The sequence below is a fragment of the Campylobacter sp. US53 genome (assembly GCF_004378995.1).
Lineage (GTDB): Bacteria > Campylobacterota > Campylobacteria > Campylobacterales > Campylobacteraceae > Campylobacter_D > Campylobacter_D jejuni.
On sequence record NZ_RYYH01000001.1, the window covers coordinates 288,356 to 336,644 of the forward strand.

Annotated in this window: 48 protein-coding genes, 2 tRNA genes and 1 pseudogene (1 of these 51 only partly in view); 21 read left to right on the plus strand and 30 right to left on the minus strand. The window is 29.5% G+C overall.

Annotation, left to right across the window (positions count from 1 at the left end):
• The 11 genes from ELQ05_RS01450 to ELQ05_RS01500 all read right to left on the minus strand — a co-directional run.
• Positions 1-10, minus strand: the start of a protein-coding gene (locus tag ELQ05_RS01450; protein ID WP_070295729.1) for a nitronate monooxygenase. Its footprint begins 1,082 nt before the window's first position; 10 of the gene's 1,092 nt are visible here — the first part of the coding sequence; the start codon lies at positions 8-10; the stop codon falls past the left edge of the window.
• Positions 7-1,212, minus strand: a complete 1,206-nt coding sequence (gene tyrS, locus ELQ05_RS01455; RefSeq protein ID WP_002881322.1) for a tyrosine--tRNA ligase — start codon at positions 1,210-1,212, stop codon at positions 7-9. The genes ELQ05_RS01450 and tyrS overlap by 4 nt, the downstream gene beginning before the upstream one ends.
• An 11-nt stretch (positions 1,213-1,223) precedes the next feature.
• A complete protein-coding gene (locus ELQ05_RS01460; RefSeq protein WP_002866265.1) occupies positions 1,224-3,419 on the minus strand; it encodes a bifunctional (p)ppGpp synthetase/guanosine-3',5'-bis(diphosphate) 3'-pyrophosphohydrolase in 2,196 nt (731 codons plus the stop codon).
• A complete protein-coding gene (locus tag ELQ05_RS01465) occupies positions 3,403-3,627 on the minus strand; it encodes a DNA-directed RNA polymerase subunit omega (RefSeq protein ID WP_002853464.1) in 225 nt (74 codons plus the stop codon). The genes ELQ05_RS01460 and ELQ05_RS01465 overlap by 17 nt, the downstream gene beginning before the upstream one ends.
• A gap of 10 nt (positions 3,628-3,637) precedes the next feature.
• Complete coding sequence (pyrH, locus tag ELQ05_RS01470) at positions 3,638-4,357, minus strand: UMP kinase (RefSeq protein WP_002854049.1); 720 nt, start codon at positions 4,355-4,357, stop codon at positions 3,638-3,640.
• A 51-nt stretch (positions 4,358-4,408) separates the two neighbouring features.
• Positions 4,409-5,602, minus strand: coding sequence for a murein hydrolase activator EnvC (locus ELQ05_RS01475; protein ID WP_002853860.1), 1,194 nt, complete (start codon positions 5,600-5,602; stop codon positions 4,409-4,411).
• Positions 5,599-6,405, minus strand: coding sequence for an FtsX-like permease family protein (locus tag ELQ05_RS01480; protein ID WP_002853622.1), 807 nt, complete (start codon positions 6,403-6,405; stop codon positions 5,599-5,601). The genes ELQ05_RS01475 and ELQ05_RS01480 overlap by 4 nt, the downstream gene beginning before the upstream one ends.
• Positions 6,392-7,057 carry a cell division ATP-binding protein FtsE gene (locus ELQ05_RS01485; RefSeq protein WP_002856386.1) on the minus strand — a complete coding sequence of 222 codons (666 nt, stop codon included), beginning with the start codon at positions 7,055-7,057 and terminating at the stop codon, positions 6,392-6,394. The genes ELQ05_RS01480 and ELQ05_RS01485 overlap by 14 nt, the downstream gene beginning before the upstream one ends.
• 69 nt (positions 7,058-7,126) lie before the next feature.
• Entirely contained in the window at positions 7,127-8,305 is a 1,179-nt protein-coding gene (trmB, locus tag ELQ05_RS01490; protein ID WP_088303512.1) for a tRNA (guanosine(46)-N7)-methyltransferase TrmB, read from the minus strand.
• Positions 8,305-9,540, minus strand: a complete 1,236-nt coding sequence (locus ELQ05_RS01495; RefSeq protein ID WP_088303513.1) for a fibronectin type III domain-containing protein — start codon at positions 9,538-9,540, stop codon at positions 8,305-8,307. Before ELQ05_RS01495 ends, trmB begins: the two co-directional genes overlap by 1 nt.
• The gene (locus ELQ05_RS01500) at positions 9,485-10,453 is read right to left on the minus strand and encodes an RluA family pseudouridine synthase (protein ID WP_052825470.1); all 969 of its coding nucleotides are present in this window, start codon (positions 10,451-10,453) and stop codon (positions 9,485-9,487) included. The genes ELQ05_RS01495 and ELQ05_RS01500 overlap by 56 nt, the downstream gene beginning before the upstream one ends.
• Positions 10,454-10,530: 77 nt before the next feature.
• Here ELQ05_RS01500 and ELQ05_RS01505 point away from each other — a divergent pair, with 77 nt between their 5' ends.
• Positions 10,531-11,631, plus strand: a complete 1,101-nt coding sequence (locus tag ELQ05_RS01505; protein ID WP_002853654.1) for an FtsW/RodA/SpoVE family cell cycle protein — start codon at positions 10,531-10,533, stop codon at positions 11,629-11,631.
• Between the two features lie 53 nt (positions 11,632-11,684).
• Positions 11,685-11,761: transfer RNA gene (locus tag ELQ05_RS01510), tRNA-Ile, on the plus strand.
• Between the two features lie 107 nt (positions 11,762-11,868).
• Here ELQ05_RS01510 and ELQ05_RS01515 read toward each other — a convergent pair.
• A tRNA-Phe gene (locus ELQ05_RS01515) sits at positions 11,869-11,944 on the minus strand.
• A 139-nt stretch (positions 11,945-12,083) separates the two neighbouring features.
• On the opposite strand from ELQ05_RS01515, the gene ELQ05_RS01520 reads away from it, so the two are divergent.
• Positions 12,084-13,427: a TrkH family potassium uptake protein gene (locus tag ELQ05_RS01520; protein WP_002876757.1), complete on the plus strand. Its 1,344-nt coding sequence runs from the start codon at positions 12,084-12,086 to the stop codon at positions 13,425-13,427.
• A gap of 10 nt (positions 13,428-13,437) precedes the next feature.
• A complete protein-coding gene (locus ELQ05_RS01525; RefSeq protein ID WP_002853664.1) occupies positions 13,438-14,088 on the plus strand; it encodes a TrkA family potassium uptake protein in 651 nt (216 codons plus the stop codon).
• Here the strand turns inward: ELQ05_RS01525 and ELQ05_RS01530 are convergent.
• The 4 genes from ELQ05_RS01530 to gltX are packed head-to-tail and all read right to left on the minus strand — an operon-like array spanning position 14,085 to position 18,013.
• Positions 14,085-14,756 (minus strand): MqnA/MqnD/SBP family protein, encoded by a 672-nt coding sequence (locus ELQ05_RS01530; protein ID WP_002857885.1) that lies wholly within the window; start codon positions 14,754-14,756, stop codon positions 14,085-14,087. The genes ELQ05_RS01525 and ELQ05_RS01530 overlap by 4 nt on opposite strands.
• Positions 14,757-14,761: 5 nt before the next feature.
• Complete coding sequence (gene upp / locus ELQ05_RS01535; protein ID WP_070248759.1) at positions 14,762-15,388, minus strand: uracil phosphoribosyltransferase; 627 nt, start codon at positions 15,386-15,388, stop codon at positions 14,762-14,764.
• Positions 15,385-16,620: a malic enzyme-like NAD(P)-binding protein gene (locus tag ELQ05_RS01540; RefSeq protein ID WP_134239866.1), complete on the minus strand. Its 1,236-nt coding sequence runs from the start codon at positions 16,618-16,620 to the stop codon at positions 15,385-15,387. Before ELQ05_RS01540 ends, upp begins: the two co-directional genes overlap by 4 nt.
• Before the next feature lies 1 nt (position 16,621).
• Positions 16,622-18,013: a glutamate--tRNA ligase gene (gltX, locus tag ELQ05_RS01545; protein WP_134239867.1), complete on the minus strand. Its 1,392-nt coding sequence runs from the start codon at positions 18,011-18,013 to the stop codon at positions 16,622-16,624.
• Positions 18,014-18,077: 64 nt separating this feature from the next.
• On the opposite strand from gltX, the gene salC reads away from it, so the two are divergent.
• Positions 18,078-18,893 carry a peptidylprolyl isomerase SalC gene (salC, locus tag ELQ05_RS01550; RefSeq protein WP_134239868.1) on the plus strand — a complete coding sequence of 272 codons (816 nt, stop codon included), beginning with the start codon at positions 18,078-18,080 and terminating at the stop codon, positions 18,891-18,893.
• 36 nt (positions 18,894-18,929) lie between these two features.
• On the opposite strand, the gene ELQ05_RS01555 is transcribed toward salC, so the two are convergent.
• Positions 18,930-20,261 carry an acetyl-CoA carboxylase biotin carboxylase subunit gene (locus ELQ05_RS01555; RefSeq protein WP_002854112.1) on the minus strand — a complete coding sequence of 444 codons (1,332 nt, stop codon included), beginning with the start codon at positions 20,259-20,261 and terminating at the stop codon, positions 18,930-18,932.
• Position 20,262: 1 nt separating this feature from the next.
• On the minus strand, positions 20,263-20,718 hold the full coding sequence (gene accB / locus ELQ05_RS01560; protein WP_002861982.1) for an acetyl-CoA carboxylase biotin carboxyl carrier protein: 456 nt from the start codon (positions 20,716-20,718) through the stop codon (positions 20,263-20,265).
• A 144-nt stretch (positions 20,719-20,862) separates the two neighbouring features.
• On the opposite strand from accB, the gene dcd reads away from it, so the two are divergent.
• From dcd to ELQ05_RS01585, 5 genes are read left to right on the plus strand one after another with little or no spacing between them, the layout of a single operon-like run.
• Complete coding sequence (gene dcd / locus ELQ05_RS01565) at positions 20,863-21,423, plus strand: dCTP deaminase (RefSeq protein ID WP_002869981.1); 561 nt, start codon at positions 20,863-20,865, stop codon at positions 21,421-21,423.
• Between the two features lie 48 nt (positions 21,424-21,471).
• Positions 21,472-22,476, plus strand: coding sequence for a UDP-N-acetylglucosamine 4,6-dehydratase (inverting) (pseB, locus tag ELQ05_RS01570; RefSeq protein ID WP_002858028.1), 1,005 nt, complete (start codon positions 21,472-21,474; stop codon positions 22,474-22,476).
• 1 nt (position 22,477) lies between these two features.
• Complete coding sequence (gene pseC, locus ELQ05_RS01575; RefSeq protein WP_134239869.1) at positions 22,478-23,608, plus strand: UDP-4-amino-4,6-dideoxy-N-acetyl-beta-L-altrosamine transaminase; 1,131 nt, start codon at positions 22,478-22,480, stop codon at positions 23,606-23,608.
• Positions 23,601-24,914: a DUF4910 domain-containing protein gene (locus ELQ05_RS01580; RefSeq protein ID WP_134239870.1), complete on the plus strand. Its 1,314-nt coding sequence runs from the start codon at positions 23,601-23,603 to the stop codon at positions 24,912-24,914. Before pseC ends, ELQ05_RS01580 begins: the two co-directional genes overlap by 8 nt.
• Positions 24,911-25,684, plus strand: a complete 774-nt coding sequence (locus ELQ05_RS01585) for an AAC(3) family N-acetyltransferase (RefSeq protein ID WP_134239871.1) — start codon at positions 24,911-24,913, stop codon at positions 25,682-25,684. The genes ELQ05_RS01580 and ELQ05_RS01585 overlap by 4 nt, the downstream gene beginning before the upstream one ends.
• On the opposite strand, the gene ELQ05_RS01590 is transcribed toward ELQ05_RS01585, so the two are convergent.
• Genes ELQ05_RS01590 through ELQ05_RS01615 form a run of 6 tightly spaced genes read right to left on the minus strand, consistent with a single transcriptional unit; the run spans position 25,681 to position 29,994 of the window.
• On the minus strand, positions 25,681-26,430 hold the full coding sequence (locus tag ELQ05_RS01590) for an SDR family NAD(P)-dependent oxidoreductase (protein ID WP_134239872.1): 750 nt from the start codon (positions 26,428-26,430) through the stop codon (positions 25,681-25,683). The genes ELQ05_RS01585 and ELQ05_RS01590 overlap by 4 nt on opposite strands.
• Before the next feature lie 11 nt (positions 26,431-26,441).
• Positions 26,442-27,482, minus strand: a complete 1,041-nt coding sequence (locus ELQ05_RS01595) for an aromatic ring-hydroxylating dioxygenase subunit alpha (RefSeq protein ID WP_243832727.1) — start codon at positions 27,480-27,482, stop codon at positions 26,442-26,444.
• 5 nt (positions 27,483-27,487) lie between these two features.
• The gene (locus ELQ05_RS01600) at positions 27,488-28,462 is read right to left on the minus strand and encodes a ketoacyl-ACP synthase III (protein WP_134239874.1); all 975 of its coding nucleotides are present in this window, start codon (positions 28,460-28,462) and stop codon (positions 27,488-27,490) included.
• A gap of 10 nt (positions 28,463-28,472) precedes the next feature.
• Complete coding sequence (locus ELQ05_RS01605; protein WP_134239875.1) at positions 28,473-28,697, minus strand: acyl carrier protein; 225 nt, start codon at positions 28,695-28,697, stop codon at positions 28,473-28,475.
• Positions 28,698-28,735: 38 nt separating this feature from the next.
• On the minus strand, positions 28,736-29,773 hold the full coding sequence (locus tag ELQ05_RS01610; RefSeq protein ID WP_134239876.1) for a ketoacyl-ACP synthase III: 1,038 nt from the start codon (positions 29,771-29,773) through the stop codon (positions 28,736-28,738).
• Complete coding sequence (locus ELQ05_RS01615; protein ID WP_166738665.1) at positions 29,770-29,994, minus strand: phosphopantetheine-binding protein; 225 nt, start codon at positions 29,992-29,994, stop codon at positions 29,770-29,772. The genes ELQ05_RS01610 and ELQ05_RS01615 overlap by 4 nt, the downstream gene beginning before the upstream one ends.
• 420 nt (positions 29,995-30,414) lie before the next feature.
• Between ELQ05_RS01615 and ELQ05_RS01620 the strand changes: the two genes are divergently transcribed.
• From ELQ05_RS01620 to ELQ05_RS01630, 3 genes are read left to right on the plus strand one after another with little or no spacing between them, the layout of a single operon-like run.
• A complete protein-coding gene (locus tag ELQ05_RS01620) occupies positions 30,415-31,257 on the plus strand; it encodes an AAC(3) family N-acetyltransferase (RefSeq protein ID WP_134239878.1) in 843 nt (280 codons plus the stop codon).
• A complete protein-coding gene (locus ELQ05_RS01625; RefSeq protein WP_134239879.1) occupies positions 31,217-32,725 on the plus strand; it encodes an AMP-binding protein in 1,509 nt (502 codons plus the stop codon). The genes ELQ05_RS01620 and ELQ05_RS01625 overlap by 41 nt, the downstream gene beginning before the upstream one ends.
• A gap of 39 nt (positions 32,726-32,764) precedes the next feature.
• Positions 32,765-32,992, plus strand: coding sequence for an acyl carrier protein (locus ELQ05_RS01630; protein ID WP_134239880.1), 228 nt, complete (start codon positions 32,765-32,767; stop codon positions 32,990-32,992).
• Here the strand turns inward: ELQ05_RS01630 and ELQ05_RS01635 are convergent.
• The gene (locus tag ELQ05_RS01635; protein WP_134239881.1) at positions 32,989-34,059 is read right to left on the minus strand and encodes an acyl carrier protein; all 1,071 of its coding nucleotides are present in this window, start codon (positions 34,057-34,059) and stop codon (positions 32,989-32,991) included. The two genes, ELQ05_RS01630 and ELQ05_RS01635, sit on opposite strands and share 4 nt — an antisense overlap.
• A 105-nt stretch (positions 34,060-34,164) precedes the next feature.
• On the opposite strand from ELQ05_RS01635, the gene ELQ05_RS01640 reads away from it, so the two are divergent.
• Positions 34,165-35,205 (plus strand): 3-oxoacyl-ACP synthase, encoded by a 1,041-nt coding sequence (locus ELQ05_RS01640; protein WP_134239882.1) that lies wholly within the window; start codon positions 34,165-34,167, stop codon positions 35,203-35,205.
• A 60-nt stretch (positions 35,206-35,265) separates the two neighbouring features.
• Here the strand turns inward: ELQ05_RS01640 and ELQ05_RS08355 are convergent.
• Positions 35,266-36,476 (minus strand): annotated as a pseudogene (locus tag ELQ05_RS08355) (DUF2920 family protein).
• A 91-nt stretch (positions 36,477-36,567) separates the two neighbouring features.
• Between ELQ05_RS08355 and pseF the strand changes: the two are divergent.
• From pseF to pseH, 3 genes are read left to right on the plus strand one after another with little or no spacing between them, the layout of a single operon-like run.
• The gene (gene pseF, locus ELQ05_RS01655) at positions 36,568-37,266 is read left to right on the plus strand and encodes a pseudaminic acid cytidylyltransferase (RefSeq protein WP_070248716.1); all 699 of its coding nucleotides are present in this window, start codon (positions 36,568-36,570) and stop codon (positions 37,264-37,266) included.
• Positions 37,250-38,074, plus strand: coding sequence for a UDP-2,4-diacetamido-2,4,6-trideoxy-beta-L-altropyranose hydrolase (gene pseG, locus ELQ05_RS01660; RefSeq protein WP_070248714.1), 825 nt, complete (start codon positions 37,250-37,252; stop codon positions 38,072-38,074). The genes pseF and pseG overlap by 17 nt, the downstream gene beginning before the upstream one ends.
• Positions 38,071-38,544, plus strand: a complete 474-nt coding sequence (pseH, locus tag ELQ05_RS01665; RefSeq protein WP_134239885.1) for a UDP-4-amino-4,6-dideoxy-N-acetyl-beta-L-altrosamine N-acetyltransferase — start codon at positions 38,071-38,073, stop codon at positions 38,542-38,544. Before pseG ends, pseH begins: the two co-directional genes overlap by 4 nt.
• Here pseH and ELQ05_RS01670 read toward each other — a convergent pair.
• From ELQ05_RS01670 to pseA, 3 genes are read right to left on the minus strand one after another with little or no spacing between them, the layout of a single operon-like run.
• Entirely contained in the window at positions 38,509-39,255 is a 747-nt protein-coding gene (locus tag ELQ05_RS01670) for a HisA/HisF-related TIM barrel protein (protein ID WP_052825486.1), read from the minus strand. The two genes, pseH and ELQ05_RS01670, sit on opposite strands and share 36 nt — an antisense overlap.
• Positions 39,256-39,861 carry an imidazole glycerol phosphate synthase subunit HisH gene (gene hisH, locus ELQ05_RS01675; protein ID WP_079460952.1) on the minus strand — a complete coding sequence of 202 codons (606 nt, stop codon included), beginning with the start codon at positions 39,859-39,861 and terminating at the stop codon, positions 39,256-39,258.
• Positions 39,858-40,994, minus strand: a complete 1,137-nt coding sequence (gene pseA, locus ELQ05_RS01680; RefSeq protein ID WP_052825488.1) for a pseudaminic acid biosynthesis protein PseA — start codon at positions 40,992-40,994, stop codon at positions 39,858-39,860. The genes hisH and pseA overlap by 4 nt, the downstream gene beginning before the upstream one ends.
• Before the next feature lie 255 nt (positions 40,995-41,249).
• Here pseA and pseI point away from each other — a divergent pair, with 255 nt between their 5' ends.
• The 4 genes from pseI to ELQ05_RS01700 are packed head-to-tail and all read left to right on the plus strand — an operon-like array spanning position 41,250 to position 47,990.
• Complete coding sequence (gene pseI / locus ELQ05_RS01685) at positions 41,250-42,281, plus strand: pseudaminic acid synthase (RefSeq protein WP_052825489.1); 1,032 nt, start codon at positions 41,250-41,252, stop codon at positions 42,279-42,281.
• The gene (locus ELQ05_RS01690; RefSeq protein ID WP_134239886.1) at positions 42,278-44,131 is read left to right on the plus strand and encodes a motility associated factor glycosyltransferase family protein; all 1,854 of its coding nucleotides are present in this window, start codon (positions 42,278-42,280) and stop codon (positions 44,129-44,131) included. Before pseI ends, ELQ05_RS01690 begins: the two co-directional genes overlap by 4 nt.
• 15 nt (positions 44,132-44,146) lie before the next feature.
• The gene (locus ELQ05_RS01695; RefSeq protein WP_134239887.1) at positions 44,147-46,111 is read left to right on the plus strand and encodes a motility associated factor glycosyltransferase family protein; all 1,965 of its coding nucleotides are present in this window, start codon (positions 44,147-44,149) and stop codon (positions 46,109-46,111) included.
• Entirely contained in the window at positions 46,092-47,990 is a 1,899-nt protein-coding gene (locus ELQ05_RS01700; RefSeq protein WP_134239888.1) for a motility associated factor glycosyltransferase family protein, read from the plus strand. Before ELQ05_RS01695 ends, ELQ05_RS01700 begins: the two co-directional genes overlap by 20 nt.
• 28 nt (positions 47,991-48,018) lie before the next feature.
• Here ELQ05_RS01700 and ELQ05_RS01705 read toward each other — a convergent pair.
• On the minus strand, positions 48,019-48,289 hold a 271-nt coding region (locus ELQ05_RS01705; protein ID WP_134239915.1), incomplete at its 5' end, for a flagellin.

Genomic DNA, 48,289 nt, shown 5'->3' on the forward strand with positions numbered 1-48,289 from the left:
GTAAATTCATTCTTTTACCTTTAATTTTGCAAATTTTCTTTTACCTATTTGTAAGATGTATTCTCCTTGTTCTAAATGCATTTGCTCGTCGCTAACTTTTTGAGAATTTACACTTACTGCATTAGCACTGATGCTTCTTCTTGCTGCAGAAGTAGAACTTTCCAAACCACATTCAACCAAAGCCTTAGCAAGCCAAATTTTCCCTTGTATTTCAAACTCAGCCATATCACTTGGTAAAGCATTTTGAGAATGAATTCTATCAAATTCAGACTTAGCATTATTAGCCTCTTCTTTGGAGTGAAAACGCTCTGTAATCTCTAAAGCTAAATTTTCTTTAGCTTTTTTAGGATGTAAATTACCTTGTTCTATATCTTTTTTTATCTGCGCAATTTCTTCTAGACTTTTTTGACTTAAAAGTTCATAGTATCTAAACATCAATTCATCACTAATACTTAAAATTTTAGCATACATATCATTAGCTTTTTCTGTAACACCAATGTAATTATTTAAACTCTTACTCATTTTGTTTACACCATCTAAACCTTCGAGTAAAGGCATCATAATCACAGCTTGTTCTTTTCCTATGTTATAAACTCTTTGAAGCTGTCTTCCCATTAAAAGATTAAATTTTTGATCCGTTCCACCCATTTCAATATCGCTTTTTAAAGCCACGCTATCATATCCTTGAAGTAAAGGATATAAAAACTCGCAAATCGAAATAGGGCTTTGCTCTTTAAATCTCTTGGTAAAATCGTCACGCTCAAGCATTCTAGCTACACTAAAAGTTGAAGTAAGTTCTACTATACCCGCAGCTCCAAGTTCATTAAGCCAAGCAGAATTAAACTTAATCTGTGTTTTTTCTTTATCTAAAACCTTAAAAACCTGTGTTTCATAAGTTTTAGCATTGATTAAAACTTGCTCTTTATCCAGCTTTTTACGCGTTGCACTTTTTCCACTTGGATCGCCAATTTGTCCTGTAAAATCTCCAATCAAAAATTGCACAATAGCTCCATGTTTTTGCAAAAAAGCCATTTTTGTTAAAACCACGCTATGGCCTAAATGCAAATCAGGTGCTGTAGGATCAAATCCTGCTTTTATAAAGAAATTTTCACCTTTTTCATAATAATTTTTAATTAAATTTTCTATTCTTTCTTCATCAATAAGCTCTGCACAACCACGCTTAACTTCTGCTAATATTTTTTTTATATCCATAATAAACCTTTTTAACCTTCTTTATAAGCATCATTTAAAGATGTAAAATCTAAAATTTTACAACGAGATTTTAACCTATCCTTGACACTATCTGGGTTGATATTATCAGGAATTTCCATTGTAATCTCAAAATAATCTACCGCCGAATTTAAATCACTTGATAAATTGATTGTTAATAGATTTATCTGCATTTTAGCTAAAAATGCCAAAAATTCCGCTAAAACACCTTTTTTATTTTCCAAAGAAAAAATCAATTTATAAGATTTAGGGATGTTAGAATCCCATTTTATAAATACCATATCTTGATTATTATCTATCATTTTATCAGCTCTATCGCAAAGCTTATGATGGACGATAGCGTTACCACCTTTAACAAAAGCTAAAACAGCATCACCTCTTTTTGGATGGCAACAAAAATCAAAATCCACATTAGCGATTTTATGGTTGCAATATAGAGTAAAATTTCCTATTTTTTGTTCTTTAATCTCATATTTATCAAACCAATATGACTTCTTGGCGTATTTTTTAAGACCATTAACTATATCTTTTAAATAAGCACTATCTGTTGCTACTTGTCTAATGCGTCTGGCTAAATTTTCTTTTTCTATCCAAGTTTCAATTCTGTTTTTATCAACTCCAAAAATAAAACTTAACATATTAATAGAACTTGCTAGATTAATCTCTCTGATTTTTTGCTTACAAAATTCCCTTATACTCGCTTTTGCTTTTCCTGTTTTAACACTATCTATCCAAGAACAGCGATAAAATTTATCATTGCTAGTAACCACTCGCACAATATCGCCATTTTTAAGCTCGGTTAACAAAGGTACTTTAATACGATTTACATAAGCACTTTTTGCATGAAGCCCTACTTTGGTATGCACTTCATAAGCAAAATCAAGAACCGTTGCACCACGAGGCAAAGTGAAAATTTCTCCCTTAGGAGAATAAACTGCGACATCTTCAACATAAAGACTATCTTTAGCATATTCATAAAGTTCAATAGCATTATAATCTTCTGCATTTTCAAGATTGTTTATACTTTGCATTGAAATATCCGTAAGCCAATCAAGACGAGGCGCAACCACACTGCCATCTTCTTTATATTTCCAATGCGCTGCTATACCAAATTCCGCAATTTTATGCATATCAAAAGTTCGAATTTGTGCTTCTATAATACTTTTAGCATCAAAAAGTGTGGTGTGTATAGTTTGATAACCATTTTGTTTAGGCAAGGCTATATAATCCTTAAAACGCGAAACCAAGGGATTAAAATGTGTATGTAAAATTCCCAAAGCCAAGTAACAATCACTTACTTTTTCAACCAAAATTCTTACCCCAAGCAAATCAAGAACTTCTTCAATACCAATGCCTTTTCTCTGCATTTTAAGATAAATAGAATAGCTATGTTTAATGCGTTTTTGAATTTCAAAACTACCTTGTCTAAAGCCATTGCTCAAAAATAAAAGTTCGATTTTGGAAATAAATTCATTTAAACCTAATTGCATTTCTTGATTATTGGAGTTGATATAATTGTCAATAAGCTTATACTCATCTGGCATAAGATATTTAAAACTAAGATCTTCTAAATAATTTTTTATGCTTGAAATACCAAGTCTATGGGCTATTGGGGCATATACAACTAAAGTTTCTTCGCTGATTCTTTTTTGCTTATCTTCTCTTAGAATATCAAGAGTAAGCATATTATGCAGCCTATCGCATAACTTCACAATCAAAACCCCAACATCTTCAATACTTGCTAAAAGCATATTTCTGAAAGTCAAGGCTGATTTAGTTAAACTTTTTTTAGATTTTGATGAAATGAGATTATCTTCTCTAATTTCTATAATTTTAGTAAGTCCTAAAACAAGTTTTAAAACCTCAGAACCAAACTGCTCTCTAAGTTCTTCTTCAGTGCAGTTTGTATCTTCAATCACATCATGCAATAAAGCAGCTAAAATATTGCTTTTATTTTCACTTAAAAATCCAACCAGTGTTGCTACTAAAATAGGATGTACCGCATAAGGCTCTCCACTTTTTCTAAACTGCCCTTCATGGCAAAATATACAGTAATCTACCGCTTTTTCAAGAATGGCATCATGGCCACAAATTTCGAAAAGCAAAGCCTTAGCAGCTTCTAAATCTTTACAATTTTTTACATTATCGATTAATTGTTCAAGCAATAATTCTTCATCGATTGGTTTCAACTAAACCCTCTAAAGTGATTTTATTTTCTGCAATTTCATATAAAGCTATATCTGCAAGTTTATTTTTATTTTTATCAAAGTCTACCAAAGGGGTTGCTCCATTCGCCAATTGTTCCGCTCTTTTTGCTACCACTAAAGAAAGGCGATATCTATCATTACCCATTTTTTCCAAAGCTTTTGCCGCTACTTCTTCTATTCTTTTATCCATAATTTTCTCCTTAATTATTTTTAACGATTGAACAAAGGCTAGTATCACCTTGTATGATTTTAAGTAAATTACCCTCTTCAAACATATTACAAACCACAATAGGAAGTTTGTTATCTTTAGCTAAAGCTATAGCTGTATCATCCATCACTTTAATATTATCTTGCATAGCCTCATCATAACTTAAAGTATTTAAAAATACTGCATCATCAAATTGTTTTGGATCTTTATCATAAACTCCATTAACTTTTGTAGCTTTTATTACCATATCTGCATCAATTTCCACAGCTCTTAAAATAGCTGTTGTATCTGTAGTAAAATAAGGGTTTCCAGTACCTGCGGCAAAAACCACAACACGACCCTTTTCTAAGTGTCTTTGCGCTCTTCTCATAATATAAGTTTCACAAAATGCTTCCATCTGAATGGCGCTTTGAACCCTAACTTCAAGTCCAGAGCTTTCCAAAGCTTCTTGTATAGCAATAGCATTGATAACCGTAGCAAGCATTCCCATATGATCTCCACTTGTCCTTTTAATCAATCCGCCCTTAGCAGCACTTACTCCGCGAATAATATTACCACCGCCTATAACTATGCCTACTTCTATTTGATTTTTTATAAGTTCTTTAATCTCTGAAGCTATGAATTTTAAAATAGAATTTTCTATACCAAAGCCATTTTCACCTGCTAAAGCCTCTCCTGAAAATTTTACTAAAACTCTTTTTCTCTCTTGCATTATTTCTCCTTATTTAACTTGAAATTATATTTTAAATTCCATTAAATTTAGCTAATTTAAGCTAATGAGTTCCAAAGGATTGATATGAAAATTTTTTTGAGTTACTTCAAAAGTAAGATCATTTTTTATTCTACCCACTACGGCACCTTTTTTGATATTCTTACCAACTTTAATATTAGGAGCAATCTTATCTAAATGTGCGTATATTGTATGTATGCCATTATCATGTTCAACAATAACAACTCGAGCTAACATACTAGTATCTTTGGCAAAAACTATTTTTCCATCTAGCACATTTTTAACAACTGCATCGCTTTTATTGCTTCTTAAAACTACATTCTCGTTAAAAATTTTAAGATTGTAAACAGGATCAACATAATTTCCAAATTTTTGCTTCACAGTAAAAGAATCCAATGGAGCTATGGTTTTTTTTCCTGTGTAACGCTTGACTGAACTTCCTTGATAGCTTGAACCTAATTGTCTTATTTTTTGATTATTTTTTACTATTTTAGTATCATTTTTGTTTGAATTTGCATCTTCTTTATCATTAATAATTTTTAATTGATTTAATGTTTTTCTAAGCTCTTCTTGCTGAGCTTGCAAATCATCGAGTTTTTTTGCATATATAGCTCGATCTGTTTTTTGTTTATTAATTTCGCTAATTTGTTTTTGTTTTAAACTTTGAAGCTTGGCTAATTGAGCGTTGTAATCCTTAAGACTTTCATTGATTTTCTTAATCTGAGCTTGTTTATCATCAATAAGCCTGCTTACTCCCTCATAATCTTTAGAAATTTTAAAAATTTCTTCATTTAAAACTTTGTTTAAACTTCCTAAAATTTCAAAAGCCATAAAACTTTCTTCACTTTCAATATAGCCTTGAGGGATAGGTAAATCATAAGCAAAATCTTTAGCCATTAAAGATATAAGCTTACCTTCCATATTTGATTTACTTTTAAGCAAATCTTCATTTTGGCTTGTAAGGGTGTTTAACTCTTGATTTTGAGCCTTAGCACTTGCTTCAAGCTTAGAAGTTTGTGAATTTAAGCTTTCAATTTGCAAACTTAAATCTTTCAAACTTTTTTCACCATTTAAAATATCACTAGCCAAATCTTCAAGTTTTTTATTTAGCTGTTCTTGTATGCGTTTATTTTCTTCTAAACTTTTTGTTTTTTCATTTATAGCGTTTGCTAAACTTATATCAACAAATAAAAAAAAACAAAAAAAGATAAGAATATTTTTTCTCATCTTTTAACCTTAAACATAACCGTATTTACACACAACAAGCAAATAAACAAAGTAGCTAAAAAAATTAAAGTCAAATGTAAAATAAAATTAATAGGTGGAAAAATAATATCTACAGCCTTTAAACTTTCTTGGATAATAGAAAGATCAAAAATTTGGGTAAAAAAGGCAAGTAAAATAACAAAAGCAATAAAACAATCAACCACAACCACCTTGTAAAGCATAAAAGATCTAAACCAAAACGGAGCTCCAAATAAACACATAATTTCAATACGATCGGTATGTTCATAAAGCCAAATTCTCATCTGTTTTAAAAACAAAACAAAGGCAAGTAAAATAATGATAAACAAAAATAACCAAAAAACAAATTTCATCAAAATAAGCAAAGAGTATATCTTATCATGGGTTTTGGAAAAAGTTTCAACCTTACTAACACCTACAATATTTAAAAGTTGATTTTTAATCGAATTTAGTTCATTTTGATCGGGCAAAGAATTTAATTTTAAAGTATAAAATTTTGGCAGAGAATCTTTTAAAACTTTCAAATTCTTTTCAGAAACATCATTTTTCAAACGATCGATTAAATCCTTAGGATCCAAAGATTCAAGTCCAGCAAAAAATGGTACTTTTGTTTTTACTACATTCTGATCAAGTTCAGTTTTGCTGACAACTATAATATTATAATCTTTATTAACAAGTTCTTCATAATGCTTTAAAGTTGCATTTGTAATCAAAATAAATTCAAAAGCAAACATCATAAAAAGTAAAGGTAAAATTAAAGATAAATGTGTTTTAAAAAATTTCATTCATTTTTCCATTTTCTATATTAAAACGACGATAATCCACTCTTAAATTACTAGGAATTCTATGTGTTACCACTATAACACAAGTTCCTAAAAGCTCTCTAGCAGACTTTAAAAGAGTCCATATAATATCAGAAGAATACTCGTCCAAATTTCCCGTTGGCTCATCGCAAAGCAAAAGCTTTGGATTATGAGCTAAAGCCCTAGCCATAGCGACGCGTTGTTGCTCACCACCACTAAGTTGATTAGGCAATTTATCTGCTTTAAAAGTTAAATTTACATGCTTTAAAAGCTTAGCAGCTTGATCATGGCATACTTTTTTGCTATAACCTTTAATCATTAAAGGCAACATAACATTTTTTTCAACACTATATTCTTGTACAAGTTTATAATCTTGAAAAATAATCCCTATTCTTTGACGCAATTTTAAAAGTTCTAAATTTCCAATTTTATTCATCAAAGATCCACATACTTCAAGCTTACCAGAAATAGGTTCTAAATCTCCATAAAAAGACTTTAAAAGCGTACTCTTACCACTCCCGCTTTTACCCGTAATAAAAACAAAATCATCATCCTTAAAAGCAAAACTCGCTTCTTTAATAACTAATTCATCATAACCTAAAGTAAGTTTATTTGCTTGGATTAAATTAGGCATCCTTTTTCCTTAATTTCCCTTTTTAAATTTTTAAATTATGCTTTATTTTTGCTTAATTTTCAAGAAAAATTATATTTTAAACTGAACTTTTAAAATTTCTTTTAATTCATTTATCGCTTTAATATTTTCTTGAATTTTAAATGGTTCTTTAAAAGCAAAATCGATCGTTTTATCAAGATGTAAATAACAATGTTCAGGCTTATTAAAAGCTCCAAAAGCAACCTTTAAAAGCAAATTCTCATCTTGTTTATAGATGCTTTCAAAATGCAAGAAAAAATCATCTTTTTTTATAGTAATATTTTTAAAGTTCTGCTCTATTTTTTTCAAATCCTCTTTAGAAAATTCAACCGATGAGAGATTAAATTCATTTAACTCATAGTTTTTACACTCTTGGTTAAAATTCCACACCCAAAGATCATATATATTTTTTTCTTGCTTTTTCCATCTATCTTCATATTTGCTTGAAATTTCTAAATTTTCATTTTTTCTAAGACTAAATTTTGGAGCAGGAAAAGTCAAAAATTGTTCTAGAGTAAAATTAAAATACTCAAAACTATCTGTTCTAAGCTCAAAACGACCATTTTGGGTTAAAACCCTAGCACATTCTTTGCAAAAATCTTTCCCAATAACTCGCCTATGAGGCTTTTTATCCCAAGGAACAGGAAAATGTAGAAAAATCTTTTCAACTGATTTTGATTTTAATACACTCAATAACAATCTCGCATCACTTTGGATTAGCAAAATATTATTTACATTTTGTGCTTTAGCAAGTTTAGCTACTTGAGTTAAAGCTGGATTGTAAATTTCCACCCCTAAAATTAAAACATTTGGATTTTCTTTTGCTTGATAAAGCAAATGTCTTCCTGATCCAAAGCCTATTTCTATATAAATTTTACCTTGAAGTCTAGATAAAAGCTCATCAAAATTATCAACAATAAATGGTGTTTTTTCAATTAAAGCATTGTTTTTAAGTCCAAAAGCTTTATTGATAATATCCTCACAAAAACCTTCTTTAAAGATTTTTAAAGCCTTTTGCAAATAACCTATTTTAGAAGGTTTTGTATGTTTATCGCCTTTAATCACAAAACCATTTTGTGCTTTTTTAATCTGCAGAAAAAAACTCTCTTCTTGAACCTTTGTATAAATAAGACTAACATTATCATTCTTAGCAAGCCAAAGAAATTCAACATCATCCTTGCTATAAGGCAGATTTATTTCTTTGATCTTTTTGCTTTTAAAATTTGGCACTACTGAGCTGCCTTAACTTTGCTTGAAGGTTCTGAACGAAGCCCGGCTGAATCAATAGCAATAACTTCGTAACTATATTCCATCCCTGGTAAAGCTTTTACATCTTTTAATCGCTTTTCTTTAATGCCTTTAAAAACAGCATTTTGCTCCCCGCCATAGCGTCTTACTTCATACTCAACAGCTCTAGTATCATTATCGCTCCATTCTAAATTTATCCCTTCGCTTGTGCTTTGAGCCAAAATAATACTAGGAGCCAAAGGGTTACCTAAAGTTTTACCTTCTACACCATCTTTTGGCATAGGACTTTCAAGACCATCTTTATCCACCATTGTTACTTTATAATACTTGCTTTTACCTGCTCCTTCTACCATATCCTCATAAGAATTTTTATCAGTCTTTGCCAAAACACTAAAAGGAAGGAAACTTGAGCTCGTAGAATAAACTTTATAATAAGAAAAATCTTCATACGTAGGAGCATCCCAAGTTAAAATGATTTTATTAGAACCATCTGTGCTAGCACTTAAATGCTCAACTTGAGGAGGTAAAGCCTTGCTTGTAGAACTTACAACTTGACTTGGCTCACTCTTTATCCCATTAAAACTCACAGCAATAATTCTATAGCTTGAATTTTCATTAGGTTTTAAATCACTATCGATGTATTCAGCGTTTAAACGATTTTTTACTTCTGTAATTTTTTTAAATTCTTTATCATCACCTTTGGTTCTTTCAATAATATAAGAATCAACCCTAAAATCAGGATGCGGACGCCAAATAAGTTTAATACGATTAGGCAAATTAGTCACAGCTTGAACAAAAGGAACAGCTTCAAGTCTTGGAGCTGTGCTGACTTCTATAACCTTGCCATCTTCTGAAATTTGTCCTTGCTCATTAAAGCTTTTCATCATATAACGATACTTAGTACCAGGCTCTAATTTAGTATCTACATAATGAGTTTGAAACTTATCTTTAATAGTGCCTACAAGTTTAAAATCAAGATTTTCATCACTAGAACGATACAAATAAAATCCTTTAATATTTTCATTATATAAAGGCTCCCATTCAAAAGCAATATTACTCATATCACTAAGACTTTTTAAACTTTCAACTTTTGGCAAGCTTTCATTTACAGCAGGCTCTTTACTTAAAGCTAGCGAATTCATTTGCGAAACACTACAAGCACTAAGCAAAAGAGTTAAAAAACTCAAGTAAAAACTCAAGCGAAATCTTTTCATCATTCTCTCCTAAATTAATTTGTTTAAACATAATATTTTTAAAATCTTCCATCAAAGGTGCTTTAACAAAAATTTGCTCTTTGGTTTTTGGATGGATAAAATACAAAAAATAAGCATGCAACATTATCCTACAATCATACTTACCCTTATAACCATATAAACTATCACCTAAAATATGGCGATTTAAACTAGCCAAATGCGCTCTAATTTGATGAGTTCTTCCTGTAAAAAGCTTAGCAGCCATCAAAGTTAAATTTTCAGTTTTTACTACATTTATAAAAGCTGATTTTGCGTTTTTACTGAATTTATTTTCCTTATCTATGGCTATTTTTTTAATAGCATTAGAAGGCGAACGCATTAAAAATTTTTCTACTATAATTTTATCTTCTTTTAGTGGCAAATCAATTAACGCAAGGTAAATTCTTCCCATGCTTTTATCTGCAAGCTGTTCGCTTAATTTTTGATGGGTGAAGTTATTTTTCGCTATCAGTATAGCTCCGCTTGTATCTTTATCTAATCTATGAACAAGACCAGCTCTTATCTCTCCTCCTAAATTTGATAAAGTATATTTTTTTTCTATTAACCAATCCACCAAAGTGGCATTTTTAACGCTACTTGCTCCATGAACGACTAAATTTGAAGGTTTATTTAAAACAAGCAAGTCTTCATCTTCGTATAACACATCAATATCAAAATCCACTTCAAACTGAGGTTTTATCTCATTGCAAAGCTTTAAACTTGCAATAGAAATAATATCACCATTTTTAAGCTTAAATGAATTTTTATCTTGAATTCTATCATTAACCTGTACGCAATCTTTTTCTATAAGTAAAGCAACTTGATTGCGACTTTGGTTTAATTTTTTAGCCAAAAATACATCAAGCCTTGAATTTTCATCTACTAAAAAAGTTTGCATTTTTTCCTTAGAGGTTTTGATAAATTTAAAATTTTAGTTTATAATTATAGCTTTATATTACCAACTGAAGGCAAATTTTGTTTAGATTAGATAGAAGAATTTTAACTCATTTTGACTATATGCAACCCATTTTATTTTTACCCATAATTCTTATTTCATTTTTCTTAATCTTTGAAGCTAATCCTTTTTTAGCAGAAAAACAGTTTGTTTATGCCTGTGTGGGATTGTTTGCTTTTATGGTTTTTTTCTTCTTTCCCATAAGGAAATTTATTTGGATTATTCCTGTTGCTTATTGGATTAATATTTTTTTATTGCTAAGCGTAGATATTTTTGGGGTTGAAAAATTAGGTGCTAAAAGATGGCTTGAAATTCCTTTTACTCACTTTACTATACAACCTTCTGAAATTTTTAAACCTAGTTTTATTTTAATGCTTGCCTATCTTATTTATCAAAATCCTCCTCCAAAAAATGGATACAAACTTAAACAATTCATCAAACTTAGCTTTTACATCATCTTGCCTTTTTTGCTAATTGCAAAAGAACCTGATTTAGGAAGTGCTATGGTTTTACTACTTGTTGGTTTTGGAGTACTTTTTATCATGGGAGTTCATTATAAAATTTGGTTAAGTATTGTTATAGCTATAAGTGTTAGCTCTCCTATTATTTATACACATCTTTTAAAACCCTACCAAAAGCAAAGAATTCATGATTTTATTTCAGAAAAACCAAGTTATCAAGTAGCCCAATCAATGATAGCTATTGGAAATGGTGGTTTAACCGGAAAATCTCAAGATGAAGCTACGCAAACTCATTTTAAATTTTTACCTATTTCAACTAGTGATTTTATTTTCGCTTACATGATAGAAAGATTTGGATTTATTGGGGGATTGACATTAATTATATTTTATATTTTACTTATTTTTCATCTACTTAGTTTAAATTATAAACTTAAAGATGATTATTTTGCTAGAGTTGCTATTAATTGTGTTGCATTATTTATTTTTATTTATGCGGCAGTAAATATTTCAATGACTATAGGTTTTGCACCAGTAGTTGGGATCCCTTTGCCTTTTTTTAGTTATGGTGGAAGTTCTTTTACTATTTTTATGATTTTTTTTGGAATTTTACAGCATTTAATCACTTTTAGATATTTTTGGACGGATATAAAGGCTAAATAAAATATTTTTAAGCATTAATAAGATATAATTTTATCTTTTAATTCAACTTAGGCGGATTTATAGCTCAGTTGGTTAGAGCAACCGGCTCATAACCGGTTGGTCGCAGGTTCGAGTCCTGCTAAATCCACCATTCTACATATAAGCTATAGACTCTTTCTTTAAAAAATAACTTTTAGTTCTTTAAATATTTCAATCTTATATAAAAAAGTATGTGATGTGATTTTTCGAAAGATAAAGTGGTGGTTAGAGGCAGAATCGAACTGCCGACACGCAGATTTTCAGTCTGCTGCTCTACCGACTGAGCTATCCAACCACAATGTTTGATAAATTAAAAATGTAATTGTATCTTTTTTTCTTTAATTTAAGTTTAAATACAAAAATAAAATTTTATTTCCCTTAAAGTTTTAATAAGATAGAATACCCGCTTTAGATCATTATCAAATGGAAATTTTTTGAAACAATTTGGACTAGATAGACGAACTTTTAAAATTTTACTAGCTGGTTATATTATTATTGCATTGTTTGGAGCTTTATTGCTACATTCAAGCTGGGCGCATACAACTCCTATTGATTTTTTGGATGCCTTTTTTACAAGCACATCTGCTGTTAGTATGACAGGATTAGTAGTTAAGAACACTGCGGTTGATTTTACCTTAGCAGGGCAAATTATTATCTTAGCTTTGGTGCAAATTGGCGGTTTAGGATATATGGGTATAGGTTTATTTGTTTATATACTCATACGCAAAAAAGTTGGTTTTAGTGCAAGAAATTTACTAAAAGAGTCTTTATTTTATCCATCAATGGATGGTTTATTTAAATTTTTTAAAAAGGTTTTACTGTTCATTTTTACTATAGAATTGATAGGTGCTATACTTCTTACCATGCGTTTTGCCCTTGAAATGAATTTTAAGAAAGCTTTATGGTTTGGAATTTTTCATTCTATTAGTGCTTTTAATAATTCTGGATTTACTATATTTGAACATGGGCTTATAGCTTATAAACATGATATAGCAATTAATCTTATTATCACTTCTTTGATTATTATTGGAGGGCTTGGATATTTTGTTTTGGTTGAATTATACTTTTTTCAAAGAAAAAAATTGCAAAATTTAAGCCTACATACAAAAATGGTTGTTGTTGCAAGTATTTTTCTTATTTTCTCTTCAACACTTATTATTTTTGCTTTTGAATACTCAAATCCTCAAACTATAGGACATTTTTCATTTTTTGATAAAATTTTAAGCTCATATTTTATCGCTATTAATTACCGCACAGCAGGATTTAACACCTTAGATATGGGACATTTGCATGATGCAAGCTTATTTTTTGGATCATTGTTTATGGTTATTGGTGGTGCACCAGGAGGAACAGCTGGGGGTATGAAAGTAACAACTGTAATGGTTTTATTGCTCTATGCTTATTGGAGTATCCGCGATGGAAGAGTTAGAATTTTTGGACATGAAATTCCAAGAGAAACTATATCTAAAGCTTTTATTATAGCTGTAGGTTCAGCTGTTTATATAGTAATAGCTGTTATTTTGCTTTCCTTGCTAGAGTCAAAATTTGATTTTATAGCCTTGCTTTTTGAAACTTCTTCAGCTTTTGCAACTGTAGGAATTTCAGTAGGAAATGGTGGAACTTTATCTTTATGCGCTTTGTTTAGTGATCCTAGCAAGGTGATTATCATCATTATGATGCTAAGTGGTAGGATAGGTGTTTTTGCTTTTTTACTCTCGGTATTCAAACAAGACAAAGCTATTCATTTAAAATTCCCTGAAGGAAAGGTTAATTTATAAAGGTAAAATCGTGAAAAATCTTAATTATGGAATTATAGGACTTGGAAAATTTGGCTCAGTTGTAGCAGATGAACTCATTGCTGGAGGTCATACTGTTATCGTTGCGGATAAAGATGAGGAAGCTTTAAAAAGTATACAAAATCCTCCAAGCTATGCTTATATTTTAGATTCTACAAATATTTCAGCCCTAAAAGAAGCAGGCTTTCATGATGTTGAAGTTGTTATTGTTAGCATAGGAGAAAATGTTGAAAAATCAATCCTTACTCTTATGGCGCTTAAAGATATAGGTGTTAAAAATATCATTGCTAAAGCAACCTCTAATATCCATGGTCAAATTCTTTCTAAGTTAGGTGCAACAAAGGTTATTTATCCTGAAAAAGAAAGTGCTAAAAGACTAGTAAAAGAATTTTTAACTAAAGATGCTGATTATGAAGTTTTTGATCTTTCAGCAAATACTATACGAGCTATTAAGATCAATATAGATGAAAAATTAGCAGGAAATTCTTTAAAACATGTAGCACAAAATATGAAAGTGATTTCTTATAAAAAATTAAATAGCGACTGGGAAATACTACCTGATTTAGAAACCACGACAGTTTATAGTGGAGATGTTGTAATACTCCTTGGAACAGTTAAAGAACTTAGAGAATTTGAACACTAAGCAAGATTTAAAGCCTTACAAGCCTTTACAAAACGCTTTAAGGCTGTTTTTTCTTTGGTAGAAATTTTATGATATATAACTTCATCTAAATAATATCTAACATCTTTTATATCTAAATCCCTTGTTTTGGCATAATTTTGCAGTATATAATAAGGAATTTTAATCTTTGTTTTTGGAAATTTTTTCAAAATTTGTTTATATAAAGCTTTTTTTTGCACACAAGAAAATCTAGCAAAAACAAAAGGCAATCCTGTTTTTTCATGCCATTTTGCACATAAATCGATATATTTAGAAGGATCTTTTAGATAAAGCTTTAAAGCCTTATCACCTATAATTACTTTTCCATCTTGTTTTAATACTTTAGCTAAAGCATTTGAAGTTGCTGAACTTGGATCTTTGGCATTTGATGTATTTTTTTCTACTAATACACTTAAAACTCTTTTATTAGCACAAATACCCAAATCTAAATTTTTATATTTTTTTCTAGCGCTTTCTATGCTTGAAATGATAGCTGCATCAATTCTTCTATAAAATAAATCTTTATTTAGCTTACTTGGAACTCCTTTTTTATACTCCATACTTGCTTTATAACCATTGGGTAAGGGATATTTTTTAAGATATATATGCAAAGGTAAAAGATTAATATAATCAATTTTTCCAAAAATCATCTCTTTTAAAGAGTGTTAAACACTCTATCTCCTGCATCTCCAAGCCCTGGGATAATATAACCTTTTTCATTTAAACCTTCATCAATACAAGCCACAAAAACTTCTACATCATCATGCATTTGGCTAAATTTTTTCAAACCTTGTGGAGCAGCAAGTATGGATATAAATTTTATTTTTTTAACTCCTTGGCTTTTTAAAAAATTACAAGCCTCTATAGCAGTCCCACCTGTAGCAAACATAGGATCTATAACAATAGCAGTGCGTTTTTTTGCATCTTTGGAAAGTTTTTGAAAATAAAAATCCGCCTTTAAAGTCTCTTCATTTCTCACAAATCCCAAAAATCCAACACTTGCATCAGGAATCATCTTAAAAACGCTTTCAAGCATTCCTAGTGCAGCTCTTAAAATAGGACAAATCATAATCTTTTCATCAAGTTTTTTTACCGTGACTTTTTGTATAGGTGTTGAAATTTCAATTTCTTTTAAAGAAAAATCTTTACTCGCTTCAAAAAGCAAAAAAGATGAAATTTCATCGATTAACATACGAAATTGAAAGGGCTTTGTCTCTTTAGCCCTTAAAATTCCTAATTTATGTTCGATCAATGGATGATTGATACAATGAATATTTTTCATTTTAAGCTTTCAAAATAAGCTTTCTCATCAAAATTTTTCACCTTAGCCACACCATCTTTTACCGCAGCTGCTGCTACAGCTGTACTAACTGCAGCTTTTACTCTTTCATCAAAAGGTTTTGGTATAACATAATCTCTTCCAAATTCTAAAGTGCTTAGATTATAAGCTTTTTTAACCGCATCGCTTACAGGAAGTTTTGCAAGATCTGCTAATGCTTTAGCAGCTGCTACTTTCATATTTTCAGTGATTTTACTTGCACGCACATCTAAAGCCCCACGGAAAATAAAAGGAAAACCTAAAACATTATTGATTTGATTTGGATAATCACTTCTTCCTGTTCCTATAATCGCATCTTTTCTAAGTCTAGCCACATCTTCAGGCATCACTTCAGGAATAGGATTTGCTAAAGCAAAAATTACAGGATCTTTTGCCATGCTTAAAACCATTTCATCATCAAGAATTTTTGGCGCACTAAGTCCTAGGAAAACATCAGCTCCTTTTAAAACTTCTTTTAAGGTCTTTTCCTTAGAATCAACAGCAAATTCAAGCTTTTGAGGAGTTAAATCATTTCTATCCTTAGAAACAACACCTTTACTATCTACTAAAATAATATTTTCAACTCCTAAATTTCTATACATCTTAGCACTTGCTATGCCTGCGGCACCTGCACCACTTACAACCACCTTAATGTCTTTAAATTTTTTACCGCTTATCTCCATAGCATTCATAAGCCCTGCAGTTGAAATAATAGCTGTTCCGTGCTGATCATCATGCATTACAGGAATTCCTAAATCTTGCAAAGCCGCTTCAATTTCAAAACATTTTGGAGCAGCTATATCTTCTAAATTTATCCCACCCACAGTCGGAGCCAAAGCCTTACAAAAATTTACAATCTCTTCTATACTATGAACATCAATTTCTATATCATAAGCATTGACATTTGCAAATTTTTTAAACAAACAAGCCTTACCTTCCATAACAGGTTTTGAAGCCTGTGCTCCTATGTTTCCAAGTCCTAAAACAGCAGAACCATCACTAACTATAGCTACTAAATTAGCCTTATTTGTATAAGTATAAACAAGCTCATTATCTTTAGCGATTTCAAGGCAAGGTTCTGCAACTCCTGGGCTATACGCCAAAGATAGATCATAACTTGTAGTCATTGGCTTACTTGGTACAATATCAATTTTCCCACCTAAATGGTATTTTAAAGCTTCTTCTTTTAAATTCATTTTATTTTCCTCTAACTTTTAAAAAATTTTCTATTCTTTTTTTACACTCATCAAGCCCTAAAAATTCTAATACTTCAAAAATACTAGGACTTACCGCACTCCCTGTTAAAGCTATGCGTATAGGCTGAGCCAAATCTTTTAACTTTGCTTCTTTTTTTTCTAAAAAATCATTTGTAAAATCTTCAAAATCTTTACCTGTTTTTTGATCTTTAAGTGTATTAGCAAATGCTTGGAGCAATTCTAAATTATTTTCGTTAATAAATTTTTGCACTGCATTTTCATCATAATTTTGCGGTGCATTAACTATGCTTTTTGCACTATTGATAATATCATGCAAGGTTTTTGCACGCTCTCTTAATAAATCAAGTAAAAATCCTGCCTTTTCATAAACAGATAAATCAAAGCCAAGATCTTTAAGCTGACGGTTAATCTCTTCAAAAGGTAAAGTTTTAATATAATGAGCATTCAACCATTCAAGCTTTTTGGCATTATAACAAGATGCGCTTTTATTAATATGATAAGGATCAAAAAGTTTTTCCAAATCTTCTAGTGAAAAAACCTCATCATCACCGTGACTCCAACCTAAACGCACAAGAAAATTAAGCAAAGCTTGAGGTAAAATTCCCATTTCTTTGTATTCCATAACATCAGTTGCCCCATGTCTTTTTGAAAGCTTTTTACCATCTTCTCCATGTATCATAGCCACATGAAAAAATTTAGGAATTTTAAAACCCAATGCCTCATAAAGCACAATTTGTTTAGGAGTATTTGAAAGATGATCATCCCCACGAATCACATCACTTATCCCCATTAAAGCATCATCAATAACAACAGTAAAATTATAAGTTGGAGTTCCATCACTTCTTGCAATGATAAAATCATCCATTATATCCTCTGCTTTAAATTTTACCTCGCCTTTAATCCCATCTTCAAAAACAATCTCGCCGCTTTGAGGCGCTTTAATACGCACAACAGGTTCTATACCCTGAGGTGGCGTACCTTTAAATTCTCTATATCTTCCATCATATCTTGGGCGCTCTTTGGCGGCTTCTTGCTTGGCGCGCAATTCTTCTAATTCTTCTTTACTCATATAACAATAATACGCCTTGTCTTCATCTAAAAGCTTTTTGACATATTCTTTATAAAGATCAAAACGCTCTGATTGGTAAGTTACTTCTCCATCATGTTCTAAACCGCACCATTTAAAAGCTTCGATAATTGCTTTAGTAGCTTCTTTGGAATTTCTTTTTAAATCCGTATCTTCAATACGAAGTAAAAAATTTCCACCATTTTTTCTAGCGTATAAATAATTATAAAGAGCTGTTCTAAGTCCACCTATGTGCAAATACCCTGTTGGGCTTGGAGCAAAACGCGTTGTAAGTTTTTCGTGCATTTTTTGCCTTTTCTTAAATTTTTATTGATATAATGCGATATTTATACTTAAATAAAGGTTTGAAATGAAAAAAATTTTATTAAGTTTTGCATTTTTTGCAAGTTTAGCTAGTGCAAATACCATTAATGCTATAGCTGTAGTTGTAGACAAAGAGCCTATCACGACTTATGATATAGATCAAACTATGAAAGTACTTAAAATTGATAGAAATCAAGCTTTAGGCGTGCTCATCAATGAAAAAATGGAAATTTCACAAATGAAACAGCTGGGTATTGTAGCCAATGATTTAGAGCTTGACGATGCCATAAATAAAATGCTTACTCAAAACAAAACTACCTTAAATGCTTTCAAAGCAAATTTAAAATCCAAAAATCAAAGCTATGAACAATTTCGTGCAAATTTAAAAAAAGATTTAGAAAAAAGAAAGCTTTATGAAAAAATCGCAAGTATGGCAAAAACTGATTTTAGTGATGATGGAGCAAAAAAATTTTTCGAACAAAATAAAGATAAATTCACTTTTTATACACAAATTAATGCAAATATTTATTTATCAAACAATCCTCGAACTTTAGAAAATATCAAAAATACAAAAAGAACAATCCTTAAACCACAAAATGCATCTTTAAACACAAGCAATGCCGATCCAAGACTTTTAGGGCTTTTATCGCAAATTCCTGTTGGAGGCTTTTCCCCTGTTTTAAATGGAAAAAATGGCTATGAACTTTATGAAGTTAAAAGCAAAGATGGAGCACAAACTCCTGAATACGAACAAGTTAAAAATGAAGTTTTAAACGCTTATGTAAGCGAACAAAGACAAAATTTCATACAGGATTATTTTGATAAACTCCGCTCTAAAATCAATATAGAATATTTAAGATAAAAATTACAATTAAAATTTCCCTTTAATAGGGAAATTTTAATGTCTTGCAAGATAATTTGTATCGTAGTTGTTGTTAATAAAATCAGGATTTTCCATCATAGAAAGATGGAAATCTTTGGTTGTTTTTATCCCACTTATAAGTAACTCATCTAAAGCTACTTTCATTTTTGCAATAGCTTTATTGCGATCTTCTGCCCAAACTACAAGCTTACCTATCATAGAATCATAATAAGGAGGCACGCTATAGTCTTGATAACAATGACTTTCCATTCTAACATTGCGTCCTGCGGGTGGAATGTATTTAGTAATCTTGCCTGGACTTGGCAAGAAAGTTTTAGAATCTTCTGCCGTGATTCTACATTCTATAGAATGCCCATTTAATTTAATACTTTCTTGAGATGGTAAGGCATAACCTTCTGCTACCTTAATCATTTGTTCTATGATATCAATCCCACTTACCATTTCACTTACACAGTGTTCAACTTGCAAACGTGTATTCATTTCTATAAAATAAAAGTCTAAATTTTTATCAACTAAAAACTCAAAAGTTCCCGCACCTTCATATCCTATAGCTTTGGCTGCCTTAATAGCAGTTTCATGAAGCCTAGTGCGTGTTTTTTCATCAAGCAAAATCGCGGGAGATTCTTCGATAAGTTTTTGATGGCGTCTTTGCATAGAACAATCTCTTTCACCCACATGAATCACATTACCAAAACTATCTCCTATAACCTGCACTTCTATATGGCGCGGATTTTGAATATATTTTTCCATATACATAGTTCCATCGCCAAATGCTGTCATAGCCTCGCTTTCAGCCGACCAATACGCTTTCTCAAGATCTTTTTCATTTTCAACCACACGCATACCACGACCACCACCACCTGCAGCTGCTTTTAAAATCACAGGATAGCCTATTTCTTTGGCAAGTTTTTTAGCTGCTTCAGCTCCTGCTAAAGCCCCATCACTTCCTGGGATTACAGGCACGCCTGCTCTTTGCATTACTTGTTTAGCTTTTGATTTATCACTCATTAAATTCATAGCTTCTACAGAAGGACCTATAAATTTGATGTTATGTTTAGCACAAATTTCAACAAAATTTTGATTTTCACTTAAAAATCCATATCCTGGAAAAATCGCATCTGCTTCAGCAATTTCAGCTGCTGTGATAATAGCTGGGATATTTAAATAACTTTCAGAACTTCTTGCTTTTCCTATACAAATGCTTGCATCAGCGTATTTTAAATATAAAGCATCTTTATCTGCTTCAGAATACACACAAATTGCTTTTTTACCCATTTCTTTAATCGTTCTTAAAGCGCGTAGTGCTATTTCTCCACGATTAGCAATTAATATGCTTTTAATTTCCATTTTATAATTTCTCCACCGCAAATAAAGGCATTCCAAATTCTACAGGCTGGCCATCAGCAACTAAAATTTCAGCGATCCTGCAATCAAATTCCGCTTCAATTTCATTCATGATTTTCATCGCTTCGATAATAGCTATAGTATCGCCTTTTTTAACCGTACTACCTACTTTTACAAAAGGTGCTGCTCCTGGACTTGGAGCCTGATAGAAAGTTCCTACCATAGGGCTGTTTATACTTGGCTTGTTTGATTTTGCATTTTGGCTAGGTTGAGCTTCATTTACAACACTTACATTGATAGGTTGTGGAGCTGGAACTGGAGGGCAAACAGGAGCTGGAACGTCGCAACACATATCTCTTTCAAGTTCTATTTCAAAACCGTCTTGTTCCTTGATCTTAATTTTACTAATATTTGCTTCAGCAAAAAGGTTTACTAACTCTTTAATTTCTTCTTTTGTCATAAAATTCTCCTAAAATTTAAGAACTTAATCTTGTATTATATAAAAAAACTTAAAATTTAACTTTAAAAAAGAAAAAAATCATAAAAAATATAGATTTTTAGGTTATAATCATTATAAAAAATTACAAATATTAAAAGGTTAAAAATGGGCTTAAAAGCAGATAACTGGATAAGAAAAATGGCATTAGAACACAAGATGATCGAACCATTTTGCGAAGCAAATATAGGAAAAGGTGTGGTAAGCTATGGACTTTCAAGTTATGGCTATGATATACGCGTAGGGCGTGAGTTTAAAATTTTTACCAATGTCAATTCAACCGTAGTGGATCCAAAAAATTTCGTAGAAGAAAATGTGGTAGATTTTGAAGGCGATGTATGTATAGTTCCTGCAAATTCTTTTGCCCTAGCTAGAACTATAGAGTATTTTAAAATGCCTGATGATGTCTTAGCTATTTGTCTTGGCAAAAGCACTTATGCAAGATGTGGCATCATCGTCAATGTTACCCCTTTTGAACCAGGTTTTGAAGGACATATCACTATAGAAATTTCAAACACTACGCCTTTACCTGCAAAAATTTATGCCAATGAAGGAATAGCACAAGTGCTGTTTTTACAAGGCGATGAAAAATGCGACACCACTTATAAAGATAAAAAAGGCAAGTATCAAGCCCAAACGGGCATAACCTTGCCAAGAATTTTAAAATAGGAACACTTGTTGCTTTAATTTTAAAAAACTTAAGCAAAGGAAGGCAAAATGTTTAACAAAAAAAATATCTTAATCACAGGCGGAACAGGCTCTTTTGGAAAAACCTATACTAAGGTTTTACTAGAAAATTATAAACCTAATAAAATCATCATTTATTCTCGTGATGAGCTCAAACAATTTGAAATGGCAAGCGTTTTTAATGCTCCTTGTATGCGTTATTTTATAGGAGATGTAAGAGATAAAGAGCGTTTAAGTGCTGCTATGCGTGATGTGGATTTTGTTATACATGCTGCTGCGATGAAGCATGTGCCTATTGCTGAATATAACCCTATGGAATGTATAAAAACCAATATCCACGGTGCGCAAAATGTTATCGATGCTTGTTTTGAAAATGGGGTTAAAAAATGTATCGCTCTTAGCACAGATAAGGCTTGCAATCCTGTAAATTTATACGGTGCAACCAAACTTGCAAGCGACAAGCTTTTTGTCGCTGCAAACAATATAGCAGGTAACAAACAAACACGCTTTGGTGTTACAAGATATGGCAATGTTGTAGGCTCAAGAGGATCAGTGGTGCCTTTTTTTAAAAAACTCATCAGTGAAGGAGCTAAAGAACTTCCTATCACTGATACAAGAATGACTCGTTTTTGGATCAGCCTTGAAGATGGAGTAAAATTTGTGCTGAGTAATTTTGAAAGAATGCATGGAGGAGAAATTTTCATCCCTAAAATTCCTTCTATGAAAATCACCGATCTAGCCCATGCTTTAGCTCCTAATTTAAGCCATAAAATCATAGGTATAAGAGCAGGAGAAAAACTACATGAAATCATGATTTCAAGCGATGATAGTCATTTAACCTATGAATTTGAAAACTACTATGCTATAAGCCCGAGTATTAAATTTGTAGATAAAGATAATGACTTTAGTATCAATGCCCTAGGTGAAAAAGGACAAAAAGTAAAAGATGGTTTTTCTTATAGCTCGGATAATAATCCTTTATGGGCAAGTGAAAAAGAACTTTTAGAAATCATCAATCACACCGAAGGTTTTTAAAATGCTTACTTATTCTCATCAAAACATCGATCAAAGTGATATAGATACACTTATAAAAGCTTTAAAAGATGAAATTTTAACAGGGGGTAAAAAGGTAGATGAATTTGAAGAAGCCCTTTGTGAATATGTGGATGTAAAATACGCTTGTGTGTTAAACTCAGCCACTTCAGCCCTTCATCTTGCCTACACAGCACTAGGCGTCCAAGAAAAAATCGTTTTAACCACTCCTTTAACCTTCGCTGCTACAGCTAATGCGGCTTTAATGGCTGGGGCTAAGGTAGAGTTTATCGACATTAAAAACGATGGCAATATTGATGAAAAAAAACTAGAAGCAAGACTTTTAAAAGATAGTGAAAATATAGGAGTTATTAGCGTAGTGGATTTTGCGGGCAATAGCGTTGAAATGGATGAAATTTCAAACCTTGCTAAAAAATATAATATTCCTTTAATCGATGATGCAAGCCATGCTTTAGGCGCTTTGTATAAAAGTGAAAAAGTGGGGAAAAAAGCCGATCTTTCTATCTTTTCTTTTCACCCTGTTAAGCCTATTACCACTTTTGAAGGTGGGGCTGTGGTGAGTGATAATGAAGAGCTTATCGCTAAAATCAAACTTTTAAGAAGTCATGGCATAATTAAAAAAAGACTTTGGGATAGCGATATGGTAGAACTTGGCTATAATTACCGCTTAAGTGATGTTGCTTGTGCTTTAGGGATAAATCAGCTTAAAAAACTCGATCACAATCTTGAAAAAAGAGAAGAAATCGCAAGTTTTTATGATAAAGAATTTGAAAAAAATCCTTATTTTTCTACGATAAAAATCAAAGATTATAAAAAAAGCTCAAGACATTTGTATCCTATTTTACTTTTTCCTGAATTTTATTGTCAAAAAGAAGAACTTTTTGAAAGCTTACTTCATGTAGGAATTGGCGTACAGGTACATTATAAACCGACTTATGAGTTTAGTTTTTATAAAAAACTCTTAGGAGAAATAAAACTCCAAAATGTGGATAATTTTTACAAAGCCGAGCTTAGCATACCTTGTCATCAAGAAATGAATCTAAAAGATGCAAAATTTGTAAAAGATACTTTATTTAGCATTCTTGAAAAAGTTAAAAAGGGATATTGTGGATAAGCTAGACTTTAGAAGTCAAGATTTTAGCCAAACTGGAAAGGCTATGTATGAACTAGCTTGTGAACTTTTTCCTATCCCTAGGAGTATCACAGGACAAGGTTTTAGAGATAGCTTAGAAATTTTAAATAAAACTCTGGGGGGGGGTATACTCAAATTTCACTCTATAAAAAGTGGTACAAAAGTTTTTGACTGGATAGTCCCTGATGAATGGAATGTTAAAGAAGCCTATATCATCACTCCAGAGGGAGAAAAAATTTGTGATTTTAAAAAGCATAATTTACACCTTCTAAACTATAGCGAAGCCATCGATCAAGAAATCGAACTAGAAGAGCTTCAAGATCATCTTTACTCCATAGAAGAAATACCTGATGCCATTCCTTACGTAACGAGTTACTATAAAAGGCGTTGGGGATTTTGTCTCACACACAATGAAAGAAAAAAACTTAAAAAAGGCAAATACAAAGTCTATATCGATGCGAAACATGATGAAAATGGGGTTTTAGATTATGCTGATTTTATCCTACCAAGTACGCAAAATTCAAAAGATGAAATTTTAATTTCAACCTATCTTTGCCACCCTTCCATGGCAAATAATGAGCTTAGCGGACCTGTGGTAGCTATTTTTCTAGCAAAATGGCTTTTGAGTTTAAAAGAAAGAAGATATAATTACCGCTTTGTCATCATCCCTGAAACCATAGGCTCTATAGTCTATCTTAACAAACATTTAGAGCATTTAAAAAAACATGTTAAAGCAGGCTTTGTGCTTTCTTGCTTAGGCGATGATCATGCTTACTCACTCATACATACACCTAAAGAAAACACTCTAAGCGATAAAGTTGCCCTGCATACGCTTAAAAATAAAGAAAATTTCAAAGCTTTTAGTTTTTTAGATCGTGGAAGTGATGAAAGACAATACAATGCTCCGCTTGTAAATCTTGGTATAGTAGGAGTATGTCGCACAAGATACCTAGAATACGAACAATACCACACTAGCAAAGATGATCTCAATTTTATCTCCAAAAAAGGTTTAATGGGTGGACTTCAAAGCATACAAGAAATGATTTTAAATCTAGAAATCAACGCTGTATATGAAAACACCATAGTATGCGAACCCAATCTTGGCAAAAGAGGACTATATCATACTCTTAGCACTGCCAATGACATTCCTTTGGCTTGTAATTTTCTAGCTTACTGCGATGGGGAAAATGATATCATTGATATAGCCAATATCTTAAATATACAAGCTTATGAATTTAAAGAACTTTTGGTAAAGATTTTAGAATACAAATTAGCGAGGAAAATATGAAAAATCTTTTAAAATATGATGGAAAAATATATTCTCAGGATGATTTAATAGAGGCTTTAATAAGACTAGGTATACAAAAAGGTGATATTATTTGTTCTCATAGCGAGATTTACAGCTTTGGCATTCCACTATTGCCTATAAAAGATTTTTTAAATGCCTTGCTTGAGTGTTTATTTGAAGTCATTGGTAAAGAAGGAACACTTATCATGCCAACTTTTACTTATAGTTTTTGCAAAAACGAAGTTTATGATAAACTTAATTCCAAATGCACTGTAGGAGCTTTAAATGAATTTTTTAGAAAACAAAAAGGGGTAAAAAGAACCAATGATCCTATCTTTTCTTTTGCTGTAAAAGGTGCCAATGAAGAATTGTTTTTAAATAAAGAACAAGAATCATGTTTTGATGAAAATAGTCCTTATGCAATACTCACACGAAATAATGGAAAAATTTTAAATTTTGGAAATAAAGATTGTTTTACTTTTGTGCATTATCCTGAAGAAAGTGCAAATATCACATATAGATATCATAAAACATTTAAAGGTGTGATACTTGATGAAAATAATAATGAAATTGAAAAAAGTATTATTTTTTTTGTAAGACACCAAGGAGTTACTACAAGTGATGAAAAAATAATACACTTTTTAAGACAAAAAAATTATTTCAAGGAAACAAACTTCGCTAATGCAATATTAGCTATAATTCAAACTCGAGATTTTTATAATGATTTATTAAAAACATTTAAAGAGAATGAAAATATTTTTAAAGTTTAAAAAATACTTCTTCCGCCATCTGCAACAATGCTTTGACCGGTTATCCAAGCACTAAATGGACTCAATAAGAAGGTACACAAATTGGCAATATCAATTTCTCTTCCAAGTCCCAAAGGGTAAAAATTTATTAATTCATGTTCATAATCTTTTGATCTTATTGAGATAACTTTTTCTGTCATTTCTGTATCGATATGTGCTGGCAAAATACTATTGATTCTATAACCAAATTTAGCAAAATCTTTAACCAAACTTACCGCTAACGAATTTAAGGCTCCCTTTGAAGAATCATAAATACTCATAGAAGACATACTTAATTTTAAAGACGCAGCACTTATTAAAACAACGCTGAGATTTTCTGATTTTCTTTTATCATAAAGACATTTTAAAAGCTCCAGACAACTAAAAAAATTTACATCAAAAACTTTTTTTGCTTCTTCTATATCCACCATTCTTAAAGGTTTAATACATGAAACTCCAGCAAAATAAGCCATAGCATTGATTTTACCATATTGGGTTACAATTTCATCAATTAAATCCTTAATCCCTATTTGGACACTTAAATCATACACTTTATAATCTAAATTTTTACACTCATGTTTGAGTTTTTTTAATCTATCTTCTCGTCTTGCCACTGCAATCACTTTTGCTCCATAAGAATCTAATATTTGACAAGTTTTTCTACCTAAACCACTACTAGCTCCTATAATTAAACAAACTTTATCCTTTAAAGAAAAATCTTTATCCATCAATTATCTCCTTAATTCATTGTCCTTTGATATTGCTCATGAAAATAAGAAATTCTTTTTTCTAAATTTTTTGCATAACAAAAATTTTTTAAATCTAGAAATTTGCTTCCTTGAATTAAATTTGTAACCTGTACATCTTCTTGAAAAATTCTTTTATTCATAGCAATAATTTCTTTAGCAAACAATTTAGTATCTAACCTTGATTTAGCAATATAATTTCTTGAAATAAAATAAGTTTTATTATAAGTATTAGGAAAATAATTTTGAATAGAATATGAGTATCCAAAAGTTGAACTAATAATAGTAAAAGGAAATAGATGATAAGAAAAATACTTATCTTCAAAATAATTATCTGGCAAAAAAACTGTTCTGCTTTTTTGTAATTTTAAATAAATTTTTTCATTCGAAATTTGTCCACATGTTTTAGAATTATAATTAATAAATTTGGGCTCATCTTTGATTTGCAATATTCCTAAAGATTCCGGATGGACACAATTTACATGATAAATTTCTAAACTATTTTCTACTCCTATCTTCCAATTAGAATTATAATCTATAGGAGAATTACAACCTATGAAACGATCGATACTATAGCTAATTTTCTCCAATTCCTCATAAAAACCTTCTAATTGTTGTTTTAAACTACATGTTGCATCATGTGAAAAAAATATAAAATTTCCACAAAAATCTATTTTTAGTCTGAAAAGATCAAATTGTCTAGATTGATCAAATTCTAATCTATTGGGGATTAAAAGCTTTTTATTTTTATAACTCCAATGGTGATAAAGACATTTTATTTCTCCATTACCCTTAAAAAAACCATAATTTTCAATATTTAAAAGTCTTGCTCCACGATGTGGACAAATATTATAAAAAGCAATAATTTCTTCATTATCATTATAAATAACAATTTCAAAATCATAAATTTTTAAAATTACATAATCTTTATTGTTTTTTATTTCTTCTTTATGACAACCAAAAATCCAAAATTTTTTATATATTTTTTCAAATTCTTTCTTTTCAACATCACAATCACGGTAATCATTGTACATATTTTTCACAAATTCCCTTCATAAATAAGACTACAAGAACAATCTAGAGTTTCTAATATGCAAGTTGCTATAGATAACCCGACACCAAAACCTATAAGTATAACATTGCGATAATTTTTATTTTTTTTAGTATCGCTAATCAACAAAGGAATTGAATTAGAGCTTGTATTGCCGAAATTATTAATATTAATTGGTAATTTATCCTGAATATTTAATTTATTTCCCAGATAGGTCAATAAAAAAGCATTAGCTTGATGAAAATAAAATTGTGAGATAGATTCTTTAGTTAAAGATGAAAATTGCAATATTCTATCAATTTCCAAAGGAATATGTTTCAATGTAAAATCAAAAACATCCACACCCTTCATTTGCATTACCCCCCCCCCATAAGGAGCTATAATACAATCATATCCTTCACCTAAAGTTTTAAAGCAAAAATAACTTTGAGATATTTTATTTTCAATTGCAGTGCAACTAACACCATCTCCAAAAAGTAAAGCAACATCTCTTGCATTTGGGTCAATAACATTGGTTGACACATCTCCAACTAAAAGTAAAATGCGATTTAATCCATTGGAGATATAATTATAAGCAACATTTAACCCATACACATAGCCACTACATCCTAAATTAACATCAAAAGCAAACAAATCGTTTTGCCTTAAGCCTAATTTTCCTTGTAAATAGCAAGCCATAGCTGGAAAACAAAATTCATTACTTTGAGAAACAACAATAATTGCATCAATACTTTCTTTATCCCACTGAAGTGCTTTTAATGTTTCATTGGCGGCTTTTAAAAATAAATCACTAATTTTTTCATTTTTACCTTTATCTACAATATAGCGCGTTTCAACACCTATCTGCTTTAAAGTTTTATTAATTTCTCTTTCGCTAAAATGCTCACTTTTGCGATTAAAACACTTTTTACTCGGAACAATGGAAGTAATATGTGCAATTTTTGCTTGACTAAAACTTTGCATAATAAATCTTTTAATTAATATTAGCTAATTTTAAAACATCTTTAACTGTTTTTAATGTGGAAATTTGTTCAGAATTAATATTCATGCTTAACTTAGTATCAAAAAGAGTCATTAAACTCAAATAAGCAAGACTATCCCAATCCTCATAATCGCCTAAAATACTTTCTTCGCTTAAACTTCCATCATCTAGCATTAAAATTTCTTCTAATGCACTTAACATTTCTTGTTTATTCATTTTAATTACTCCTATTATAAGTTAAAATAATACAAAATTTAATTTGCAAATAATAATTCACTTTCAAACTCAAGCTTATTAAATAAAGCTATTCCTATAGACAAACCAACTCCAAAACCTGCCATTATAACATTATCTTGACGGTAATTCTTTTCTTCTGCAAGCAAAATTGCTATGGAAGTACAGCTTGTATTAGCATATTTTGTTATATTTATTGGAAAACACTCATCAGATATTTTTAATTTATCTTTTATTTGCATTAAAGCATAGTGATTTGCTTGATGTAAAAAAAATTTACTTATATCTTTAATATCTAATTGATTTTTTTCTAAAATTTTTAAAATCATATTTAAAACATTTTTATAAGAAAAATTAAAAACTTCCAAGCCTCTCATTTCCATACAAGTTTTAATATTTGTATTTCCATCACTATCTTGATATTCTTGAAATGATTCAAAATCAATTAAATTAGCACTACCGCCATGCGGCACAATGATAGCATTTCGTCCAGATCCATCTGTTTCAAATAAAAATTGAGCATTAAATCCTTCACTATACTCCAAAGCAGTACAACTTGCTGCATCACTAAACAAAAAAGCAATAGATCTATTTTTAGGATATACAAAATCATTAATAGGATCGCCAACAAAAAGTAAAATTTTATCACATTCTTTACTTAAATGACTCATGGCAGCAAAAAGTCCATAAACATAACCAGAACAACCCATCACAATATCATAAGCAAAACAATCTTTAGATAATCTCAACTCTTCTTGCAATAATACAGCGGTAGATGGAAATTTATATTCGTGGTTTTGAGATACTACTATAATCCCCTTGATTTCATCTTTATTCCAACCTTGCTTTTTAACCACATGATCTCCGGCTTGTTTATAAAGACTAAGCATATTTTCATTTTTATCTCTATCTAGAATATAACGTTCTTTTATACCAGAAAGACGAATAATTTTATTTTTTGTTTTTTCATCAAAATTAGGATTATCTATATTTTGAATTTTTTTAGATGGTAAAATTCCGCATATATAAGAAATTTTTTTATTTTTTAAATTTATCATATAAATTTTCCGAGTTTTAATAAATCTTTTATTTGTTTCATTTTTTTTATTTCTATAGGAAATACTTCTATATCTAATTTTTTTTCAAAAAGAATAGAAATTTCTAAAATAGCCACGCTATCAAAATCGTCAAAAGAATTAAGCTCCGCCTCTTCTTTTAAATCATTTATATCCACCATCAAAATTTCAGCAAGTGCGTTTAAAAATTCATTTTTATCCATATCCAATCCCTTCTTAATAATTTTTATAAAATCACTATCAACAAAAGAACAAAAAATATTAATGAAAATTTCCATTTTTTATTAATATAATTCTGAAATTATATCCAAAATACATTAAAATTAAAATAATATTTTAAAACTAGACTTAAAAAATATTAAACAAATATAGATTATAATTGTGATTCCAAAAACCATAATCAAAAGTAAAATTAAGATGTATTTTCCATAAAAAAATTTAATATAATCTAAAAAATTAATATTAACTTAATTTTGGCATCTAACAAAAATAAATGAGAATAAAAGTACATTCTTTAACTTTGCTGCACAATAAATTGTTAAAGAAAATTTAAATTTCAAAGGATTAGCGATCAATGAAAATTAAAAACTCCATACTCGATTCAATAAATAAGAAAGATATCTATGATTGAATTTTTAAAAGCAGGTAATAAAAATTACACAAAAAAAGATTTGATAGAAACTTTAGAAAAACTAGAAATTCAAAAAGGTGATACTATTTGCGTGCATACAGAACTTTTTAATTTTGGCATTCCTTTAATACCTAAAAAAGATCATCTTAGTATCTATATTGAAGCATTTTTAGAAGTCATAGGTAAAAATGGTACTTTAATTATGCCTACTTTTACTTATAGTTTTTGTAAAAATCAAATTTATGATAAATTTCATTCTAAATGCAAAGTTGGAATTTTAAATGAATTTTTTAGATTATGGGGGGGGGTAAAAAGAACAAATGATCCTATTTTTTCTTTTGCCATCAAAGGAAAAAATCAAGAACTTTTTCTAAAAGATACAAAAAGTTGTTTTGGTCAAAATTGTGTTTATGATATGCTTTCTAAAACAAATGGGAAAATAATTCTTTTTGGATCTAAGATCAATGGATACACTTTTACACATTTCATCGAAGAAAAAGCGCAAGTACCTTATAGATATTTTAAAGAATTTAAAGGTAAAATAGCTCTTGAAAATGGTATAAATAAAAATAAAAAAATTAATTATTATGTAAGAGATTTAAATATGGATTCAGATTTAGATGTTTATAAACAAATTCAAATCCTACAACAAGATAATAATTTTAAAATAGAAAATTTTGCCAATTCAAGCATTGTAAATATAAATGCAAATAGATATTTAAGCGCAACTTTAAGAGCTTTAGAAAAAAATGCTTATTGTTTATTAACTGATTTAAAAAAATTAAAGGAAAATCATGCTCACCCACATCTACAACTTTCTAGAAAAAAGCGTTGAAAATTTTAGTAAAAAAACTGCCTTTATTGAACCTTTTGCTAAAGAAAGAAAAGAAATCACTTATAAAGAAATTGATCTTTTTTCTAAAAAACTAGCCAGTGAAATTTTAAAAACTTTAGGAAATGATAATCCTATCCAAGCTCCTGTTTTAATCATCTTACCTAAAGGGATTGATTGTTTGATTTCATTTTTTGGAGTAGCGCTCAGTGGAAATTTTTATACCCTTTTAGATGAAAAAAGTCCTAAAGAAAGAGTAGAAAAAGTCATAGAAGTTTTAAAGCCTAAACTTTTTATCACTTCAAAGGATTTAAATTTTAATTTAGATTTGCCTACGCTTTATACACAAGACTTTGAAAGTTTTGATATAGATGAGAGTTTAATAAAAAATGCAAAAGAAAAACACATAGATACTAATTTACTCTATGTTTTCTTTACTAGTGGGAGCACAGGCATTCCTAAAGGAGTAAGCATAGCACATAAGAGTGTGATTGATTATACTTTTTGGGTATGTGAGACTTTTAAATTTGATGAGAATGAAATTTTAGCCAATCAAGCGCCATTTTATTTTGACAATAGCATTTTAGATATTTTTTCAAGCGTAAAATCAGGAGCAACTTTACACCTTTTACCTAATCATCTTTTTGCCTTTCCAAATAAAATTTTAGAATGCCTTGAAAAAGAAAAAGTAAGCACTATATTTTGGGTGCCTTCAGTGCTGATTTATTTTGCAAATACCGAAGCTTTGAATAATTTTAGTTTAAACGCCTTAAAAAAGATACTTTTTTGTGGCGAAATCATGCCTAATAAACAGCTAAATATTTGGCGTAAACACTTACCCAATGCTTTATTTGCTAACCTTTATGGTCCAACAGAAATCACTGATGTATGTTCTTTTTATATCATCAATCGCACTTTTAAAGATGAAGAACTTTTACCTATAGGCAAAGCATGTAAAAACACAGAACTTTTAGTTTTTGATGAAAATATGAATTTCATAAGTCCTAAAGAAATAGGTATTAAAGGGGAGCTTTACGTGCGTGGAACTTCTTTGTCTTTAGGGTATTATAATGATAAAGAAAAAAGCAAACAAGCTTTTATACAAAATCCTTTGCATGATAATTATTTGGATTTACTCTATAAAACAGGAGATATTGTTTCTTATAATGAATTTGGCGAACTTTTATGCTATGGAAGAGCGGATAATCAGATCAAATATATGGGACATAGGATAGAGCTTGGAGAAATAGAAAGCGTGATCAATTCTCATGCAAGTGTAAAAAATAGTGCTTGTATTTTTAAAGAAGATATTATTTGTTTTTATGAAAGTGAAAAAGAGATTGATCTTAAAGCTTTTTTAAAAGATAAATTACCTTCTTATATGATCCCAAAAAATTTTATTAAAATTGACAAATTTAAACTCAATCAAAATGGTAAAGTTGATAGGAAAATTTTAAAAGAACTTGTTTAAATAAATATTTTATAATTTCAAAAAACCAAAGGAGAGAAAATGCAAGAAATCAAACAATTTTTTATCAATATAGAAAGAACAGATATCGATGAAAGTATGGAAAATTTGGTAAGCGAAGATTTTATCGATAGTATTGATATCATGGCTTTGGTTGCTGAAATAGAAAAATTTTATAAAAAACCATTGAAAGCGGAATTTATCACACCTGAAAATTTTGAAAGTTTTGAAAATATCAAAAAAATGCTTGAAATTGCAATGAAAGACTAATCTTTCCTTGCAAGTTCGAGTTGTTCTTTTAAAGAACTGATGATTTCATTTTTAGAAACAATAATTTGTGCTATAAAATCCGCCACATCATCCCAGTCTTTGCTTAGTGTATGAGTTAAAGTATAATTTTGTTCATATTCTTCCCAATTCACAGGAGTAAAAAGAGAATTTTTATGCGGGAAATATTTGTTTTTTACCCATTCAAGCGAAGAAGCAAAATAATCCACATAAGCCTTGGCAATATCTTTTTGCACTGCAAATTTTAATCTTTTTTCTTTACTGCCTTCAAATTTCCTTCTTGCTATAAAAAGCAAAGAATTAAGATTATCCTGCTTTAAATCTTTTTGGTTTAATCTTGACATAAGTTCCATTCCTAAAAGATTAAAACTTTCATTTTTGGTTTGTTTTAAAATAAAACTCTCATCCCATTCAAGTCCTAAATGATAAACAAAATCTTTAAGTAAAGTCCCTCCTACATAATCCTCCCTTAGAAGTCTTACTATCAAATTTTCTTCTCCAAATACCTTAGCATGAGTTTTGCAAATCCATTCATAGTCAAAAATATATTTTCTAGGATGATCTTGCGGAGCAAAATCAGCAGAATAATACCCCATATTGTTTTTATGATCTTGAGAACAATGTGAGTTTAAATAACCCAAAGTATCTCTAAAATACACAATAATATAAATTTGAGTAAAGCCTAACTCTCTCATAATCTTTTCTAAAATTTCTACATGTTTTTTGGTAGAAAAATCCCAAACTATACCCTCAGCTGAAAAAATAAATTTTTTATCTTTATGTAAAGCACTTTCACTTTTAAAATTTTCTATAGTTCTAAGAAGTCTTTCATTTGCAATATGACTTAAAACACTCTCTTTTTTTAAAATATCTTCTTTTTGAACCAATTCTAAAACCATATCCACTAAAGCCCAATGTCTATTTGCCACTCTAAGACTTTTTGGGTAAATATAGCCTTTTTCCAAAAGCTTTTCTTCATTTTGCATCAAAAAACCTTGTTTTTCTTGATTTCCCGTGTTTGTAGTGCCTATATGCAAATAAGCTGTCATTTTACTATCCTTAAAAATTTTTAGAATTATAACTTAATCTTCCTTAAAAAATTAACTTACAATACGCTATAATTTTTATAACAATTTAAAATAAAGAAATGAAAAATGAAACTAAAACTAAACTCACATATAATTAAAGCTATTAGCATTGTTTTACCAAAAAATTCTCACTCTTTAGATGAAGAATTAAAACAATGTAACTTAAATAAAAACAAATACAAAATTTTGCAACAAAATACTGGTATAAAAAATCATTTCGTATGTCCTGAAAATATTTTTGCAAGTGATTTAGCTAGTAAAGCACTAGAAAAACTTTTTAAAGAAAAACTACTTTCAAAAAACGAGCTGGATGTGCTTTTAGTTTATAGTTTTACACCAGATTTTTTAGCCCCAGCACTTTCAAGTTTAATTCACAAAAATTTAAATCTTAATGAAAAAACATTATGTTATGATAATATCGCTTTTTGTTCAGGTTTTTTACAAGGTTTAGCTCAATCTTTTCTACTTTTGGATAATAAAGATATTAAAAAAGTCGCTTTAGTTTGTGTGAGTGTAAAAAGTAAAAAAATATCAAAAAATGATAAAGTTACTTATCTTAATAATAGCGATAGTGCCAGTGCAATTTTAATTGAAAAATCTAATACAAAAGAAAAAGCTTTATTCTCGCAAGAAATCTTTTCTGATTTCTCCACAGAAGAAACCTTTCCTGTAAAATGTTTTAAAGAAGCAAATGACTTTATCGATATGGATAGAAATCTAACATTCTCTCATTTAAATAAAAATTTTCCTATTTTTTTTAATGATTTTTTCAATAATTTTAAATTAGAAAAAAATAAAATAGACGAGTTTTTTCTTCAAAGTTCTAATAATTTTATAAAGACTAAACTTTTAGAACTTTTAGGTTTTAAAGAAATCAAACAAGATGAAACTCTGGAAAATTATGGTGATACAACCATCAACAAGCTAGTTTTAGATTTAGCAAACTATAATCAAAAGATAATAAAAACAGCTAGTGGCGGGGGGGGGGGATTAAAACAAATCTTTATGGCTAGCTTTGGCACAGGGATTACTTTTAATGCAATGAGTTTAAAAATTGATTTTAGTAAAATCAAAAGCTTTATTAAAATTATCGACTTTGAAAAATAATTTCTTAATGTTTTATTTTAATCTTAGATAAACTTTCTGTATTTTTTTAAAAAATAAAATTCAAATAATCTGAAGTTTAAAACTGTTTCTTACATCCTTAAATACAAATATCTTATCCCTGCAAGGATAAGAGATAGAATTTTCTTGCATTAAAGAATTTCTTCCTTGTAATTTCTCAAGCATTAAAGGAAGTTCTTTTCTAAATAAAGCTTTATCTGTTATTCTCATGCCATGTTCTAAACTTTTTATAAATCTTCCGTCTATATCACTTTCATCTTTTATCAAATTTAAAGTAGCATCATATCCTAAAATTTTATAAATCTCATAAAGATGAATTTTATTTTCAGCAGGAGCACCCTGATCACTTTGACTATGATAACTTACAAAAATCATGTTATCATTATAATTTGTTTGAATTTTAAGATGATTTGAATTTAAAATTGCTCTTATTAAATAATTTTCATCACTAAAATAAAAAGGTGAATTTATCTTACGTGTCCAATATTTTTGCACAAAAGGATAAATCCTATGATTATCTCCTTCAAAGACAAATTCCGCTTGATCCATATCTCTTCCTAAAATATGCGGCAAAAATGGCAAACAAACACCCGAATTATCAATCACACCATCCACATACCAAGGAGCTATTTTTGCTATGAGTAAAGATAAGTATCCTCCATAAGACCCCCCCCATAAATTTTTGGTAAATCTGCAAATTTTGGAAAGCGTTTAACTAAATCTTTTAAAGCATTAATATGATCAATAGCTGCCATAATACCATAGTTTTGATAGTCTCCATTAGGCGGGACAAAATCGCAAAAAAGTTCTATTTTTTGGCTTTCATCAACTAAACCTGCTTGTTTAATCTCTCCAGCTCTTTGTTCTATAAGAGGAATAATTTGCTCGAAATTATTTTCATTAGCGAACAAGTGTCCTAAATTAATATTTTTTAAAATACCATTGATACGATCTAAATCATTTTGATTAGGAATAAGCTTTGGATTGTACTTTTGATCAATACTTTTTCTTGCACAAAAACAATGATAAAAAACATGCACCGCTACAACATCAAAATTTTTAGCGATATATTCTCTATCAAAATCTAAAAAAGAAATATTTGCATTAGCTCCAAAACCTCCTATTATAAAAACTATGGCTTTAATCTCTTTTTCATCATCATAACTGATGCGGTATTCAAGCTTACTGGTTCTTTTGATATTTAGTTCTACATCATCACAAGAATCAATTTCAAAGGTTTGGTTTATAAGCATTATTCCACCCTATTTGCATTATTTTATTGTATTTTAAAGACAATTATACTTAAATTTTAGTAAAATAAAACACAAAAAACAAGGCTTAACTATGAAAAATCTTTGCATAATCCCTGCACGCGGTGGATCAAAAAGAATTCCTAAAAAAAATATCATTGATTTTCTAGGTAAACCTTTAATCGCTTATAGCATAGAAAATGCTTTAAATTCAGGCATTTTTGATGAAGTAATACTTTCAAGCGATGATGAAGAAATCATAGAAGTAGCCTTAAAATACGGTGCAAAAGCTCCATTTGTGCGTGATAAAAATTTAAGCGATGATTATGCTTCAAGCACTGCTGTAGTGCAAAATACTATAGAAATTTTACAAAGCCAAAGTCAAATTTATAATCATGTCTGCTGCCTTTATGCTACTGCTCCTTTGTTAAACAAAGACATTTTAAAACAAGCCTATGAAAAATTTATCCAAAATCAAAGCAAGTTTTTATTTGCTGCCACTGAGTTTGAGTATCCTATACAAAGGGCTTTTTATCTAAATGAGAACAATCAGGTTTATATGTTTGATGAAAAACATTATAAAAGCCGCTCACAAGACTTAATAAAAGCTTATCATGATGCAGGAGCTTTTTATTTTGGCACAAGCAAGGCTTGGCTTGAAGAAGATTTTATGTTTAAACCTCATTCTAGTGCGTTTGTATTACCAAGAAATTTAGTTTGCGATATAGACACCATGCAAGATTTAGAATTTGCAAAAATACTTTATAAGGTAAATTATGAAAGTGCTTTTTAGAAGCGATAGCTCCAGTCAAATAGGCTTTGGACACATTAAACGCGACCTAGTCTTAGCTAAACAATATGATGACGTAAGTTTTGCTTGTTTGCCTTTAGAAGGCTCTTTGATCGATGAAATTCCTTATCCTGTTTATGAGCTTGATAGTGAAAGCATTTATGAACTTATCAATCTCATCAAAGAAGAAAAATTTGAACTTCTTATCATTGATCACTATGGCATCAGCGTAGATGATGAAAAGCTGATCAAGCTTGAAACAGGGGTGAAAATTCTAAGCTTTGATGATGAGATAAAGCCTCATCATTGTGACATTTTACTCAATGTCAATGCTTACTCAAAAGCAAGTGATTATGAAGGTTTAGTGCCTTTTAAATGCGAAGTAAGATGTGGTTTTTCTTATGCCTTAATCAGAGAAGAATTTTATCAAGAAGCTAAAGAAAATAGAGAAAAAAAATATGATTTTTTTATTTGCATGGGCGGAACTGATACAAAAAATCTCTCCTTGCAAATCGCTAGCGAATTGCCTAAAACAAAAATCATAAGCATTGCAACTAGCTCTTCTAATCCCAATCTTAAAAAATTACAAAAATTTGAAAAATTACATAGTAATATTAGATTATTTATCGATCATGAAAATCTTGCAAAATTGATGAATGAAAGCAATAAACTCATCATCAGTGCAAGTTCTTTAGTCAATGAAGCCTTGCTTTTAAAGGCAAATTTCAAAGCTATTTGTTATGTTAAAAATCAAGAACCTACAGCAACTTGGCTTGCTAAAAAAGGCTATGAAGTGGAGTATAGGTATTGATAAAACTTAAAAATTTCACAGAACTCAATTCTCAAGAAATAAAACTGATTTTTAAATGGCGTAATCACCCCGATATCAATCAATTTATGAAAACAAAACAAATTGATTTTGAAGAACATTTAAGATTTTTAAAAAAATTACATCAAGATTCTAATAAAAAATATTTTTTAGTTTTTCAAGATGAGCAGATTATTGGTGTGATTGATTTTGTCAATATCACAACTAAATCTTGTGAATTTGGACTTTATGCAAAACCTGATTTAAAAGGCGTAGGACAAATTTTAATGAATGAAATTCTAAAATACGCTTTTGAAATTTTAAAAGTAGATACTCTTAAAGCTTATGTTTTTAAAAATAATCACAAAGCTTTAAAATTATATCAACAAAATCATTTTACTATTTATGATGAAGATGAAGATTTTTACTATGTTTGCCTAAAGCAATCTCACTGCAAAACCTTGCTTAGCTAATTCTTCTTTTACATCTTTAGGGGTGTACTTAGAAAAATGAAAAATATAAGCCCCCGCTAAAGCATCTGCACCCAAATTTAAAGCTTTAACTCCATCACTTGGATTGCTAAGTCCTCCATTGATGATAAGAGGAATTTTAAGTTTATTTTGAAAGATCTTTAAAAGTTCTAAATCATAACCCTTTGCTTTTCCTTCAAAATCCACAGAAGTTAAAAGAAGCTCTCCAGCTCCTTTTTTTTCATATTCTAAAGCAAGTTCTAAAGGATTTTTTTCAAGTAAATTTCCTCTATCATAAACACAAAATTCATCTCCTTTTCTTTTAACATCTATAGAACAAACTATACATTGAGAACCAAAACGATTTGCCGCTTTACTTATAAAATCTTTATCTTCTAAGGCCTTAGAATTGATAGAAATTTTATCCGCGCCTAAATTTAAAATCTTTTGTATATCTTCAAGAGTTTTTATGCCTCCACCTATAGTTAAGGGCATAAAACATTCTTTAGCAAGATCTTCTATACTTTCAAAATCTATTTCTCCACTTTTTGAAGCTTCTATATCTAAGATAATAAGCTCATCAACATTGCGTGCATTATAAATTCTCATTGTTGAAGTTAAATGCCCTATAGTGCGAAAATCTTTAAATTCTATACTTTTAACAAGTTGAGAATTTTTTAATAAAACACAAGGGATAATTCTAGTTTTTAACATTTAAAGCCTTATAAAATTTTCTAAAAGTTTTAAGCCCAAATTTTGACTTTTTTCAGGATGAAACTGCGTCGCAAAAATATGATCTTTTTGCAAAGATGCGACAAATTTATGCCCATATTGTGCTTTAGCACTTACAAATTCATCTTTGCATTTCGCATAAAAAGAATGCACAAAATAAAAATCACTTCTATTCTCTATGCCTTGATATAGAGGATCTTGTTTTAAAATTTCAAGCTCATTCCAACCCATGTGTGGGATTTTTAAATTTAAATCCTCTTCAAATTTTACAACTTCACCTTCTATAAAACCAAGCCCATCGCAAACTCCACCTTCATAGCCCCTTTCTAAAAAAAGCTGCATTCCCAAACAAATGCCTAAAATAGGTTTTTTTTGCACCAAAACTTGCTCTTTTAAAGCTTCTATAAAACCAAGCTCTTTTAAATTTTTCATCGCTTCTTTAAAAGATCCCACTCCAGGTAAAAGCAACTTATCTGCTTTTTGCAAATCTTTTGGATTTTTAGCTATGAAATTTTTAGCTCCTATTTTTTCAAAAGCCTTAGCAACTGAGTTTAAATTTCCTGCCTTGTAATCAATGAGCGCTATCATTTTAAAACACACTCGTCTTTTCTTACCAAAGAACCATCATAATCTCTTATAAATTTGCCATTTTCATCACGTTTAAAGATTTTTTTATTGGTAAAAGAATCTACTATTTTTTGAAATTCTTCCTCGCTAAAACCACTGAATTCAAGGTATTTTTTAATAGCCTTTTTAGGGAGCTTGCCATCGTATTTTTGCACCAAACGCACCCCTTCTTCACGGCTGATATAACCTAAACGAATATCCAAACAAGCATTATCTGTTGCTCTACCAAAGCCATATTTACAGTATTTTAAATAATCATGCACATGATTAGAATAACAATCTAAATTTTCAAAATTTTCATAAGTAGTCTCAACAGGATGATCTAGAGTTAAAAAACCATATTTTTTAGAAATTTCAAGAATTTTTTTATAGTCCCATTTAAAATAATACCCTAAAAATAGCCCCGTAACCCCTACTCTTTGAAGTTCTTCATCGCTTGGATAAGTATATAAAAATAAATCTTTTTCAGTGATACCATTTACCCCAAGCATATCAGAAGCACGATTTCCTAAAAGTCCACCAAATTCTTCAAGCCACTCTCTACCTAAAATATTCTTATTTTTACTACTCGCAGGACCGCCATACTCTATCTGCGGACTTTCTCCCCAGATGATCAAAGGCACTCCAAAATTTACCGCTATGCGTGGAACAGAAGTAAAAATTCCCAAATGGTTTTGCCACTCATTATCCCCTGTTCTCATAAAAGCTTCACGAGCAAGTTTTTGATAAACTTTTGGATCACGCTTGATATGGATCAAATCCACACCCAAATGATTTAAATTGTCTAAATTTTTGCGCCCTATTTTCGTAGGTACACTAGGCTCAAAACACACACACAAAGGATTAAGTCCAAGTTCAAGCATTTTAACTACTTGAAAAGTAGAATCTTTTCCGCCACTTACTCCGATAACACAATCATAAACAGGATGTTTTTTGTATTTTTTTATAAGCTCAAAAAATTCTTTTTCTCTTTCTTGCCAATTGATTTTTTTATTTTTAGCTTCTTGAGAATGACAAGCATCACAAACTCCATCTTCATCAAAATGTAAATCAGGTTTAGTATCTGGCATCACACATTTTTTGCAAAATTTCATAAATTTCCTTTAATTAGTCTTAAATATATATCGTTATAATTAAATTTTATTTTATAATTTTATATATTTATATTATATAAAAATTAAAAAATGAATGAATTCTATGATTTAAATCCCTATGGCATTTTTTAAATAAAACCAAGCAAAATCATAACAAAGTCGTAATATTTATATAATATAAATATATAAATTGAAGAAATATATAATATAATTATATATCATTTTTAGCAGGAAATTTACCAAAGAAAGAAATACATGCAAATAGGAAATTTTAACACAGATAAAAAAGTTTTTATCATAGCAGAACTTAGTGCCAATCACACAGGAAGTCTTGAAATAGCACTTCAAAGTATAAAAGCTGCCAAAAAAGCAGGTGCTGATGCGATAAAAATCCAAACTTACACTCCAGATAGCCTCACACTAAATAGCGATAAAGAAGATTTTATCATCAAAGGAGGACTTTGGGACAAAAGAAAACTTTACGAGCTTTATCAAAGTGCAAAAACCCCTTATGAATGGCATTCTCAAATCTTTGAAACCGCACAAAATGAAGGCATACTTTGTTTTTCAAGTCCTTTTGCCAAAGAAGATTTAGAATTTCTAAAACGCTTTGATCCTATAGCCTATAAAATCGCTTCTTTTGAAGCCAATGATGAAAATTTCGTACGTTTAATCGCCAAAGAAAAAAAACCTACTATCGTTTCAACGGGCATTGCTACAGAAGAAGAGCTTTTTAGAATCTGTGAAATTTTTAAAGAAGAAAAAAATTCTGATCTCATCTTTTTAAAATGCACTTCAGCTTATCCTGCTGCTATAGAAGATATGAATTTAAAAGGCATAGTAAGTTTAAAAGAAAAATTTAATGTTGAAGTAGGATTAAGTGATCACAGCTTTGGATTTTTAGCCCCTGTTATAGCAGTAGCACTTGGAGCTAGAGTGATAGAAAAGCATTTTATGTTAGATAAAAGCATAGAAAGTGAAGACAGTAAATTTAGTCTTGATTTTGATGAATTTAAAGCTATGGTAAATGCGGTTAGACAGGCCGAAAGTGCTTTAGGCGATGGTAAGTTAGATTTAGATGGAAAGGCGCTTAAAAACCGTGTTTTTGCAAGAAGTTTATACGCAAGCAAAGATATCAAAAAAGGTGAAATTTTCAGCGAAGAAAATGTAAAATCCGTGCGTCCTTCTTTTGGACTACATCCTAAATTTTATCAAGAACTTTTAGGAAAAAAGGCTAGTAAAGATATAGAATTTGGCGATGCTTTAAAAGAAAGTGATTTTAGATGAATAAAGATCTTTTTTTAAAAAACACTCAAGCTTTATTTGAAGTTGATCAAATTTTAGCGTATAAATTACGTGCTTTAGAAAAAAATGATTTTAAAATACTGCAAAATGAAAGTGGAATCAATTTGATAAAAGATGATATCATGCTTTATAAAAATCCCGAACAAGAGCTTTTAGAAAATTTAACTCTTTTTCAAAATAAGTATAAAAAATATCCAGTATTATTTTTCTATGGTTTTGGAAATGGTATGTTTTACAAAGCCTTATGTGAAAATAAAAACCATAAACACATCATCGTTTTTGAAGATGAGCTAGAAATTTTAGCCCTAGCTTTACATCTTTTTGATTTTAGTAAAGAATTAAAAAATGAAAAATTAATACTTTTTCATACTCCAAATATCACTACTGCACAACTTACAACACTTTTTATGTATGAATACATACAAAAAAGTGTGAAAATTTTTAATCTTTTTGTACATAGCGATTTTTATCTTAAATTCTATGCCCATCAAATACAAGAACTTAACAAAAAGCTTATTGAAAATATTCGCTTTATCGTTTTAGCTAAAGGAAATGATCCTTATGATTCTATTATCGGTATCAAACACATGCTTAATAATCTTCCTAAACTTTTAAACCATGGTGTTTTTCAAAATTTCCTAAAAGCAAGAAAACAAAAAGTTAAAAATGCCATCATTGTTTCAACAGGACCTAGCTTAACCAAACAATTGCCTTTACTAAAAAAGTATGCAAACAAAGCCACTATTTTTTGTGCTGATAGTGCTTATCCTATTTTAGCTAAACATGATATAAAACCTGATTATGTTTGCATGTTAGAAAGAGACGATATAGTATCTAAGTGTTTTGATAATGATTTTAAAGAATTTGATAAAGGAATTTTGTTTATCCTGGCTTCAGTGGTTCATAAAGAAGTTATTGAATTTCTTGAAAGAAATAATAGAGAATATATGTTAGCACATCGTCCTTTGCACTTTGCTGTATCTTTAAATCTTAAAGAATTTGGTTATATTGGAGTTGGAGCAAGTGTTGCTAATATGGCTTATGAACTAGCTGCAAGTCTAAGGCATGAAAATATCATTTTCATAGGACAAGACTTAGCTTACGCAGAAGATGGAAGCTCTCATCCAAGAGAGCATATCTATGGAAATGAAGGAGAGAAAATACGCGGTGAAGTTTATACGCTTGCTTATGGGGGAGAAAAACAAGTAAGAACTCAACTCACTTGGAACTTGTTCCGACAAGCATTTGAAAAAGATATTTTTTGGGCAAAAGAAAAATTAAAAATCAATACCTATAACTGCACCCAAGGGGGTGCTAGGATAGAAGGGACTATAGAAAAACCTTTTAAAGAAGTGTGCGAAACCTTGCTTAAAGAAGATCTTGAAAAACCTTTTGACAAACCTAAAATTTTAGAAAACAATGAGATAAAAAATAAATTTTTACAAACTCAAAAACTGCTAATTAAAAATGTCGAACAAAGTGAAAAATTTATAAAAAAATGTCAAAATGAACTAAAAAAACTTGACTTTGAACTTAGTAAATCTCAACTTAATTTACAAGCTCTAATAAAAATTAAGCAAAACCTTTTAATTTTTTTTAAGGATTTTAAAAGATTAAAACTTTTCAATGAGCTCACTCAAGCTATATATTATCATAATGAATGCGAAATTGTTCATTACGAAGTTTTAAATGATCTAGAACAAAACGAAAAAATTAAAGACTTTTTAACCAGTCAAGAAAAATGGTGGATACAAAGCTTTGAGTATTTAAATACTCAAAACCAAATCATAAAAGAAGCTTTAAAAAAATACAAAAATGACGATATTTCATAAATAAAAGGAAAAATTATGAAATTTAATCAAAATCAAATTAAACTTTTTAATAGAAATATCAACGCTTTAAACAATACCGTTTTAAAGGAAAGTTTAAAGCAAATTAAATCAAGTAAATTTGAACTTATTTTAGGCAAAGATAATCTTGATATAAATTTAAAAAATACAAATGATAATACCTTTCTTTATGAAAATGCTATAGATGAATTAAACTCCATGCTTAATATTTATAATGATAAATATCTACTTTATCCTGTATTGTATTTTTATGGTTTTGGAAATGGGATTTTATTTAAAGCCTTGCTTCAAAATAAAAATCACCAACATATAGTTGTTTTTGAAAAAGAATTAGAAATTATCAAGATCATGTTTCATCTTGTGGATTTTTCACAAGAATTAAAAGAAAATAAACTTATAATACTTGATGTTAATTCCTTAGAATTTCAAGATTATTATGACTTATGTTCAAGCAATCCTTTCTTTCAATTTTCAAGAACTTATTTTCTAGAACTTAGTAGCGATTATTATGAAAAAGATAAAGAAAAAATATTAAATTTAAATAATAATCTTATGGATAAATTTAAAAATGCTGTACTTTTAAAAGGTAATGATTCCAAAGATATTCTACAAGGTATAGAGCAACTTATCTATAATCTTCCTAAAATGATCACTCATACTGCTTATCAAGATTTGCTCAAAAAAAGAGAAAATCTTAGTGATACTGCTATTATCGTTTCAACAGGACCTTCTCTTACCAAACAACTTCCTATTTTGAAAAAATACGCAAATAAAGCAACAATCATATCAGCAGATTCTTCTTATCCTATTTTAGCAAAGCATGATATCAAACCTGATTATGTTGTATCTTTAGAAAGAATTTTATTAACCTCAGAATTTTTTAATAATAATTTTGGTGATTTTGATAAAGATATTTTATTTATCACAACTCACTTAACCCATCCTCAAACTATAAAAAATTTAGAAAAAAACAATAGGAATTTTATGTTAGCTTATAGGGGTTCTGAATTTATAAAATACTTAAAAATTAAAAATTTTGGAGAGCTATCTGAAGGACATAGTGTAGCAAATGTAGCTTATGGACTAGCTGTATTTTTAAGGCACAAAAATATTATTTTCATAGGACAAGATTTAGCTTATTCTAATGATGGGTTTTCTCATACAAAAGATTATAGAAATCTTAACAAACATGAAGGTCATTATGAAAGAGACTTTGGACATTTTAGAACCATAGCTTATGGAGGAGTAGGTTTTGTGGAAAGCTCTTTTTATTGGAGTTTATTTAGATTTTTTTTAGAAAAAAGAATTCATGAGGCTAATCAATTAGAACTTTGCAACACCTATAATTGCACCGAAGGTGGAGCTAGGATAGAAGGAGCTATAGAAAAACCCTTTAAAGAAATATGTGAAACTTTGCTTAAAAATAATTTAAATAAAAATTTTCCTAAAATAGATCCATTAAGCAGTCATAAGCAAAATGAACTTTTATTAAAATGTTATTGCAAGATTATAAAAAGTATAAATCACTGCAAAACTTTTAAAAAAGAACTTTTAAAATCTTATAACCACATACAAGAAAGTTTTTCAAATCTAAATTTGATTTCAAATTTAGATGAAGGTAAAGAAATATTAAACTATCTTATCCAAGAAATAGACAAAATAAAATTCAAGCTTGAAGATGAAAAAATGCTAGACTTATATGAAATTTTAGGTCCAATTCTAACTCAATTTGAACTTAATATAGCTAAAATTTATATCTTAAACCCAAAAACTTCGGAAGATTCTTATAAAAAATCTTTACTGTGGGTTAAAGAACATATAGAATTTTTTAAAATGATTCATACTCACATAGAAGCACAAGAAAAAGCTTTGATAAAAAATATCACTCCTTTAGAAAATAAATTAACTCAAAGAAATTTAGAAAAATACAAAAGGAAAATAAATGCAAAATACAATTTTTAACAAAAATTTAAAAGCCATGAATGGCAAGGAATACGATGAACTTAAAGAAAAATTAGTCAAAATAAAAGAACTTAGAGAATTTTCCTATACTTTTGGAAAAGATAATTTAGATATCAATATCATTCAAAAAAGAAATTTAAAAACACTTTATAAAAATCCCTTAAGTGAGCTGGAGAAAAAAATTGAATTTTTTAAAGATTATGAAAGATATCCGGCTTTATTTTTTTACGGTCTTGGAAATGGAATTTTATACAAAGCTTTACTTCAAAATGAAAATCATAAAAGAATAGTTATATTTGAAAAAGAAATTGAAATTATTTTTATAGTTTTAAATTTACTAGACTTTAGTGAAGATATAAGAAAAGGTAGATTTATTTTAATCCATACTCCAGAAATGACTTATGCAAAAGCAGATAATATTTTTTCTTTGAATTCAATTAATCGATTTTTTAAAATTTATAATTTGCACTTGCATTCTGATTTTTATAAAAATTACAAGGAAGATATTTTAAAAATAAATACCCTAAATTCTAAAGCTATTAGAAATATAAGTCTTAGAAGAGGAAATGATCCTAAAGATGCTATGCAAGGGATTGAACAATTTGTAAGAAATATCCCAAAAATGATCTCACATCCAAGTTATCAAACCTTGCTTAAAAAAAGAAGAAATGCCAAAAATGAAAATGTAGCCATTATAGTTTCTACAGGGCCTAGTCTTGAAAAACAGCTTCCCTTGCTTAAACAATATACAAATAAAGCAACTATTTTTTGTGCTGATAGTGCTTATGCAATACTAGCAAAACATAACATAAAGCCTGATTATGTTTGTATGATGGAAAGAGATGACATCACAGCAGAATGTTTTAATAATAATTTTAAAGATTTTGATCAAGGAATCACTTTTCTTGTAACTTCTTTAGTGCATAAAAATACAATTTCTTATCTTGCAAAAAACAAAAGATCTTATATATTAGTTACTAGACCTTTGCCTTTTGCTAGCTCAGTAGAACTTAATGAATTTGGCTATATGAGCTGTGGTTTAAGCGTTGCTCATATGAACTATGAACTAGCTATCAATCTAAACTATAAAAACATTATTTTAATAGGACAAGATCTAGCTTACGCAAAAGATGGAAGTTCTCATTCAAAAGGTTTTATCCATGAAAAACTCCATGATGGACACCATCAAAGAGATTTTAACAAATATACGACTATAGCTTATGGAGGAAAAGGAACAGTTCAAAGCTCTGAAATTTGGACTATATTTAGAGAAATTTTTGAAAATTTTATAGCATCAAATAAAGACAAAATAAAAACTTATAATTGCACTGAAGGTGGAGCTAGGATAGAAGGAGCCATAGAAAAACCGTTTAAAGAAATATGTGAAGCTTTACTTAAAAAAGAACTAAAAAAAACTTTTGTTAAAATTCCTAAACTTTCTAAAATTCAAAGAAACACCTTGATGCTAAAAGCCTATACAAAAATCAAAAAACAAATTCTTTTAGCTGATACTTTTTTAAAAGAATGTAAAAAAATCAAAAACCAATTAACTTCTTTAAAAAGAGGAAATTCTAAACTTACCCTAGATCAAATCAATCAAAATCTAGATAAATTTAAAACTCGTTTAGATTCTAATCGCTATAATTTTTTACTTGAAATTTTAGGTCCAACACTTTATCATGAAGAAAATTTATTAGCTCCTTTATATTTTAAAAAATTTAAAAATGAAAGCGAAAGACAAAATAAACTTTTTGCTTGGCTTTATGCTCATGAATCTTTAATTGAAAGCATTTATGATCTTGCCAACACTCAAAATATCATCTTAAAAAAAGCTATCATTCCTTTACAAGATGAATTAGAAAAAAGAAATTTGATCTAAAGAGCAAATTTTTTGCTCTTTAGAAAGATTATTGTAAAAGTTTTAAAACATTTTGTTGTACAGCATTTGCCTGACTCATAGCATATGAGCCTGATTGTGCAAGTATGTTATACTTTGAAAAATTTGCACTCTCGCTTGCAAAGTCTACATCTCTTATGGTTGATTCTGCTGCTTTGACATTGACTTGAGTTACAGTGATATTATTTATAGTAACTTGAAGTTGATTTTGCACCGAACCTATGTCTGCTCTGATTTGATCAAGATTAGTTATAGCAGTTTCGGCTATATCCATTACAGCC

What these genes read in the sequence shown, in the direction of transcription:
- ELQ05_RS01475 (WP_002853860.1), bottom strand. Translation starts at nt 5,602, where the DNA reads ATGAGAAAAAATATTCTTATCTTTTTTTGTTTTTTTTTATTTGTTGAT.
- ELQ05_RS01540 (WP_134239866.1), bottom strand. Translation starts at nt 16,620, where the DNA reads ATGAATTTAAAAGAAGAAGCTTTAAAATACCATTTAGGTGGGAAAATT.
- ELQ05_RS01530 (WP_002857885.1), bottom strand. Translation starts at nt 14,756, where the DNA reads ATGATTTTTGGAAAAATTGATTATATTAATCTTTTACCTTTGCATATA.
- ELQ05_RS01465 (WP_002853464.1), bottom strand. Translation starts at nt 3,627, where the DNA reads ATGGATAAAAGAATAGAAGAAGTAGCGGCAAAAGCTTTGGAAAAAATG.
- ELQ05_RS01640 (WP_134239882.1), top strand. Translation starts at nt 34,165, where the DNA reads ATGAAACTAAAACTAAACTCACATATAATTAAAGCTATTAGCATTGTT.
- accB (WP_002861982.1), bottom strand. Translation starts at nt 20,718, where the DNA reads ATGACAAAAGAAGAAATTAAAGAGTTAGTAAACCTTTTTGCTGAAGCA.
- ELQ05_RS01630 (WP_134239880.1), top strand. Translation starts at nt 32,765, where the DNA reads ATGCAAGAAATCAAACAATTTTTTATCAATATAGAAAGAACAGATATC.
- gltX (WP_134239867.1), bottom strand. Translation starts at nt 18,013, where the DNA reads ATGCACGAAAAACTTACAACGCGTTTTGCTCCAAGCCCAACAGGGTAT.
- ELQ05_RS01620 (WP_134239878.1), top strand. Translation starts at nt 30,415, where the DNA reads ATGATTGAATTTTTAAAAGCAGGTAATAAAAATTACACAAAAAAAGAT.
- ELQ05_RS01555 (WP_002854112.1), bottom strand. Translation starts at nt 20,261, where the DNA reads ATGGAAATTAAAAGCATATTAATTGCTAATCGTGGAGAAATAGCACTA.
- ELQ05_RS01625 (WP_134239879.1), top strand. Translation starts at nt 31,217, where the DNA reads ATGCTCACCCACATCTACAACTTTCTAGAAAAAAGCGTTGAAAATTTT.
- pseB (WP_002858028.1), top strand. Translation starts at nt 21,472, where the DNA reads ATGTTTAACAAAAAAAATATCTTAATCACAGGCGGAACAGGCTCTTTT.
- ELQ05_RS01690 (WP_134239886.1), top strand. Translation starts at nt 42,278, where the DNA reads ATGAATAAAGATCTTTTTTTAAAAAACACTCAAGCTTTATTTGAAGTT.
- salC (WP_134239868.1), top strand. Translation starts at nt 18,078, where the DNA reads ATGAAAAAAATTTTATTAAGTTTTGCATTTTTTGCAAGTTTAGCTAGT.
- ELQ05_RS01670 (WP_052825486.1), bottom strand. Translation starts at nt 39,255, where the DNA reads ATGTTAAAAACTAGAATTATCCCTTGTGTTTTATTAAAAAATTCTCAA.
- ELQ05_RS01610 (WP_134239876.1), bottom strand. Translation starts at nt 29,773, where the DNA reads ATGATAAATTTAAAAAATAAAAAAATTTCTTATATATGCGGAATTTTA.
- pseC (WP_134239869.1), top strand. Translation starts at nt 22,478, where the DNA reads ATGCTTACTTATTCTCATCAAAACATCGATCAAAGTGATATAGATACA.
- ELQ05_RS01500 (WP_052825470.1), bottom strand. Translation starts at nt 10,453, where the DNA reads ATGCAAACTTTTTTAGTAGATGAAAATTCAAGGCTTGATGTATTTTTG.
- ELQ05_RS01600 (WP_134239874.1), bottom strand. Translation starts at nt 28,462, where the DNA reads ATGCAAAGTTTTAGTCAAGCAAAAATTGCACATATTACTTCCATTGTT.
- ELQ05_RS01485 (WP_002856386.1), bottom strand. Translation starts at nt 7,057, where the DNA reads ATGCCTAATTTAATCCAAGCAAATAAACTTACTTTAGGTTATGATGAA.
- pseG (WP_070248714.1), top strand. Translation starts at nt 37,250, where the DNA reads ATGAAAGTGCTTTTTAGAAGCGATAGCTCCAGTCAAATAGGCTTTGGA.
- upp (WP_070248759.1), bottom strand. Translation starts at nt 15,388, where the DNA reads ATGAAAAATATTCATTGTATCAATCATCCATTGATCGAACATAAATTA.
- ELQ05_RS01605 (WP_134239875.1), bottom strand. Translation starts at nt 28,697, where the DNA reads ATGAATAAACAAGAAATGTTAAGTGCATTAGAAGAAATTTTAATGCTA.
- pseA (WP_052825488.1), bottom strand. Translation starts at nt 40,994, where the DNA reads ATGAAATTTTGCAAAAAATGTGTGATGCCAGATACTAAACCTGATTTA.
- hisH (WP_079460952.1), bottom strand. Translation starts at nt 39,861, where the DNA reads ATGATAGCGCTCATTGATTACAAGGCAGGAAATTTAAACTCAGTTGCT.
- ELQ05_RS01585 (WP_134239871.1), top strand. Translation starts at nt 24,911, where the DNA reads ATGAAAAATCTTTTAAAATATGATGGAAAAATATATTCTCAGGATGAT.
- dcd (WP_002869981.1), top strand. Translation starts at nt 20,863, where the DNA reads ATGGGCTTAAAAGCAGATAACTGGATAAGAAAAATGGCATTAGAACAC.
- pyrH (WP_002854049.1), bottom strand. Translation starts at nt 4,357, where the DNA reads ATGCAAGAGAGAAAAAGAGTTTTAGTAAAATTTTCAGGAGAGGCTTTA.
- tyrS (WP_002881322.1), bottom strand. Translation starts at nt 1,212, where the DNA reads ATGGATATAAAAAAAATATTAGCAGAAGTTAAGCGTGGTTGTGCAGAG.
- ELQ05_RS01695 (WP_134239887.1), top strand. Translation starts at nt 44,147, where the DNA reads ATGAAATTTAATCAAAATCAAATTAAACTTTTTAATAGAAATATCAAC.
- ELQ05_RS01495 (WP_088303513.1), bottom strand. Translation starts at nt 9,540, where the DNA reads ATGATGAAAAGATTTCGCTTGAGTTTTTACTTGAGTTTTTTAACTCTT.
- pseF (WP_070248716.1), top strand. Translation starts at nt 36,568, where the DNA reads ATGAAAAATCTTTGCATAATCCCTGCACGCGGTGGATCAAAAAGAATT.
- ELQ05_RS01590 (WP_134239872.1), bottom strand. Translation starts at nt 26,430, where the DNA reads ATGGATAAAGATTTTTCTTTAAAGGATAAAGTTTGTTTAATTATAGGA.
- pseI (WP_052825489.1), top strand. Translation starts at nt 41,250, where the DNA reads ATGCAAATAGGAAATTTTAACACAGATAAAAAAGTTTTTATCATAGCA.
- ELQ05_RS01480 (WP_002853622.1), bottom strand. Translation starts at nt 6,405, where the DNA reads ATGAAATTTTTTAAAACACATTTATCTTTAATTTTACCTTTACTTTTT.
- ELQ05_RS01595 (WP_243832727.1), bottom strand. Translation starts at nt 27,482, where the DNA reads ATGTACAATGATTACCGTGATTGTGATGTTGAAAAGAAAGAATTTGAA.
- ELQ05_RS01700 (WP_134239888.1), top strand. Translation starts at nt 46,092, where the DNA reads ATGCAAAATACAATTTTTAACAAAAATTTAAAAGCCATGAATGGCAAG.
- ELQ05_RS01615 (WP_166738665.1), bottom strand. Translation starts at nt 29,994, where the DNA reads ATGGATAAAAATGAATTTTTAAACGCACTTGCTGAAATTTTGATGGTG.
- ELQ05_RS01635 (WP_134239881.1), bottom strand. Translation starts at nt 34,059, where the DNA reads ATGACAGCTTATTTGCATATAGGCACTACAAACACGGGAAATCAAGAA.